Consider the following 52,632-nt stretch of genomic DNA (forward strand, 5'->3'; position numbering starts at 1 on the left):
TTTGAGTTATTTGAAAATCAGAGATTTTCTAATTCCTTATTTTGGTAAGCGCTTCGCTTCTTCCCAAAATACATCCATTTCAGCTAAGGTCATATCAGCTAAAGGTTTTCCTAGTTCCGCTGCTTTGCCTTCTAAATATTGAAAACGCTTGATGAATTTTTTATTGGTTCGTTCCAAAGCATCTTCGGGATTCACTTTTAAAAATCGGGCATAATTAATCATCGAAAACAAGACATCTCCAAACTCGGCTTCTATTTTATCTTGATTGCCTTCTTTAACCTCATCTTGCAATTCTTGTAACTCTTCCTGAACTTTATCCCAAACTTGATGTGACTCTTCCCAATCAAATCCCACTCCTTTCACTTTGTCTTGAATGCGACTGGCTTTTACCAATGCCGGTAAACTTTTGGGCACACCTTCTAAAACCGATTTTTTACCTTCTTTAAGTTTAATTTTTTCCCAGTTTTGTTTTACTTGTTCTTCATCTTCAGCCACTACATCTCCATAAATATGTGGATGACGAACGATTAGTTTATCGCAAATAGCATTGGCTACATCTGCAATATCAAAATCATTAGTTTCACTACCAATTTTGGCATAAAAAACAATGTGTAACAACAAATCGCCCAACTCTTTTTTGACTTCTTCTAAATCATTATCCAAAATAGCATCACCTAACTCATAGGTCTCTTCAATAGTCAAATGACGTAAACTTTGCAGGGTTTGCTTTTTATCCCATGGACACTTCGCCCGCAAATCGTTCATAATATCAAGTAATCGATTAAAGGCATCAAGTTGTTGTTGGCGGGTGTTCATCTTTTTCTCATTTTTATTTTAGACGTATAAAAATAAAAAATCCTACGGGTTTAGCGTAGGATTTCATTTTATATTTTTCAGCAATTATTCTGCTGCTTTTTCTTCTTCTTGGTTTTCCGGTTCTGTTAAAGCTTCAACAGTTACAAAACCTTTTGGTTGAAGAATATTGTACCAATTTAAAATTTTCTTGATGTCAGAAGTATATACTCTGTCTTCATCAAACTCTGGTAAAACTTCTCTGAAATATTCTCTTAAACTAGCTTCGCTCTCTTTGTGCGACATTGCTGGTCCATCATTTTCTTTAGTTGCAATAGCTTTGAAAACTTCGCTCAAACGAATTTCTTCAGTATAGGTGTAAACTGCAATTTCAGAAAGTAAACTAACGTTACTTCTCATCCCTACAGTTATTTTTTTACCGTCTAACAATGACTCAGCTACAAAACCTGTACGAGTTTGTAATTTTAATTCATATAATCCTGGTTTTCCAGATATAGCTAATATTCTTTGAACGCTCATAATCTTATTTTTAATTAAGGATGGCAAATATATATTTTTAAAGTAAAAAGTACAAAGTAAAAAATTAAATTATATTAACTAATCACTAATTCCTAAAGACTGTTTACTAATTATTTTCCTTTCTTGTTGGCAAATTTCATTTTATAATCAGGACGAGCTTTACCTTCCATGATATTCATTAATTTTTTTCCAATTAATTTTTTCTTAAGTGAAGATAAATGATCTGTAAATAAAATTCCTTCAATATGATCATATTCGTGTTGAATCACACGAGCAATCAATCCATCATATACCTCTGTTTTCTTATTGAAATCCTCATCATAATATTCAATAGTAATTTTCTCATGACGAAAAACATCTTCTCTAACATCCGGGATACTCAAACATCCTTCATTAAATCCCCAAACACCTCCCTCTTCTTTTAAAATTTGCGCATTGATAAAGGTTTTTTTGAACCCTTTCAATTGACTCGCTTCTTCTTTAGAAACATCATCTCCTTCTGCAAATGGTTCTGTATCGATAACAAACAAACGAATTGCTAAACCAACCTGTGGTGCCGCCAAACCAACACCGTGTGCATGATACATGGTTTCATACATATTAGCAATTGTTTCTTTTAAATTAGGATAATCTTTTGAAATATTCTCGCCTACTTTACGTAAAACAGGCTCTCCGTATCCATAAACTGGTAAAATCATGTTCATTTTTATTTTTCAGTTGCAAAATTACACAATTAAATTATATGTTTTTATAGATTTTTCACCCCTAAAACAAATAAATTATCCTAAATATTATGTTTAAAAAAATATTTTATCTAAATTAATATTTAATCAAGTTATTCTATCCTTAATTATATATTTAAAATAAATTTTGTATCTATATTTGTCCCCATATTTGGATTTGAACTCTATGGTATTTAAAATTGAACAAGCTTCTGAAAAGCACATACAATATGCAGAAGCTATTTGTAACGAAATGGAAGCCTCAGCAAAAGTGAGAGGCACCGGCATTGCAAAACGTTCACCTGAATATTTAGAAAAGAAAATGTTACAGGGAAACGCCATTATTGCACTTACCGAAAACGGTGATTGGGCAGGTTTTTGTTATATCGAAACATGGAGCCATGAAAAATTTGTGGCTAATTCAGGACTTATTGTATCCCCCGAATACCGCCAGTTTGGTTTAGCGAAAAAAATTAAACAAGCTGTTTTTAATCTTTCCAGAACCAAATACCCGAATTCAAAAATCTTTGGTTTAACCACCGGATTAGCAGTTATGAAAATTAACAGCGATTTAGGTTACGAACCTGTGCCTTATTCTGAACTGACTCAAGATGAAGATTTTTGGAAAGGTTGTACTTCATGCGTGAATTTCGAAATACTAAAGAGTAAAGAACGAAAAAACTGCATGTGTACTGCCATGCTTTGGGATCCTGTAGAAAAGGAAAAAGAAAAACGCTTAAAAATCGAGCAAAAATCAAAAGCTAAAGAACGTCTGAAAAACATGAAAAAGAAGCATTCTTTGCTAAAGATTTTAACCGTAAAATTTAGAAACAAAGGAATAGGATTATTTTTTTAACAATTGAAAATCAAAATTTAAAATGAAAAAAAAGGTAGTATTAGCATTTAGCGGAGGATTAGACACTTCCTTTTGTGCTATTTATTTAACCAAAACTTTAGGGTACGAAGTTCACGCTGTAACTGTAAACACCGGTGGTTTTTCAGATGAGGAAATCCAACAAATCGAAACTCGTGCATTGGCTTTGGGTGTTGATTCTTACCATTGTGTAGATGCTGTAAAAAGTTACTATGACAGTTGTATTAAATATTTGGTTTTTGGTAATGTTTTAAAAAACAACACCTATCCGTTATCGGTTAGTGCCGAAAGAACTATTCAGGCGACAAGTATTGCTAATTATGCATTGCAAATTAATGCCGATGCTGTAGCACACGGAAGTACCGGAGCAGGGAATGATCAAGTACGTTTTGACGTGATCTTTTCGGTAATTTGTCCGCAAATTGAAATCATTACACCTATTCGTGATTTAAAATTATCACGTGAAGCCGAAATTGAATTCTTAAAAGAAAATGGTGTGGAAATGAATTTCGAAAAGGCCTTATATTCTATCAATAAAGGACTTTGGGGAACTTCCGTTGGCGGGAAAGAAACATTGACTTCTCACGAATATTTACCGGAAGATGCTTTTCCTTCTCCATTAGAAAAAACAGAAGCTGAAAAAATCAGTTTGACTTTCAGACAAGGAGAATTAGTAGGCATTAACGGATTTGAATTCCCTCATCCATCAGAAGCTATTCAACATTTAGAAAAAATAGCCGCTCCGTTTGCTATTGGTCGCGATATTCACGTGGGCGATACGATTATCGGAATTAAAGGTCGTGTAGGCTTTGAAGCGGCTTCAGCTTTAATCACATTAAAAGCACATCATTTATTAGAAAAACATACGCTTTCTAAATTTCAATTGAGTATGAAAGCACAATTATCAGAATGGTATGGCAGTTGGTTACACGAAGGATTATTCCTTGATCCTGCCATGCGCGATATTGAAGCTTTTTTAGAAAGTTCGCAAAAAATGGTGAGCGGAACTGTTTTCGTAACGCTTTTACCGTACCGATTTATCTTAAACGGAATTGAGTCAGAACACGATTTAATGGCTTCTAAATTTGGTAGCTATGGCGAAATGAACAATGCTTGGACCGGAGAAGACGTGAAAGGGTTTTCCAAAATCGTAAGTAACTCACTTTCCATTTATTACCAAGTAAACAAAGAAGCAAAACCTTTAGAAATCTAATATGGTTACAGTTGGAATTATAGGCGCAGCCGGCTATACGGGCGGAGAATTGATTCGATTATTACAAATTCATCCGAAAACGAAATTGCAATTTGCTTTGAGTCGTACCTATAGCGGAAAACCGGTTTCAGACATTCACACGGATTTATGGGGTGAAACCGATTTAAAATTCACAGATGCTGTTGAAAAAACAGATGTGCTTTTTTTGTGTTTACCGCATAAAGAAAGTAAAACTTGGTTGCAAGAAAATAAATTGGATACCAACACCAAGATTATCGATTTAGGAAATGATTTCCGTTTGGAAGGCACTTTTGAATCGGGCGAATTTGTGTATGGTTTACCGGAATTTCAAAAAGAAGCCATTCAAAAAGCACAATATATTGCTAATCCGGGTTGTTTTGCCACTGCCATTCAGTTGGCGCTATTACCATTGGCTCAAAAAAATGTGTTGAATGAAGTCTATACTACCGGAATTACAGGTTCAACCGGAGCGGGACAATCGCTTTCGCCTACTTCGCATTTTAGTTGGAGAGCCAATAATATTTCGGCTTATAAAACCTTAACGCATCAACATTTGGGCGAAATTAAAAAAACGCTAAATAGCTATAACAACGAAGTGAGCATTCAGTTTGTGCCTTGGCGTGGCGATTTTACTCGTGGAATTTACACGAGTTCAACGATTAAAACAACTTTGAGTTTAGACGAATTATATGCTTTATACGAATCATTTTATGCGGATGCCGCTTTTGTTACGGTGTCTAAAAAGATGATTGATTTAAAACAAGTAGTAAATACGAATAAAGCCTTGGCACACATCGAAAAACAAGACGATTTTATTGTAGTGCACTCGGCAATAGATAATTTATTAAAAGGTGCTTCCGGACAAGCGATTCAAAACATGAATTTGATGATGGGTTGGGAAGAAAACACCGGATTACAACTTAAAGCAAACGCTTTTTAAATTTTTGAACAATGAAATTATTTGATGTTTATCCGTTATTTGATGTAACACCTGTAAAAGCTTCAGGAAGCTATCTTTGGGACGAAAACGGAACAAAATATTTAGATTTATATGGTGGTCACGCTGTTATCTCAGTAGGACATTCACATCCTCATTATGTAAAAAGAATCACCGAACAATTGCAAAACATCGGTTTTTATTCGAATTCGGTTCAAATCCCGATTCAAAACCAATTGGCTGAAAAATTAGGACAATTGAGCGGTTACGAAGCATACCATTTCTTCATGTGTAATTCGGGTGCAGAAGCCAATGAAAATGCGTTAAAACTAGCTTCTTTCCACACCGGAAGAAAAAAAGTAATTTACTTTTCAAAAGCTTTTCACGGAAGAACTTCGGCTGTTGTTGCCGCAACGGATAATCCAAGTATTGTGGCTCCGGTAAACGAATCGGATAATTTCATTTTACTGCCATTCAATGATGAAAACGCTTTAGCAGAAGCTTTTCAACAACATGAAATTGCAGCAGTAATTATCGAAGGTATTCAAGGTGTGGGTGGCGTTCAAATTCCGACTACAGCTTTTATGCAAAAAATAAGAACACTTTGTACCGATTTTGGTGCTGTTTTTATTTGCGACGAAATCCAATCAGGTTACGGAAGAACCGGAAAATTCTTCGCACATCAATTTGCAAATGCCACACCCGATGTGATTACAGTTGCCAAAGGAATGGGCAACGGTTTCCCCGTTGGTGGCGTGTTAATTGCTCCTTCAATACAAGCAAAATACGGCATGTTAGGTACAACTTTCGGCGGAAATTATTTGGCTTGTGCCGCTTCTTTGGCGGTTTTAGAAATCATGGAAGATGAAAATTTAATTGAAAATGCTGCTAAAATAGGTGATTATTTGGTTGCCCAATTAAAAGACAACAGCGCCATTCAAGAAATTCGTTACCAAGGATTAATGATTGGCATCGAATTAAAATCGCCTTGTGCTCCTATTCGTAAAAAACTTTTAGACGAATACAAAATGTTGACCGGAAATGCTTCGAACCCAAATACGCTTCGTATTCTTCCAGCTTTGAATATCAGTAAAACAGAAATTGACGAGTTTGTTACGGCTTTTGAAGCACTAACAGCTGTTAACGCATAATTTTAAAAACAATTTATAACCATAAAAAATGAAACAATTTATTTCAGTTAAGGATATAACCAATTTAGACGAATTGGTAAAAGAAGCCTTAGCTTTAAAAGAAAATCCATTCGCATTTGAAACTTTAGGCAAAGGAAAAACTATAGGTTTAGTCTTTTTAAACTCAAGTTTGCGTACGAGGATGAGTTCGCAAAAAGCGGCTCAAAACTTGGGAATGGAGGTTATGGTTTTAAATGCCGGTCAAGATGCTTGGAATTGGGAATTTGAAGAAGGAGCTATCATGAACGGCACAACGGTAGAACACATTAAAGATGCGGCTCGTGTTTTAAGCGAATATTGCGATATCATTGGCATTCGTTGTTTTGCCGGATTGAAAAATAAAGAAGAAGACGTTCAGGAAAAAACCTTGAGCTTGTTCATGAAATACGCTACTGTTCCGGTAGTTTCGTTAGAATCTGCGACTTTACATCCGTTACAAAGTTTAGCCGATTGTATTACGATTACCGAACATCTAGTAGCAAAACCGAAACCGAAAGTTGTATTGACTTGGGCTCCACATATTAAATCGATTCCGCATGCTGTTGCTAATTCTTTTAGCGAATGGATGCAGGCAAGCGATGTAGATTTTGTTATTACACATCCAAAAGGATATGAATTAGACGAGAAATACACTCAAAATGCAGTAGTAACTACCAATCAGGAAGAAGCCTTGAAAGATGCCGACTTCGTTTACGTGAAAAACTGGTCTTCTTTTACTGATTACGGACAAGTGCTTCCTACGGAAGAAGATTGGATGTTAACCCCTGAAAAATTAGAGGTTACCAATAGTGCAAAAATTATGCATTGCCTTCCGGTAAGACGAAATGTTGAAGTAAGTGATGCTGTTTTGGATAGCGAAAATTCATTAATTTATGAACAAGCCAAAAACAGAATCTATTCGGCACAAGTTGTCTTCAAGAAAATTTTGGAACAATTATGAATACAAAACAAATTAACATCATAAAAATAGGCGGAAATGTCATTGACAATCCGGGTACTTTAGCCCAATTCCTGATCGATTTTGCTCAGGTAAAAGGGCTAAAAATCTTGGTACACGGAGGTGGAAAATTGGCTACAAAAATGACTGAAAGTTTACATATTCCGCAACAAATGATTGACGGAAAACGCATTACTGATGCCGAAACCTTAAAAATTGCAACCATGGTGTATGCCGGTTACATCAATAAAAATATGGTTACCCAATTGCAAAAATCGGGTTGTAATGCAATCGGATTATCGGGTGCTGATGGAAATGCAATTCAAACCGTTAAACGCCCCGCTGAACCGATCGATTTCGGTTTCGTAGGTGACATGACCGAAAAAAGTATCAACACGGAATTCATCGAAATCCTTTTAAATAATTCGCTTGTCCCCGTTTTCTGTGCAATAACTCACAATGCAAATGGACAGTTATTAAACACCAATGCCGATACTATTGCACAATCATTAGCGGTTTCACTTTCTGAAAAATATGATGTAAATTTGATTTACTCTTTCGAAAAAAAAGGCGTTTTAACGAATATTGAGGATGACAATTCTTTTATTCCGGAAATCAATTATGACTATTTTTTGGAACTCAAAGAAAAAGGAATCATCAACAAAGGTATGTTGCCTAAATTACAAAATGCTTTTACCGCTATTGAAAAAGGAGTCAGGAATGTATTTATAATTAAAGAAGATGCGATACTTTCGCTCTTAAATAAAAACTCGTATGAAGGTACTCGAATTACAAACGGAACAACATAATATTTTATATCAAAACGCTTTAGATTTACTAAAAAAATTAATTGCTACGCAATCGTTCAGCAAAGAAGAAGATCAAACCGCTTTGTTGATTGAAGATTTTTTTAAACAACACCAAATTCCATATCACAGAGAACAAAATAACATTTGGGCTTACAACAAATTTTACAATGAAAGTAAGCCTACCATTTTGTTGAATTCGCACCACGATACTGTAAAACCAAATAAAAGCTATACTTTAAATCCGTTTGAACCTATTGAAAAAGACGGAAAACTATTCGGATTAGGCAGTAATGATGCCGGAGGCGCCTTGGTTTCACTATTGGCTACTTTTGTCTATTTCTACGATAAAGAAAACCTCAACTATAATTTAGTGATGACCGCTACTGCTGAAGAAGAGATTTCCGGAGTTAACGGTGTCGAGTCTATTTATTCCAAATTAGGCGATATCGAATTTGCGATTGTAGGTGAACCAACGGAAATGCATTTGGCCATTGCCGAAAAAGGATTATTGGTTTTAGATTGTTTAGCCAAAGGAACGCCTTCGCACGCGGCTCATCCGAATAATGATAATGCTTTACTAAATGCTGTAGACGATATTTTGTGGTTCAGATCGTATTCGTTTCCTAAAAAATCGGAATTATTAGGCGAAGTAAAAATGACCGTTACCGTGATTCATGCCGGCGAACAGCACAATGTAGTTCCCGACAAATGTCAGTTTACCGTTGACGTTCGCACTACAGAAAACTATTCGAATACAGAAGTTTACGAAATCATACAACAACACGTAAAAAGTGAAGTTACACCAAGGTCGTTGCGATTAAATTCGTCTTCAATTCCTATGGAACATCCGTTTGTTCAAGCCGGAATTGCTTATGGGCGAAAAACATACGGCTCTCCTACTTCATCCGATCAAGCGGTAATTCCTTGTGCTTCTTTAAAAATGGGACCAGGATTATCGACACGTTCGCATAGTGCTGACGAATACATTTTTTTGGACGAAATTAAAGACGGAATATCCATTTACATCAACGTACTTTCTAAAATTTTATAACAATGGGAAATAAAATTTGGCAAAAAAAATCAACGGAAAACTTAGATCATGCTGCCATTATCGAAAAATTTACCGTAGGTAACGATACCGATTTTGATATGCTATTGGCTGAATTTGACGTTTTAGGTTCATTAGCACATACTAAAATGCTCAACAGCATCGGGTTGATTTCAGATGAAGAATGGATTATTCTAGAAAAAGAACTCAACACCATTCTAGGCGAAATTGAATTGGGTAAATTTCAAATAGAAGAAGGAATTGAAGATATTCATTCGCAAATAGAATTTATGCTGACACAACGCATTGGCGAAATCGGGAAAAAAATCCACAGTGGCCGTTCGAGAAATGATCAGGTTTTAACCGATTTAAAATTGTTTTTAAAGCACGAATTAGGAGAAGTTGCCCAACTTACCACCGACTTATTCGAACAATTGATTGCGTTGGGCGACCAATATAAAAAAGTACTTTTACCTGGTTATACGCATTTGCAAATTGCTATGCCATCGTCTTTTGGTTTATGGTTTAGTGCTTACGCCGAAGCTTTAACCGATGATATGGAATTTTTAGTTGCTGCTTATAATGTGACCAATAAAAATCCGTTGGGTTCCGGTGCCGGTTATGGTTCGTCTTTTCCGCTAAATCGAAAAATGACAACTGAATTACTCAACTTTGCTGATTTGAATTACAATGTGGTTTATGCGCAAATGACACGCGGAAAATCGGAAAAAGCAGTTGCAATGGCGTTATCTAGTATTGCGGCTACGTTGAGTAAATTTTCGTATGACGTTTGTTTGTATATGAATCAAAATTTTGGTTTTTTATCCTTTCCTGATTCGTTAACCACCGGAAGCAGCATAATGCCACACAAGAAAAATCCGGATGTATTTGAATTGATTCGCGCAAAATGCAACCGAATTCAAGCCATTCCAAACGAATTAGCACTTTTAACCAATAATTTACCTTCAGGTTACCATAGAGACTGGCAATTAACCAAAGAATGCTTATTTCCTGGAATTGAAGCCTTAAAAGATTGTTTGTCGATTTGTAAATTCATGCTGAATCACATCATCATTAAAGACAATATTTTGGATGACGAAAAATACAAATACTTGTTTAGTGTTGAAAACGTAAACCAAGAAGTTTTAAACGGCATGTCGTTTAGAGAAGCTTATAAAAAAATTGGTTTGGAAATTGAAAATAACACGTACGAGCCAATAACTAATTTAAATCACACACACGAAGGCAGCATAGGCAATCTATGCTTAAGTGAAATTAAATCGGCCTTCTATGCTGTGAGGAGTAAAGTTGTTTAATATTATTTATCGGCTTTAGGAATTTTAAACATCGTTTCTTTCTTAATCTCATTTAGGACAATGCTGCTATGATATTGTCCTATATTGGGAATATTGGACACTACATTAACTACAAAGTTGTTGTAACTGGAAATATCTGTTGAAACGATTTTCAACATATAATCATACGTTCCCGACAAACTAATTAGTTCTTGAATTTCCGGAATTGATTTTGCTGTGTTTTCAAAATCCATTAATGCCTGCTTGGATTGTTCCTTTAGTGTAACATTACAATACACGACAATTTCCAAGCCTACTTTCATGCGGTCTATGAGTGCCACATATTTTTGTACAATCCCTTTTCGTTCCAGATTTTTGATCCGTTCGTAAGTTGGAGTAAATGAGAGTCCAATTTGTTCTCCTATTTCTTTTACTGGTAGGGTTGAATCATTTTGCAGTATTTCTAAGATATGTAAATCTTTAGAATCTAATATTTCTTTCATTAACATTTAATTTAAAAATACCAAGTTAAAAAGATTATTTATTTAAAAAAAATATAATTTATTAACTTTTCATCTTTAAATAATCCTGTAACAAGATAACTGCTGAGATTTCATCTATCAATCCCTTATTTTGTCTTTGCTTTTTTTTCAATCCGCTATCAATCATGGTTTGAAAAGCCATCTTAGAAGTAAAACGTTCATCTACCTGAACAATAGTTGTTTGTGGGAATTCAGACTTAAATTTAATCAAAAATTTCGCTATAGCTTCAGCATTTTGAGAAGGTGTTCCATCCATTTGTTTAGGTTCTCCAATGATTACGGTTTCTACTTTTTCTTTTTGAAAATATTCTTTTAAAAAAGGAAAAATAGTCTCTGTAGCAACTGTTGTTAATCCGGATGCTATGATTTGCAATTCATCGGTTACTGCTATTCCTGTTCTTTTGGTACCGTAGTCTAATGCTAAAATTCTAGCCATCGTTAATTCGTTCGTTTTAAGTATCTAATATAGAAAACAAAAGTGGGAAAATCCCACTTTTAAGCTTCTAATTTTAATATTTCTGAAGTCATGCTTCTTACCTTTTCAAAAAGCGCTGTTTCTTTATTGAGCGATTGTCCATAAGAAGGAATCATCTCTTTAATTTTAGTTTGCCAAACTGCTGTTGCCATTTGCTCTGAAAAACATTTATTCAATAATTCAAGCATAATAGCTACTGTTGTAGATGCTCCCGGAGAAGCTCCTAATAAAGCGGCAATGGAACAATCGGCTGCGCTTACGATTTCTGTACCAAACTGAAGGATTCCTTTTCCATTCGAATCTTTCTTAATGATTTGTACACGAACGCCTGCTTCTTGTAACATCCAATCTTTTCCGTCAGCTTTAGGAAAATATTCTTTTAAAGCTTTTACTCGATCTTCTTGTGATTGCGTTACTTGCCCAATTAAATATTTTGTCAAAGGAATGTTTTTCATCCCTGCTCCTAACATTGGTGAAATATTACTTCCGTTAATTGATTTGAATAAATCAGTATAGGAACCTGTTTTCAAGAATTTAGTCGTAAATCCGGCATAAGGACCGAATAACAACTCTTGTTTTCCGTCGATCATACGCGTATCTAAATGCGGAACTGACATTGGCGGAGCACCAACTGCTGCTTTTCCATAAACTTTGGCATGATGTTTTTTAATCACTTCCGGATTAGTACAACGCAACCATTGACCGCTTACAGGGAAACCTCCAAAACCTTTTCCTTCGGCAATATTAGATTTTTCTAATAAAGGTAAAGCTCCTCCTCCAGCGCCTAAAAAGACAAATTTTGCAGTTATTTTTCGTTTTTTACCGGTTGCTAAGTCTTTAACTTCAACTGTCCAGCTACCGTCTTTATTTTTGTCTAAATTTAAAACCTCATGTTTCATGTGCATAGTAACACCTTCCTGAGTTTTTAAATACTGAAACAAACTACGTGTTAAATTCCCAAAGTTCACATCTGTTCCTCTGTTTATGTAGGTTGCCGCTACAGCTTCATCGGCTTTACGACCTTCCATCACTAAAGGAATCCATTGGTTTAATTCTTCGTGAGAAGTTGAAAATTTCATTCCTTTGAAAAGATTATTTTCAGTTAACTGCAGATGTCTTTGTTTTAAAAAAGCAACATTTTTTTCACCAAAAACAAAGCTAACGTGTGGAATGGTTCTAATGAAATTTTCGGGAGATTCTATTAAATTCTTTTTAACTAAATAAGCCCAAAATTGACGAGAAACTTCGAATTGTTCAGCAATTTTAACAGCCTTGGTTGTATCTACAGTTCCATCGCTTTTTTCTGGTGTGTAATTTAATTCACAAAAAGCAGAGTGACCTGTTCCGGCATTGTTCCAAGCATCTGAACTTTCGATTGATGCGGTTTCTAATTTTTCAAAAATTTCAATCGTAGTATTAGGCTCTAATTCTTTTAAAAATGTCCCCAATGTAGCACTCATGATACCAGAACCCACCAGTACTACATCTGCATCTATATTCATGTTAATTATGATTTAAAGGATTTCTACTGCAAATATATTAGTTAGTTATTGAAAAATTATAACCTTTTCTCAAAAATCGATTAAAATAATGCAACATTTTTTAAATTTATCCAAAACAGCCACAGGCAATCTAAGCCATTCAATCATCAATTCTTTATTTTTTTCACAAAATAGACTTATAAAGCAAAATTTTATCTATAAAAAAGATTATATCTTTGCACAAAAATTAAAATAATGCAAGCGATACAGACTATTATAGAACAAGCTTGGGAAGATCGTTCCCTTTTACAAGAAGAAACTACACAAAAAGCGATTCGGGAAGTTATTGAACTACTTGATAACGGAAAACTAAGAGTTGCCGAACCTACAGAAAATGGCTGGCAAGTTAATGAATGGGTTAAAAAAGCTGTAGTAATGTATTTTCCGATTCAAAAAATGGACACTTGGGAAGCCGGTATTTTTGAATATCACGATAAAATGGAACTGAAACGCAATTATGCTGAAAAAGGCGTTCGTGTTGTTCCTCCGGCTACAGCTCGTTACGGTTCTTATATTTCATCCGGTGTTATCTTGATGCCAAGTTATGTAAATATCGGTGCTTATGTAGATGCCGGAACTATGGTCGATACTTGGGCTACAGTAGGAAGTTGCGCTCAGATAGGCAAAGATGTTCACTTGAGTGGCGGAGTTGGGATCGGCGGTGTATTAGAGCCTTTACAAGCTGCTCCAGTAATTATTGAAGACGGTGCTTTCTTAGGATCAAGAAGTATTGTTGTAGAAGGTGTTAAAGTGGAAAAAGAAGCCGTTTTGGGTGCTAATGTTGTACTGACTGCTTCCACTAAAATTATTGACGTTACCGGCGATGAACCTGTTGAATACAAAGGAGTAGTTCCGGCGCGTTCAGTTGTCATTCCGGGAAGCTATACTAAAAAATTTGCCGCAGGCGAATACCAAGTTCCTTGTGCTTTAATCATTGGTAAAAGAAAACCTTCTACTGATTTAAAAACATCATTGAACGATGCGTTAAGAGAATATAACGTAGCGGTTTAAAAACATAAAGAATCCCTCTCTCGAGGGATTTTTTTATTTTTGTCTGATTAACTTTCTTTCAGCTGAGGAAGCATCTTCGGAAACGCCATATTTCCAATAGGCATGAACCTGCCAATTTTTACGTTCTAATAACGTTTTTCCCCGTAAAAAAGATTGTATTTGGTTCGCAAATCCATGCTCACAAGCTGCAAAAACAAAATCTCCTTCTCGAAATTCAATTTTCTTTATTGTCTTTACCAAACTTGAGCGTAACCCCGGATGGTTATCTTCTATCCAATTGATTTTAACATTTTCAGGTTTTTTCAGATCTAACATATCGCTCTCATCAAAAACTTCTAAAAAAACTTCTCCTTCAGCCTCATTGAGCAATGTTTCTAAAATCACGCTTATAACAGGTAATGCAGTATGATCTCCTAATAAAAAGTAACGATTTGCTTCGGTATATAATGATTTATTTTTAACCTTCATCATTACACCTATAGCATCTCCTTTTTTAGCATGTATTGCCCAATAAGAAGCCGGGCCTTCATCACTATGAGCTACAAAATCAATAACCATTTCTTCTTTTTCTAAATCTAAAGCTCTTAAAGTATAAGTTCTGACATGAAAGTTTTCTTTTAATTTTTCTTTTTGTTTTAAATCCAGTACATCAAATATTTTATTTTGCTCTTTAGGTATAGCCAACTTATTGTTATCTCCTACCTTAGCATTTTTAAAATTGGCAATGTCTTTACCTGTTAAAATAATTCTAATACAATGAGGAGAAATTAAAAGGCTTCTTTTAACATATAAAACCCCCCTCATCATTTCATTTGGTTTTTTTTCTGATACATTCGTCATAATAGCAAAATTTATATTGCAAAATTAGTTTGTCAGTCTCTAAAAAATTGGTATATTACATCTTTTTATCGGTATATTTACACCACATCCTCGCCATTATGCAAGAAAAAGATTTCGAACCTATAACTATAACGTTTTCGGAATACTCCGCAAATGATACTATTGTTCGGAATAATAGAAAATTTTTTTTAATTTATATTCTTTCAGGAAGAGGCATTTTTACCAAACAAAATACACCAATCATTTTTTCTTCAGGAAGTTTATTTTTCATTACTCCTTTTGAAAACTTTTCCGTTCGCCCTACTGAAATGACACGATTTTATTCTGTAAGCTTTACAGACTCTTTTAGAAACGAACTTAGAGAATTAGTTCTCAACTCTAAAGGCAGATCGGTAAACTTGTCTAAAGCCGTGTCACCTCTTAATAAGAAAATAACTTTTTCAGAAAAAGATGAACCTTTAGTATATAAAATTTTTGAATTCTTAAAAGCTATTTATGAAGAGCCTAATAGAAATGAAGATTTGTTTTTTTATCCTATTCTTACTTTAATTTCTATTATAGAACGGAATACACCCAATCCGCACATTAACACTCAAATACGGGAAAAAAAGGACATTAATGATATTTTAGCCCATATTCATAAAAACATAGAAAGACCAGAATTCGTCAGGATACAGTATATCGCTCAAAAATTCAATTACAGCGCTAATCAAATGGGACGTTTTTTTCTAAAAAAAATGAATGTTACGCTGAAAAAATATGTTGATCAATACCGGATTGATTTGATTAAGGAAAAAATAGAAAATGAAGATTTGACTTTTTCTGAAATCTCCCATCAATTTGGCTTTACAGATGAAAGTCATTTTACTAAAGTTTTTAAAAGACATTTTGGATTAAACCCTACCGAATTCCGGAGAATTTTTGTTGAAAACAAAAGTAAATAAGCTTTTCTTCTTAAATAATTTGATTAAAAGCGACAACATAAACTAATTATAAATTCTATAACTTATCAAAAATAACTTTTTTCTATGACACCAACCGAACTCATTCTTATCAATTTCCATGAAATCCGTAGAAAAAGCATCAAACTTTGGAACAATCTTCCTGAAAGCCATTACCATTGGAAACCCGATGCAGAAGCAATGAGTGCCATACAGATGATCAGGCATGTATTAGAAGCCGATTACGGGTGGAACATCATCATCAACCGAGGCGACATGAGCAACTACAAAACACCTTGGGAAAACCGACCTTTTATCAGTGTTGCCGATGAAATTCAATTTGCCGAATCATATCGTCAAGAGTTTTTAAAAAGTGTCCAAAACTTCTCTGAAAAGGATTTGAGTGAAATTGAAATCATTCATCCCGGAAATGGCGAAAAGAAAAACTTAGGTCAATATTTACTACGAATTGGCTATCATGAAGCTGTTCACGCCGGGCAATTTCTATCCTATTTAAGAACTATGGAAATAGATCGTCCTCAAATTTGGGATTAAAATAACGCTATAAAAAAACAAAATCCCTCAATCGAGGGATTTTTTAGGCTCTTACTTCTCTTCTATCCGTTGCCGAAGCGTCTTCCGAAGCGCCAAATTTCCAATACGCATAAACCTGCCAATCTTTGCGTTCTAAAACCGCTTGTTCTCGTAAATGCGATTGCATTTGGTTCGCAAATCCGTGTTCACAAGCTGCAAAAACAAAATCTTTAGTTGCCAAATTCAATTGGCTCAACTTCGTAAACAAAGATGACTGTTGCCCGGGTTTACTATTCAATAACCAATTCACTTTGATTCCTTTTGGTGCTTCTAAATCCAAGATATCACTTTCGTCAAAAACCTCTAAAAAAACTTCTCCTTTGGCTTCAGTCGGTAATTTTTCCAGCATAACACTCACTACCGGAAGCGCCGTGTGATCGCCAAACAGAAAATAACGATTGGCTTCCTCCGGAAACAACGCTTTGTTTTTCACTTTCATCATCACGCCCAACTTATCGCCTACTTCGGACTTAATTGCCCACGATGACGCCGGACCTTCATCACCATGCGCTACAAAATCAACTACCATTTCGCCTTGTTCTAAATCTAAAGCACGTAACGTATAGGTACGAATATAGAAGTTTTCTTTTGCCGTTTCTCTTTGTTGTAAACTCGCCGAATTCAATACCACGTCTTTCGACTTAGGAATCGCAATTTTATTGTTATCGCCCACATTTGCGTCTTTGAAATTAGCAATTTCGTCACCGGTTAACACAATTCGGATATAGTGAGGCGTTACATATTTTTTCTCTTTTAACGTTAGAACTCCCAACATAATTTCAGGTATTTCTCTTCTAATCATAACTTTATCTTTTATATTACTACCACAAAATTAGTGTGATTCTACAATTTATTTTCGGTACTTTTCTATTATTTATTGGTATTTTTCTATTAATTTTAAATCATGAAAGAAAAAGATTTTGAGGCTATTCGTATTGTACAACAAAATTGTCCTTTAGGACAGTTGAAAACTTTTTCCAACAAGAAATACAACCTTATTTTTGTACGCAACGGAAGTGGTATTTTTACCAAATATCAAACACCCAATTCGTTTTCGAATGGCGATTTGTTTTTTGTACCGCCTTTTGAAGATTTTTCGATGGAAATACTCGAAGATACTACCTATTATCATTTAATGATTACCGATTTATTTCGGTTAGAATTGCGCGAATTGGTTTTGAGTTCCAAAGGAAAAGGCGTGGGTTTAGCCAAAGCGCGTTCGCCTTTGAACCGAAAAATTACCTTTGATGCCAAAGATGAAATCTTAATCACCCGACTGTTTGAATATTTGACGCTTTTGTATGACGAACCTAATAAAAATGAGGACTTGTTTTATTATCCGGTACTTAATTTGGTTTCCATTATTGAGCGTAACACGCCTAACCCACACACGCAAAAAAACACCCGATTAAAGAAAAACATCAACAGTATTGTAACGCATATTCACAAGAACATCAGGCATCCCGAAATGCTCAAAGTGGACTACATGGCGCATAAATTTAACCTCAGCATCAACCAATTGACGCGTTTTTTTAAAAAGGAAATGAATACCGAATTGAAAAAATACACGAACCAATGCCGCATGCAATTGATTGTGGAAAAAGTACAACGAGAAGACATTACGTTCTCGGAAATTGCGCACGAGTTTGGTTTTACCGACGAAAGCTATTTTACCAAAGTGTTTAAAAAACAACACAACCAAAGCCCTACGGAGTATCGGAAAACGTTTTTGGAGAGGAAATAAAATTAGTCCTTATCAACAAAATAAGGTCTTACATTATGCTCTTTAATATACTCCTCAACAATTCCAATTTCATCAACATCAACAAACTCTAAAAAATCTGAATCTCTAATATGTTCCCACAACAAATGATTTTTATCAATATTTTTTTGAGGTTCTCTTCCTAAAACATAATATTTACCTCTATTTATTCCCTCTAATTCAATAGCTTTTGTCAAGGAAACAAACCTCGTTACATCATTCTCTAAATAATAATGTTTTTTTTCAAAATCAAATGTTTGACCTGCTACAGGTATTCCATTAATCCCTATAAAATCTATTTCAATAGGTGCAAATAAATTTTCAAAATCATCCGATGTCAATGACAACTCTAAATTAACTTTATTTTCGATTTTTGGAAATAAATTCTGTTTCACTTTATGATGTATATCCAAACTAACAATTTCTTGAATTTCTTCTGAATATTTAAAAATATATTTTTCAAAAACTCTTCTAAAATTATCACTATTTAATTCTACATCTATAACTTTTGGTGATGAAAATTGAATAATGTTATTTGAATATCTTGAAAGATAGCTTAAATAACCTTCACTTACCCAATTACCTTTAAAGTCTTTATTTTCAAAAAGTCTATTTGAGTTATCGTTATTATACAAAAACTCATTTTCAATTGACTTTAAATAATTTTTAACGACATGAAATTTTTCATTATTGATAATACTCTTAAAAGCATTCAATTTTTCTTGCGAATATTTGAATTTATGTTCAAAACCATTAGACATAAGAACTCCTATACTAATTCTTTCATTAAGAGTAGTATTTAAGGTTACATATAAAATAGAATAAATTGTTTTCATTTTAGTTTACAATAAAAGATTGTACAAATTCTCTAAAGTTGACTACACACTGAGATTTCCACTCATCGGAAAAAAGATCTTTAATAATCCTTTGTCTAATTTGTTCCCTATCAATGGTCCAAGATTCAGGAACTAAATCTAATATTTCATCTAATTTATTTTGACATTCTTCGGTACAAAGGTAGAAATTTTCAACCAAGTTATCCACAATTTGTGTTAATTTACGATTCTTTCCAAACAATATCTTTGCTAAATCTGTCTTTATAATTGTATCGTCTTCTGTTAAATCTGCTATTCCGTAATCTAAAAAACTAGAATTAAAAATATTTACATGGTCAATAGCATAGAAAAAAAATAATTTTTCTGGTGACACATACAATAGTAAATTAAAATTATTAAAATTTCTATCTTCATTTGCTAACCAAATATCAAATAAAGCAATCTTTAAAAAATCTTCTTTATCAGAAAGTTTATTTCTAAACGATTTTTCTTTAAATAAAGAAAAAATGGAATGATCAATCTCTTTAGAATCTTCCATATATAAAGATCCAAAACATTCTTTTTCAAACCATGCTAATTGCAAATTAGGATATTTATCAACTGGTATATGCTCTTCCTTTACCTTTACAAGAGTTGTTTCTGGAGTTTTTATACCCCATAATCTTGCAAACTCAGAAGCTATAAGTTCATTAAACAAATATTTAGGAAATCTATCATATTTACAAACCCAATCTCTAAAATCTTCACAAGTAACAAGTAATGGACTACTACCTTGTGTATCAAAAACCTTATGAATATCCTCAATTGTATGAAGTACTTGCATATTTATTACTTATATAAGACAAATATACTAAATTTAGTACTTTTTGAAACAAACAAAAAACTCCCAAGCATAACTTGGGAGTTTTTTATTCTCTATTTTCTATACTCTATTCTCTCAAATTACTTACTCGGAATATTCTTTAAAATTTCCAACACAAATTTCCAATATTTTTGTGCAGAGGAAATACTTGCTCTTTCTTCCGGGCTGTGTGCGCCTTTAATCGTTGGTCCAAAAGAAATCATATCCATTCCCGGGTAGTTTTGCCCTAAAATACCACATTCTAATCCGGCATGGCACGCCACTACATTCGACTGCGTTCCGTTTTGTTTTTCGTAAAGTTCGGTCAACAAATCTAAAATCTCCGATTTCGGGTTCGGAGTCCAACCCGGGTAACTTCCCGAAAACGTTACCTCGCAACCCATTAATTCAAACGCCGAACGCAACGCATTGGCCAAATCAAACTTAGAGGTTTCCACAGAAGAACGCGTTAAACATTCCACTTTCAAGTTTCCACCGCCTACCGTTACTTTCGCAATATTGTTAGACGTTTCTACCAATCCTTCAAAATCAGCACTCATGCGATACACGCCATTGTGCGCGGTGTACAACGCTCGCACCAAATAAAACTGCGCCATAGAAGGCAACACTTTCGCCGGAACTTGGTCTAATTTTTCAATGATTACCTGTAAATTAGGTTCGGTTGTTTTGAACTCCGCTTTGATTTCGTTCACAATTTCTTGCATGTCAAACTCAAACGCTTCGTCATACATTTCGGCAATAACTACCTCAGCCACACTTTCACGCGGAATGGCATTGCGCAAACTTCCTCCGTTGATCGTTGCAATTTGTAAACCAAAATCCTCATAACCGTTATACAACAAACGATTCATAATTTTATTAGCGTTTCCTAAACCTTCGTGTATTTGCATTCCCGAATGTCCTCCGGTCAAGCCTTTTACGGTAATTCTGTAGCCCACTGAACCTTCCGGAGCGTTTTCTTCGTCATATTCGGCAACAGCCGTAACATCTACTCCACCGGCACATCCGATGTCGATTTCGTCGTCCTCTTCGGTATCTAAATTCAATAAAATTTGTCCTTCTAGCAAACCGCCTTTTAAGCCCATTGCTCCGGTCATTCCGGTTTCTTCGTCAATGGTAAACAACGCTTCAATCGCAGGATGCGGAATATCCGTACTTTCTAAAATCGCCATGATGGTTGCTACACCCAAACCGTTGTCGGCACCTAAAGTTGTTCCTTTGGCACGAACCCAGTCACCATCCACATACATTTCGATTCCTTGATTGTCAAAATCAAAAACTGTATCGTCATTTTTTTGGTGCACCATATCCAAATGCGATTGCATGATAATGATTTTTCGGTTTTCCATTCCTGCCGTAGCCGGCTTTTTGATGATGACGTTTCCGACTTCATCTTTGATGGTTTCTAATCCTAATTTTTGACCGAAATCCATCATAAACGCAATTACTCGCTCCTCTTTTTTAGACGGACGCGGTACTGCATTTAAGTCGGCAAATTTATTCCAAAGTGCTTTTGGCTCTAAGTTTCTAACTTCTTGACTCATTTCTTTTGTCGTTTTATTATTTGTGTGTTTGGTTTCTCAATGACTTCAACAATTGTTAGTACTGTTGAATCTTTGTTTTCTTTAAAAACAGCCACAAAGTTACAAAGTATATTTCCTTTCAAATTAATTTTCTAAGTATATTTACATTTAAATTGAACATCTTGAACCGAAAATATATTCTTCCTGTTTTACTGGTTATCCAAATTATCCTTGTCAAAACACTAGGCTTTTTTCCCGAGTTTATTGAAAAGGCATACAGCAAAGGATTGTATCCCAAAATTGCGGGATTGAGTCGAACTGTTTTGGGCTGGATTCCGTTTTCCGTAGGCGATATTATGTATATGCTGCTTATTGTGCTGTTGCTACGTTGGATTTGGTTACACAAAACCGGATTTTTTAAGCATTGGAAAAGCAACGGATTAAGCGTTTTGAGTTGGCTTTCTGTTTTTTATTTCTTTTTTCATTTGTTATGGGGCATGAATTATTACCGCGTTCCAATTGCTCAAAAACTGAAGTTGGAAAAAGAATATTCTATAGAAGAATTAGAAGCTTTTACGTCCAAAATGATAACCAAAACCAATGCTTTGCAATTGCAATTGGCACAAAACGATACACTGGCAGTTGTGGTTCCTTACACCGATGACGAACTATTTGATCTGGCTCAAAAAGGATATGAAAAGTTACCGGCTTCCCTTCAGGATTATGCGTATGAAACGAAAAGTATAAAACCTTCGCTTTGGCGTTTGCCATTGAGCTATATGGGATTTGGCGGCTATTTGAATCCGTTTACCAATGAAGCTCAGGTCAACACATTGAAGCCTAAATTTGCGACGCCGTTTACTACTTGTCACGAAATGGCGCACCAAACCGGAATTGGCAGCGAAAGCGAATGTAATTTTATCGGTTACATCACCGCGATACAAAATCCGGATTTGTATTTTCAATATTCCGCATATAGTTTTACAACACGTTACTGTTTGGGTCATTTGGAACGAATGCAGGAAGGAAAAAGCAAACAATACTTTGACCGACTCAACAAAGGTGTTATCAAAAACTTTGAAGAACACGAAGCGTTTTGGAACAGTTATCACACGCCTATTGATACGTTTTTTGAATTTTTCTATGACAATTTTTTAAAAGCGAACCAACAGCAAGATGGTATTTCAAGTTATAGCAAGTTTGTGGGATTGGCGATTAATTATGATGTAGCAACAGAGTAACAATATGAAAAAAAATTTAATTCTAGTCTTTTTTTTAACCACCTTTTTCTCGTATTCTCAGGAATATATATACAGAGAATTTGGACTTAATGAAGGATTACCTAGTTTACAAGTATATGACATCCACCAAGACAGGAATGGAATTATATGGTTTGCTACCGATAGAGGAATTGCAAATTATAATGGCTATGAAATAAAATCATTTGGTATACAGGATGGTGTTCTTAATAATGTTGTTTTGGATTTTCATCCGCTATCGGACGGTACTGTTTTTTGCTCTACTCTGGACTGCAAATTATTTTACTTTCATGAAAATTTTAAAGGTTTTATTCCTTACAAATTCAATTCTGTTTTAGCGAAAACATTAACTTCTGCGCAATATATCAAAAGCATTTATGTTTCAGAAGATGGTTCTTTACATATCGGATGTGAACAAATTTTGGATCCTATAATTATTTCTAAAAATGGTGATCTGCTTCAAAAACCTAAAAAAAGGAAGAATTCTTCTGAAACTTTAAATACATTCTCTGTTCTTGAAAAAGAGAAAGATGGTTCTTTTTTTTCTTATAAAACAAAATCTGCTGTGCCTCATAAAAATCGTATTTTTTTTAAGAACAATGAGACTTTTGCCAGTATTGACGTTATTCCGCTTCAAAATTCAAAATATTATATTTATAAAAATGCTTTTTCTGTATCGGTCTTTGATGAGCATGTAAAATCGGTTAAAGAAATTAAAAACAACTTTGAACCTATTGCTATTAAAGGGATTGATGAAAACAGATTTTTTATTGGATATTTATTTGGCGGAGCTAAAATTGTTGATTTAGAAAAAGGAACTACAGAATCTTTCCTAGAGAATAAATCGATTACAAATTTTCTAGTGGATCATGAAGGCGGATATTGGTTTACGTCTCTACATTCAGGAGTCTTTTATACTAAAGATCCTGAAATAAAAATATTAAAATGTGAATTGAGTGATTTTCCTATAAATTCTTTAACAAAGGATAATAAAGGTAAAATCTTTGCGGGGTCTTCTGATGGAAAAATATTAAAAATTGAACGTAACGCTAAATATCAAATAATCTATAATCCTACGTACACCAAAAAATCTTTTGTAGAATTTGATAAAAAAACAAAGAAAACCTATTTTTTTTCTTATCAGAATCTGTTTGTGAATGAAAATTTTTCTAATCCTATTATATTCCCAAACTATACCATTAAAATATCTGAACCCCAAGAAGACCGAATCATCTTTTCTCAGATCAAAAATGTGTCCATTTATAAAAATAATAAATTAGAATCAGTACAGGCATTCCCATTTAGAGTTCATGATGCCTGCTTTTTTAAAAATGATATTTATTTAGGAACACCAGAAGGAGTTTACATTTTAAATCAAAAAAATACGCTTTCCGATCTAAAAAAACTTCACAATCTATTTTCTTTTAGAGTTGATGATATTGATTATAATGAATCTCGTAATGAACTGTACTTTGCTACTTTAGGTCAGGGTGTAGTCATTTACAACAAGAATAATGAAAAAGTATATTCCATATCTAAAAAAGATGGTCTTTTGAGCAATGATATTAATGAAATATATATTGAAAATGAAGATACAATATGGGTTTGTACTAATTCCGGATTAAACAGAATAATATTCGATCAAAAAGAAAAGTTCTCTATTACCGGACTTAAAAGCTCTAACGGGCTTCTTAATGACGGCATTAATGATGTGGAAATCAATCATGATACTATTTGGATAGCCTCAAAAAAGGGATTGGTTTACACACAAAAACATTTATTTGATTCTGAAAAAAAATCAACACACTTTTTAAAGATTGATTATATAAAAGTCAATGACGTAAAGACTTCTATAGAAAAATTATCTCATCTCTCTTATAAAGAAAACCGATTAGAAATAGGATTTTCTGACGTCTCTTTTAAAAAAGGAAATGAAATTACATATCAATATTTTTTGAAAGGTCTGGATAAAAAATGGTATCATACCAATAATAGAAAAGTTATTTACCCTTTACTTCCTCCGGGAGATTATACTTTTAAAGTCGCTGTAACTGACTCCAACCGTTCAGACCCCAAAAAATATCTTGAAATTCCAATTTATATCAGTCCTCCTTTTTGGAAAAGTACTTGGTTCATTGTAAGTCTTATTCTTGCAATAGGCATCATTATCTATTTATTTTTTAAAACTAATGTGCTGTCTTATAATAAAGATATCATAAGAGAGTTAATTCGCCTAATTATCAAAAAAATCAAGAAAAAAGAGAGGTATTATGTTTTCAGAGAATCAGGCAAAGAAATACGAATAAAAACCAATAGCATTCTTTATGTTAAATCAGCTGGAAATTATATTGACCTTGTAACAGAAAAGAAAGTTTATACTATTCGATGCAAAATTGGAGACTTTATAATGTCTACTCCTGATCCTCTTGAATATTTAAGAATACACCGTTCTTATATCATCCGAATTGACAAAGTAGAAATGAAATCAAAAAGTGAAGTTGTAATTAATGGTGAGAAAATTCCTGTGAGTACAAGTTATGAATGCGAAATAAACAAACTAATTTTCTGACTAAAAAATTCATCACAATTAAAGAGTATTTCATCACATCTCATTTTAAACTCATCACTATTATCGTACATAACTATCACAAAAGGCGATATTAAACATTTTGTTTTTCAATAGATTATACTTTTGACAAACAATCTTTAAAACAAAAAGTATGAAAACAAAGTTATTTAATCAAGCAACATTTAAGAATTTAATTCTTATCTTAGTGTTAAACCTTTCTATTTCTACCTTTGCAGTAAACTCCATTGAGGTAGATTTTTCAACTTATTCGAATGCATTTGCAAAAACTGTAAGCGGTACTTCTAATGGTGTTGATACTTATAAAACTTTTACCATTACAATTCCTTTTTACAGTAACACATTAGATTTACTAAGTCTAAGAACAGATTATCCTGGTAGTTGTTCTGGTAGTGTAATGATAAACGTTAATGGAGCAAACTCAACTTATGCAAGTAATAGCAATACTGCTCTTCACAAATGGTATAATATATCTAATTTACCAGTAGGAACCACTTACTATACCGTAAAAAGTTTTTGTGGTAGTGTTGAAATTACAGGTTCAAGACAATTAATTAGAGTTATCATAGTAAAAGAAGCAGCACCTGTACTTAATTTAAGTATTACGGCATCATGTAGCACTAATAGCGACGGAACCTATAATGGATACATAAACATAAAAGGAACAGGAACTTATACAAATGCAACGTATTTATATTTAAAAACAACTGCTCCTACAACAGCATGCTCTTCTACTCAATTTAATCTTCCTACATTAGGCAATGGTGCAGCAAATGGTAGCATAAATAATAGCGGTTTTTTTAGCTGTAATATTAACGGAACTTATACCGTTCAATTATTATATAAAAGAGTGAACTTAAGTGGAAATTTAATCGTTTATACCATCCCTAGCGGCTCTTATAACTGGACAGATTACTCTTTTACTAAAACATTTAGAACGTGTATTAACGTGGCTGATCCTATAAGAGAGCTTGCTTTAAAAAACAGTAATATTAAATTCACTAATCCTGTTAAAGATATCATAACTTTGGAAATATCAAATGATATTAGCTCTTATTATGAAATAACTTTTTATGATTTCTCAGGATTAATTGTAAAAAAAGAAAATATAACTAATGTAAACAAAAAAGGAGCGAACACTATCAATGTCCAAGATCTGAAAAAAGGAATTTATCTAGTTGAAATCAATAATGGAAAAGAGATTTTACGAGAAAAAATCATCAAAGAATAATTGATAACGTTATTAAAAACAAAAAGAATCCTGAAAAATCAGGATTCTTTTTCTATATCTCATCACTCACAAAACTAACGGGTTCTTTTTCTTTATACGGACGAATGATTAATCGGGCTTCGCGATCAAAACGAATGTAATTGTACACCCAATTTAAGAATACGACGGCTTTGCTTTTGAATCCAATCAGTGAAAAAAGGTGTACGAACATCCAAACGAACCAAGCGAAAACTCCGCTAAACTGAAACTTCGGCAAATCGACCACGGCTTTATTTCGCCCGATAGTCGCCATAGAACCTTTATCGTTATACGTGAATGCTTTCATTTCTTTTTTGTGAACCAAACGAATAATATTTTCGGCTAACAATCGACCTTGTTGCATGGCAGGTTGTGCCATCATAGGATGTCCTTGCGGATAATTTTCGGTTTCCATCAAAGCAATATCGCCGATAGCAAAAATAGTCTCAAAACCTTCCACCTGATTGAATCGGTTGACTTTAAAACGTCCCGAACGAACTTCTAAAGATTCCTTAGGAAAACCATTAAGCATCGCCCCTTTCACACCGGCTGTCCAAATTACCGTAGCCGCATGAAAACTCAAGTCAGAATTGGTGGAAACTACTTTTCCGTCATAATCGGTTACGCGAATATTTTTCCAGACCTCAACGCCTAAATCAACTAAGAATTTTTCAGCCTTTGCAGAAGCATTTTCACTCATCGTATTTAAAATGCGATCACCACTTTGAATTAAATTAATCTGCATTTTTCGAATATCTAAATCCGGATAATCTTTAGGTAAAATAGCTTTTTTCATTTCGGCTAAAGCTCCTGCCAACTCCACGCCTGTTGGTCCGCCCCCTACTAAAACGAAATTCATCAACCCTTGGCGTTCCTCAATATCATTGGTCAACAAAGCCTGCTCAAAATTTTCTAAAATAAGACTCCGAATGTTCAGCGATTCGGGAATGGTTTTCATTGACATCGCATTGCGTTCCATCTCTTTATTCCCAAAATAATTCGTCTTTGACCCTGTAGCAATCACTAAATAATCGTACTTTAATTCGCCTATATCAGCAATAATTTTTTGCGCTTTGGTATCAATTTCCTTCACATCAGCCAAACGGAAATAAAAATCTTCAAATTCCTGTACGACTTTTCGAATAGGATATGCAATAGAATCGGGCTCTAAACCACCTGTTGCCACCTGATACATCAAAGGTTGAAAATTGTGATAATTATGTTTATCTAACAGAACTACTTGAAGTTTTTTGTTTTTCAGTTTTTTGGCTAACGAAATTCCGGCAAATCCCCCACCAATGATAACAACACGTGGAAAACTACATTGAGGTATGTTCATTTTACTAAGAAAATTTTGATTCTCAAAGGTAATGTATTTCAATGGCAATTTCAATATCAAAAACAATGACAAATTCAATAGTAATTTATTTGAATTTTTAGATTGACCTTGTTATTGATTTTTGATTAATTTGTAACAAAAAACAAGAAGCTGCTACTTATTGTTATCTATGAAGACATCCGAAGAAAAAGAGTTTGTTTCGCAACTGGAAGAAAATCAGAATATAATCCACAAAATTTGTCGGTTATATACTACTGATGAGGATGCTCATAAAGATTTGTTTCAAGAAATTACCATTCAACTTTGGAAAGCATTTCCTAATTTTAGAGGGGATTCCAAATTTACTACTTGGGCCTATCGCGTAGGATTAAACACCGCTATTACTTTATACCGAAAAAAGAAAAAATCTATTGATACCATTGAATTTGACGGAAGTTTTCATAAAGTAAAACAAGAAGAATATAATTTTGAGGAAGAAGAACAATTGAAATTATTATATGGTGCCATAAGCGAATTGAACGATATCGAAAAAGCTTTGGTGTTTTTATATTTAGAAGATAAGGATTATACGGAAATATCGGAAACTTTAGGAATTAGTGAAGTAAATGCAAGAGTGAAGATGAATCGTGTAAAGGGGAAATTAAAGAAAATTTTAAATCCGTAGCCTCATGGATGAATTAGAGATTTTAAAACGCGACTGGAAAAATAAAGAGCATTCTTTTAATCGCATCAGCGAAAAAGAAATATATGGCATGCTACACAAAAGATCTTCTTCTATTGTGAAATGGATTTTGGTGATTAGTATTGTCGAAATATTGTTTTGGACTTGCTTGAGTATTTTTACTGCTGACGAAGATTATTTTGAAATATTAGAAATGTACCATTTGAACAAAATTTTGCCCGTTTTAACTATAGCAAACTATGTTGTTTTAATTGGTTTTATCTATTTGTTCTACAGAAACTATAAAACCATTAATACAATTGGAACAGTAAAACAACTGATGGTTTCCATTTTAAAAACCCGAAAAACAGTGCAATACTACGTATGGTATAATTTAGCCATGATCTTCTTTTCATTTTTATTGGTCTTCTCCTTTCAGTTCATGTATGATCCGCAAATCAATGAAATGCTAGATGGCTTTATTCAAAACGGAGGCAACAGCAAAATGTTTTACCTTTTCATTTTTGCCATTTACTTTATTGCAGCAAGCATTTTTGTGGGGTTGATTTGGTTATTCTACCGTTTGCTTTATGGAATTTTACTAAAACGTTTGTACCAAAATTATAAGGAATTAGAAAAAATAGATTTCTAAGATTAGTAACTCCATTGACGTTGTTTGTCTAATTTTGCTTGTTCTTCAATTACTTCTGCCGGAATAACTTTTAAAAGCGAAGGATGTTGTTCAATAGCAAATTCTATTTTCTCCACTAAACTTTCAACAGTTTCAGTTTCGTAATCAATTTGAAGCGGTTCTTTGATCACAAAAGACTGTAAGATTCCTTTTTTCTTGATGCGAAGTCCTTTTCGGTCAAAAGAACGTCGGAAACCATCAATTACGATAGGTACAACTATAGGTTTGTGTTGCAAAATAATGTGAGCAGTTCCTTTTCGAACCGGTTTAAACGAACGCGTTGTTCCTTGCGGAAACGTAATCACCCAACCGTCTTCTAAAGCCATTTTGATATTTTCAGTATCATTCGGATTCACATCGCGTTTCACATCCTGACCTTTAGCTCTCCAAGTACGTTCTACAGTTATTGCACCGGCATAAGCCAAAATACGAGGCAACAAACCTTCCTGCATCGTTTCTTTAGCCGCTACATAATACAAATTCATCTTCGGATTCCACAAATAACCTACATTCTTAATATTGTTTTCTCGTCCTTTCAATGCTGCATTAAACACATGAAACATAGCCACCACATCCGCAAAATACGTTTGGTGATTAGAGATAAACAATACATTATTTTCGGGTAAACTTCTTAAAATATCAGAACCTTCAATTTTTAATTCGTTGAAACCTCTATAGCGCTTGTGCGTCATTGCACCCGCAAAACGAATTAACCATTTTTTTAAAAACAATATCTGTCCAAAAGTATTTCTTTTAAACAAACCCATACGCTCATTTTTTTACAAGGTTACAAATGTAATAAAATTGAAATACAATTTACTTTTCTCGAAAATTTAACATTTTCTAACCCAAATTTATCCTTAAAATTACTCCAATTAATTGACATTTATCATAAAATTTAATTAAATTACCCTTAAATTTGTTGGACAAACTGAGTATATGCACGAATTGTCTATAGTGACTTCGGTTGTAAAATCAACGGAAGAAGAAGTCCAAAAAATCAACGGAACTTCGGTTAAAGAAATTCATCTGGAAATCGGAAAATTATCCGGAGTAGAAATGAGTTCGTTTTTATATGTTTGGCCACAATGTATCAAAAATACAAGTTTGGAACATGCCGAATTAATCATTAACGAACCCGAAGGCAAAGCAACTTGTGCCGAGTGCGAAACTGCTTTTGACATCAAAGCTTTTTTTGATAGTTGCCCCAATTGCAACAGTCCATTCAAAAATATTACTCAGGGAAAAGAAATGAAAATTAAAAAACTAATCATTCAATAATTCAAAATATTATGTGTACTACTTGCGGATGTAGCTCAGATGAAAACGGTGTAAAATATACCAAATTAGACGTGCATGAGCACACTCACGATGGACATCATCATCATGAGCATGAGCACCATCATCATGATCATTCTCACGATCACGAACATCACCACCATCATGACCACGACCACTCACATGGACATAGTCACAGCCATTCGCATGATCATGGCCATCATCATCACGCCCATACACACGAAATCAACATTATTGATTTAGAAAAAGATATTTTACAAAAAAACCAATTGACGGCTGAACGCAACCGAGGTTATTTTGAAGCCTTGAACATTTTTGCTATCAACTTGGTAAGTTCTCCCGGTTCCGGAAAAACGTCTCTTTTAGAAAAAACAATTTCCGATTTAAAAGACGAGGTCGAATTTTCGGTAATTGAAGGCGACCAACAAACCAATAATGATGCCGAACGCATTCACATGCTGAACGTTCCGGTGGTCCAAATCAATACAGGAAAAGGATGTCACTTAGATAGCGATATGATTGCGAAAGCGACTAAAACTTTGGCTCCAAAATCAAATTCGGTTTTAATGATTGAAAACGTAGGAAACTTGGTTTGCCCGGCTATGTTTGACTTGGGCGAAGCCAAACGAGTAGTCATCATTTCAACAACTGAAGGCGAAGACAAACCACTGAAATATCCGGATATGTTCTATGGATCTCATATTTGCATCATCAACAAAATCGACTTGTTGCCGTATCTAAAATTTGATTTGGAAAAACTAAAAGAGAATGCTAAAAAAGTAAATCCGCATTTACAGTTCTTCGAAGTTTCTGCAACAAGTGGCGAAGGTTTAGAGCAATGGTACGATTTCTTAAAACAATCGTTAAAACAATAAGCGTATGTGTTTAGCAGTTCCCGGAAAATTAGAACGCATTGTCACCGAGTTAGATCCTACGTTCCGCATTGGCGAAGTGTCTTTTGAAGGTGTTAAAAAGGAAGTCAATTTAGCATTGGTTCCCGAAGCCAAATTAGGCGATTATGTTTTGGTTCACGTAGGTGCAGCCATTGGAATTATTGATGAAGACGAAGCCCACAAGACCATGCAGGTTTTAAAAGACATGGGCGAAGACATTGAAGAACTCAAGTAACGATTATGCAATCAGCTAACGAAATTATACACTTGCACCATGGAAGCGGTGGCGAACACATGACGAAACTTTTAAACGAAGTCATCATCAAAACGCTTCACAACGATATTTTAGACGTTAAACACGATGGCGCTTTTCTTAATTTACAAGGAAAACTGGCATTTTCAACAGATAGTTATGTGATTTCGCCCATTTTTTTCAAAGGCGGAAATATTGGCGAATTAGCCGTAAACGGAACCGTGAACGACTTGTCTATGTGTGGTGCTAAACCCAAATATTTGTCCTTGTCTTTTATTATTGAAGAAGGATTTTCTTTAGCTGAATTTACCACCATAGTCGAATCCATCAGAAAAGCTGCTGATAAAGCTGAAGTTCAAATTGTAACAGGTGATACTAAAGTGGTGGAACGTGGAAAAGGCGATAAAATTTACATCAACACTTCCGGAATTGGTGTGGTTTACGACAATGCACACATTAGCAGTTCGCAAATTAAACCCGGAAATGCCATTTTAATCAATGGTGCAATTGCTTCGCACGGCATGGCGATTATGTCGGAACGTGAAGGTTTACAATTTGAAAGTGATATTGTAAGCGATACGACCAACCTCAACTTTATCGTTCAACAATTGATTGCGAAATTAGGCAACAAAGTTCATTTCTTGCGCGATGCTACTCGTGGCGGATTGGCTTCTGTTCTCAATGAAATTACCACCGATTGTCATTTGGGCATTTCTATTTTGGACGAAAAAATCAACGTGGAAACTCAGGTTAAAAACGCTTGCGAACTTCTAGGATTAGATCCTCTGTATGTAGCCAATGAAGGCACTTTCGTTTGTATTGTGGACCAAAGTGTTGCTGATGAAGCTTTGGCTTTGCTACAAACTGAAAATCCGTTGGCTTCCCATATTGGAACAATTACCGAAGAACATCCGAATAAAGTGATTTTGAATAGTGCTTTTGGCGGAAAAAGAGTGGTAAATCCTTTAATTGGTGAACAATTACCGCGTATTTGTTAGTGACTTAAATTATCAAAAATTACTTTAGCACCGTAAAACACACAAAGCAAAGACGACAAAATGGTTAACCCAATTTGTATTCTTTCTGATTTCATGACTGTTTTAGAATAAGGAACACTGAATAAACCGGCGGCGGCCAACATTCCAATGATGGAACCTAATCCAAAAATGACGATGTACAGCAAACCATCTAAAGTACTTTTCATTTGAGACAAAACAACCACAACTAAAGCCCCGCTTCCCGCTAAACCGTGAATTAAACCCACGCCAAAAGCCGCTTTATGTTGGTGATCGTGATGATCATCTTCTTGTTTTAAATACATTTTTACCAAACGAAAAATCCCCAAAACAATTAGCATTCCGCCTACTCCAGCTTCAAAATAACTGAAGATTTTTTCATCAATGCTATATTTCAAACCAATCATCAATAAGCCTACGCAAAAAATGGTTGCCGTATGCCCTATTCCCCAATAAATGCCGTCTTTCACAGCGGTAGTCACTTTATTTCTATTGGTCACCAAACTATTTACCGCAATTAAATGATCGGCTTCAAAAGCATGTTCCAAACCAGAATAGATGATTAAGAATAATTTCAGCATGATTCTTTCTTTTTATTTAGCATAATTATAATAAGCCGCACAAGCTCCTTCCGAAGAAACCATAGGCGCACCCAAGGGATTCGAAGGGTTACAAGTAGAAGCAAACTGCGGACATTGGTGCGGTTTTTTCAAACCACGTAAAATTTCGCCTGCTATACAACCATTGGTCTCACAACTGGAAACCGTTTTAATTTCAAACTTTTTATTGGCATCAAATGCCTCATATTTGGATTGCAAAACAAAACCACTGTCCGCAATAGCGCCAATTCCCCTCCATTCTTGTGTACCAATTTCAAAAACATCAAACATCACTTCTTTGGCACGAAGGTTTCCTTCTTCTTTCACCATTCGAGTGTATTGATTTTCCACTTCACATTTGTCATTTTCCAACTGTAAAACCGCATGATAAATCGCTTGAAGCAAATCGGCAGGTTCAAAACCAGAAACCACAATGGGAATTTGATATTTTTCCGCAATCGGATAATATTCGGCTAAACCCATAATGGTACAAACATGACCGGCTCCCAAAAAAGCGTCAATCGTACAAAATTCGTCCGACAAAATAGCTTCCATTGCCGGTGGAACCAAAACATGAGAAACCAATAATGAAAAATTATTCAAGCCTAATTTAGTCGCATGATGAACTGCCAAAGCGTTACTTGGCGCAGTCGTTTCAAAACCAACCGCAAAAAAAACTACTTCTTTTTCCGGATTTTGCGCTGCAATATTCACCGCTTCCAAAGGCGAATACAAAATGCGTAAATCGCCACCTTTAGCTTTTGCCTGCAACAAACTAATGGTGGAACCCGGAACGCGAATCATGTCACCAAAAGAACACATGACCACACCTTTTTCCATCAATTCGACTGCTTTATCGATCAAACTCATGGGCGTTACACACACAGGACAACCGGGACCGTGAATCATTCGAATATTTTCGGGCAACAAATCCAACAAACCGTTTTTTACTAACGAATGTGTTTGGCCACCACAAATTTCCATAATATTCCATGGTTTTGTCGTTACCTTGTGAATTTCGTCAATATAATGTTTAACGAGTTCGGGATTGCGATATTCGGTTAAATATTTCATTCTAAAATTTGAAGCAATTCAATGATAAATACCAAAGTAGCATTAGGCTGAATCATGGGTGCAGCACCTTCTTCGCCATACGCAAATTGATGCGGAATGTACACTTTCCAACGAGCGCCTTCGCTCATTAAAGGTAAAACTTGCTGCCATCCGCTGATGGTTTGACTGATATTGATATCAAAAGAACCGATGTCTTTTGTAGAATCAAAAACCGCTTTGTTCAATAAATACCCTTCATATAAAACACGAACATCATCCGTCACTTGCGGACTTTTTCCGCTTCCTTCTACCAAAACTTCATATTGTACTCCTGAAGGCAACGTTATCACTTCCGGACGTTTTCCGTTTTCTGCTAAAAACTGCAATCCTTCCGCTGCATTTTGCTCTTTCATTTCCTCGCGCAAAAGCGTAATGTAATTGTTGAAAATTTCGATGGCTCTTTTTTGAGAAATTTTGGGATACGAATTGCTGTAAACTGACTTTAATCCGTCTACAAAATCCTCATACGAAATTTCATCAAAGCCATTGTCTTTAAGACTTAAGCCCATTACCACTCCTGCCGAATATGAAATTTTATCTTGTTCTTCTGTTTTTCCTATGGTTCCTAATAATTCTGAAATATTCATGTGTTACGAATTAAAATTTACACTATAATTTAATTGCCCAAAGGCTATATTTTCATCATTTGGCGACAGATTTTCGTGAAAATAACAGTTGAATTTTACTGCTAATTCGTCTTCTATTAAATCGATCAAAAGCGCATTTTGAAACACGCCGCCACTGTATGCAATTTCTTTAAAACTGTGGAAGTTTGCAACTTTTTCAATCACTTTAACTAAGGTAAAATGAAAATTAAGCGCAATTTCTTCTTTGCTTTTATTTTGTTTGGTTTCCAAAGCTATTTTTTCAATTATTTTAGATGAAGGAATTGTTTCTAACAAATCTTCTTCTTGTAAATAATCGGTTTTTATGGTTTGAGAATCGTATGCTTTTTGAGCTAAACTTTCCAAATAAATAGCAGCTTCACCTTCAAAAGTCATTTCGTGTGTAAAACCTAACAAGCAAGCCACAGCATCGATCAATCTTCCTACTGATGATGTTTGCAACGTATTTTGTTTTTTCTGTTTTTCGAATAAAATCCATTCATTCGCACTAAACAAATGACGAATTTCATCGAGATTTCCGTTCCAAAGTGACAACAAACTTATTTTTGGATTCTTTGACATTTTATCGCCTAAAATCCAATTGAAATTTTCAAAGTGCTGGATTCGTTTGAACTCTTTCTTCTGATATTCAAAAAACTCACCACCCCAAATTTCGTTTTCGGTTCCAAAACCAATGCCGTCCCAAATAACACCCAACACTTTATTTTGGCTTTGCCACAAATTGTGTTCCGTTAAAATAGCCGAAAAATGCGCTATATGATGTTGAACTTCTTCTACTTTTATGTTGTTTTTATCGATTTGTAATTCTTCAAGCATTCGTCCCGATACATACAACGGATGTTTATCTTTCACAACAACTTCCGGTTGAAACTTGAAAATGGAAAAATAATCTTGAATCGTTTTTTGGAATCGCAAAGCTGTATCGAAATTGGATAAATTCCCTAAATATTCGCTTGAATACAAATATGCATTAGGAAAAATGGCGATCGAACTTTTTAAATCGGCTCCCAGTGCTACAACTTTTTTACTTTGGATTTGTTCTTTATAGGCTAAAGGTAAGCTACAATTGGGCGCTAAACCTCGAGCTCTTCTCAATATAATTTTTCGTTTCTTTTTGGTCAATCGCACTACAGAATCATCCTGCGGATGAAGAATTTCTAAACTGTGATGTAAAAAGAAATCGGCAATGTTTTTTAATTTTTCTTCGGCGTCTTTTTCGTTACTACAAATGGGCGAACCGTGAACGTTTCCGCTGGTTGCTACTAACGGAATTTGCGTTTCATGACACAACAACTGCAACAAACCCGAATAAGGCAATAGCGCTCCAATGGTTCCGTTGATAGGTGAAACTTCGTTTACAGCCACATCACTTTCCGTTTTTGAAGGCAAAATAACGATTGGTGAAACCGCAGATTGCAATTCGTTTAATGCAAAATCATCAGCTGAAACATTTTTGTGCAAACTTTCTTCGTTAGGAAATAAAACCGCCAAAGGTTTAACAGGTCTTTGTTTTCGAAGTCTCAATTTTTGAACAACCTCAGCTTTTGTTGCATCGCAAAGTAATAAATAACCCGTTGTATTTTTTAGCGCGATGATACTTCCGGCTTTTAATTGGTTTGCCAAAAAAGGAAAAATCTCTGAATTGGTTTCGAATAATTTTTCTCCGTTGGCATTGGTTACCCAAATTGGAATTCCGCAAGTTGAACACGTATTGGTTTGCGAATAAAAACGTTTATCCTTTGGATTTTTGTATTCCTGTTGACATTCCGGACACATGTTGAAGTGATGTAAACTTGTATTTTCTCTTTCGAAAGGAAAGCTTTGAGTTACAGCATAACGCGGTCCGCAAGAAGTACACGTAGTAAACGGATAATAAAATCGTCTGTTATTTTTGTCGAGAATTTCCGTTTTACAATCTGAACAAATGGCAAAATCAGGCGTCAAAGGAGCATTTATCGGGTTTCCCGAATTTGTGGCTACAATTTGAAAATCATCAAAATGTACATTTTCAGAAATTTCCGTAAAAGCGATGGTTTCAATTTTAGAACTTGGTGGCGCTTGAAGCGAAATGTTATCATAAAAATTTTGGAACACCTCTGCTGAAGTTTGCGCTGTAATTTCTACTCCAAAAACAGTATTAGTCACAGTTCCTTTAATTTTATATTGGGTTGCCAAATTGTAAATAAAAGGTCTGAAACCAACTCCTTGAACTCTTCCGGAAATCTGTATTTTGAATGTTTTATTCAACGACAACTGCTTTCTGCTCTCTGATGTTTTGAACCAAATTTAAGATTTCATCCGTTACTTTTGCTATGGCCGCTTCCACTTTTGGAGATAATCCGACAACCATTGGATCCATTTTAGAAATGGTAATGGTGTAGAGATAGATTTGGGGCATCCTATCAAACATAGTCAAAATTTCGACCATATCTTTTAATCCGAAATTGTGTCCGCTTAGTGCCAAGGGAAAATCATTGGAAAATTTTGGTTTCAACAAGGAAATTGTTCCTTCTTCTTTGCCATCCATCGTTGCATCGACTAAAATAGCAATAGGATGACTTTCCAGATAAGGAACCAAAAGAAAACCTCCGGTTCCTCCATCTATAAAAGTTATATTTTCGGGGAATTTTGATTGATCCAAATTATTGATAAAATGCACACCAACGCCTTCATCTCCCATCAGGTAATTTCCAATCCCCAGAATAAGAATATCGTTTCCTTTTGAGTGGAAATTGTCTTGTTTATACGCTAAAATATCTTCTTTCATAAGTGTTTCAATCAAAAAATTCTACTTAAAAGCTCAGTTCTTTATTTTTCTATTTCTTCGTGAACACGTTCTGAAGATACAAATTTTTGTCCGCTAATCATAGCCGATGTTTCGCCTCTACCTTCTAACCAATCGTGGAACATTACCAAATAAACGTGAACCACAATGAACAGTATAAAAGCCCACATTGAAATATGGTGCACTTTGCGAATCAACATTTCGTTATCGTTAAACAAAGGCGTTACCCAAGCAAACATTTTTGGAAAAAACCAAGAAGCTGTTGGTGCATACATGGCAAAACCCGTTGCCATCATTAGCAATGCTAAAATAAACATCACCAAATAAGATGCTGTAGCTACGCTATTGTGACCAATACTAAAACTTTCGATTTTATGTGCTTGTTCGTTTTGAAGAAAAATGTCAAATTTTAAAACGTGCCAAATGTTCTTCATTCCTTTTTTATTGAACGGAAAAAAAGTTCTCCAATTTGCAAATTTATTTCCTACAAAAGCCCAATAGACTCTCAAAATCATTACAGCCACCATGACATAAGCGGCAATGAAATGTATTTTTCGAACGTAGCCAAACCAAAATTGTTGAGACGCTTCCAGTTTTGACATAATTGCCGGTGGATTTCCAATAATAAATCCGGTAACAATTAATATGGTTATGGCTAAGGCATTCAACCAGTGGAAAACTCGCACCGGCAATTCCCAAACGTATACGCGTTTAAAACTTTTTGTTGCCATAATTTACTTTTTTAAACTAGATTGTACACACCGAAATATCGTTTACTTGCTTGATAATTTCTCCTTTTTCATCATACAAGTGAACCGCACAAGCAATACATGGATCGAATGAGTGAATGGTTCTGATTAACTCTAACGGTAATTCCGGATCAGCAACCGGAGTGTTAATCAATGTACTTTCATAAGGTGAACGTTGCCCTTTTGGATCACGAGGCGAAGCATTCCAAGTTGAAGGAACGACTTGTTGGTAATTTTCCACTTTTCCGTCTTTAATTACAATCCAGTGGCTTAAACCTCCGCGCGGTGCTTCTACTAATCCAACACCTTTTGCTTCTTTTGGCCAAGCTTTAGTTTCCCAACGATCCATATTCGCCATGCGAGTATCGCCGTTTTTGATGTTTTTAATTAGTTCGTCATGGAACTCTAAATTCCAATTTGCCACTAATTGTGATTCTAAAGCTCTGGCTGCTGTTCGACCTAAAGTCGAATATAAAGCATCTAAAGGCAATTCTAATTTTGCTAAAGCAGAATCTACTAATTCTTTATAATCTTCTCTTCCTTCAGCATATCCTACTAAAACTCTCGCTAACGGACCAACTTCCATCGCATGTCCTTTCCAACGAGGTGTTTTAATGAAGCTATATTTTTGGGAAACATCTAAATGAGAATATGGAGGTTTTGGACCTGTATAATTAATATTCGTTTCACCACTCCACGGTTGTCTTCCGGTATTTCCGTCGCCTTCATAATCATACCAAGAGTTGTTAACATATTCTTCAACCGTTTTTAAATCGCGGATATCCACTTCGTGAATTTTAGACAAATCTCTGTCCATGATTACTCCTGAAGGGAATTTGAATGTTTTATGATTGGTATTGTTATAGCCTTGCATTGGTAAATCTCCGAAAGCCATAAAATTGTGGAATCCACCAATTTTACCCCAATCTTTATAGAAACTTGCAATAGCTAAAACATCCGGAATATACACTTGCTCTACAAACTCTTTTCCTTGTTCTAATAATTGGCGAACATAAGCCAAACGTTCTGCATTTAAACCGCTGGCATCATCTAAATTAATAGCACAAGCCATACCGCCCACTAAGAAATTAGGATGCGGATTTTTACCTCCGAAAATAGCATGAACTTTCACGATTTCTTTTTGCCATTCTAAAGCCTCCAAATAGTGAGCTGTAGCCATTAAGTTTACTTCCGGTGGTAATTTCATAGCCGGATGTCCCCAATATCCGTTAGCAAAAATCCCTAATTGTCCGCTGCTCACGAATTTTTTCAAACGTGTTTGTAGATCTGAAAAATAACCCGGAGAACTCTTAGGCCAATTAGAAATAGATTGCGCTAATTGAGAAGTTTTATGCGGATCGGCATTTAAACCGCTAACCACATCAACCCAGTCAAATGCGTGTAAATGATAAAAGTGAACTACGTGATCGTGCAAATGCAAAGCACCTAACATCATGTTACGAACCATTTCAGCATTTGGCGGAACCACAATTCCTAAAGCATCTTCAACAGATCTAACCGATGTAATAGCATGTGAAGCAGTACACACACCACAAGTACGTTGTACGAAAGCCCAAACATCTTTAGGATTTCTTCCTTTAACTATATTTTCTAATCCTCTAACCATTGTAGAAGATACGAATGCGTCTTTAATTGTTCCATCGCTGATTTCAACTTCAGCACGTAAGTGGCCTTCAATTCTTGTAATAGGATCCACTACTATTCTTTCTGCCATATCTAAACTCTTTATGGTTGATTGTTAATCTTCTACTCTTTTTTCGTTTTCAATTGCATTGTGAATACGCCTGTCCAAATCTTTTCTTTTAGAAATATTAGACGCTACAGCATGCACCGCTGCACCAGCAGCTACAGCTCCTAAAGCCACTTTACCAATGGTATCGGCATCAGCTTCAATTCCTCCGCCAATAACAGAAGCATCGCGAGTATAGAAACTTCCGGCATCCCAGAAATCATTAGAACTACAACCGATACATCCGTGACCTGATTGAATTGGGTAACTTACACCACCATTCCATTTTAAATTTCCACAAGAATTGTAAGTACTTGGTCCTTTACAACCTACTTTATACAAACAATATCCTTTTTTAGCATTTTCATCGTCAAAAGTTTCAGCAAACAAACCAGCGTCGAAATAAGGTCGGCGATAACAACTATCATGAACACGTTTAGAATAAAACGCTTTTGGACGACCGGCACTATCTAATTCCGGTAATCTTCCGAATGTTACTACGTGAACTATAATTCCGGCCATCACTTCACCTATTGGCGGACAACCCGGAACATTAATAATAGGTTTATCGGTGATAATTTTTTCAATTGGCATAGCACCTGTTGGATTAGGTTTAGCCGCCTGAACACAACCAGTCGTTGCACAACTTCCCCAAGCGATAATTGCTTTGGCTCCTGCCGCAGATTCTTTTAAAATTTCCAAAGCACTTTTCCCTGCAATACAACAATAATTTCCGTCAGCGCCAAGAGGAACAGAACCTTCCACACACAAAATATATTCACCTTTGTACTTATCCATTGTTGCTTTTTTAGCAGCTTCGGCTTGATGACCTGATGCCGCCATTAAAGTCAAGGTATAATCCAAAGAAATTTTGTCTAAAATAATATCAGCTACAATAGGGTGATCCGATCGGATAAAAGATTCACTACAGCAAGTACACTCTTGAAAGTGTTCCCAAATTACCGGTAATCGAGGAGTAGTTTCTAATGCTTTGGCTATTTGACCAATCGCAGTATTTTCAACTCCCATATAGGCTCCGATAAAAGCCACGAATTTCATAAAATCCCTTCTTGTATAGCCATTGGCTTCTATACTTTGTAAGTAGGTTTGATTTTGGTTAGTCTCTTGTTTCATACGCTTTCAGATATTGGTTGATGAACATATGGGGTAATGCAATAACATTATCACAAACTATACGAAAGTAAACCAATCTAAAAATGAAAAACATGATAAATGTCATGTTTTTGTATTTCTTAACTATTTAAAATTAGTCCAAATTACTTATTATCAGAGACTTTTAACTAAAAGTGAATTTTGAATAACCATCTTCAATTCGCTCATCATCATGGCTGTTGCTCCCCAAACGACATATTTATCTACCTGGAAAGCAGGAACCTGAATATTATTTGCGTAAGATGTCGTCATTTTGACTTGAATAATAGATTTTTCGTCTAAAAAAGAAGACAACGGAAATTCAAGAACGCGTTTTACTTCATCAGGATTTGCAGTAAATTTAACTTCTTCGTCAGCAATGCCCATGAAAGGAGAAACCAAGAAGTTACTTGGCGGAATATACACCTGACTGAAAGGTTTTATGATTTCGACACTTTTAGGATTCACTCCTACTTCTTCATAAGCTTCGCGAAGAGCGGTTTGTTCCAAATTTTCATCTTCTATTTCTACTTTTCCACCTGGAAATGCAATTTGTGAAGAATGTACACCGGGATAGGAGTTTCGGACGATTAAAACTAAGTGTGTTTCATTATTTTTGGGATACAAAAGCATTAAAACGGCTGCTTCTCTTGGGTTATATTTTAAAAAATCGTTATCCTTTAGAAAAGCAATTCGCTCCAAAGGTGCCATTTTTGCATGGGCATCTGAGGCTAATAACTTTTCATTTTCTATTTTTGGAACATATTTTTTAAAATCTTTAAATAACATACCTTTAAATTTGCAAATTGCATCTTATAAAGTTAGGGCTATTTTTAACAAAAATCAATTTTTTAAGCTACAAAAAATGTTCAGTAAAGAAGAAGTACGTGAAATGAAAAAAGAATTCTGGGTAAATTTTGCGGAAGAATATCCTAGAAAATGGTTGTTATATGATACTAAAATTAAAGATGTTTCTTTTAAGTTTTATATTGATAACAAAAAAGCACAGGTTTCACTTGACATTGAGCCTAAAGAAGATGAAAAGCGTAAAATTTATTTTGAAAAAATAGAATCGCTAAAAGCTATTTTACAGGAAGATTATTTACCGGATGTCATTTTAGAACGTCATTATTTTCTGGAAAGTGGCAAAGAAATCAGTCGCATTTGGGTGGAACTAACCGGAATAAGCATTAACAATCGAAATACTTGGTCACAGGTTTTTGACTTTTTTGCCGAAAAAATGACGGCTTTTGAAATGTTCTTCTATGAATATGAAGAATATATTAAAGATTTGGAAATTAACACCTAATTTTACCTCATGTACGAAGAGTTAAAATACTGGTATTTACGCGATCACAAACTTTTTAGAATTCTGAGTTATAGTCAGATTAAACAGTTGTGTATTATTTCCAATTTTAAAAAAGGAAAAAAAGGCGATATCCTATATTTTTCGGATACTAATATTCCTCAGATTTTTTTATTAAAGAAAGGTAACATTAAGATTGTTGAGATAGACGACGAGGGCAACGAGAAGATAAAAGAAATCATCCAAAAAGGAGATTTATTTGGTGAACTGACTTTGGAACAAAATAGCTCTAACGAAGTGGCTAAAGCACTTACTGACGAAGTCATTATTTGTAGTTTTCTGTTGTCTGATTTTGAGAATCTGATGCGAAAATATCCAGATTTAGCATTATCATATACCAAGTTTATCGGGTTTAAGATCAAAAAATGGAAAAACAATTATAACAATCTTATTTTCCTAAATGCAGAAACCCGTCTTTTACTTTTTTTAATTGAATGGGCTGAACAAGATGGAATTGAAGAAAACGGCAGTTTCAGAATTGAAAATTATCTCACTCAAAATGATATTGCTCAAATTATTTGTACTTCGCGACAAACAACCATTTCCTTACTTAGTGATTTGGAACAAAAGAATATTATTTCTTACTCCAGAAAAGAAATTATGATTCCAAATATTGAGGTTCTCAAAAATTTAATCCGTAATGTAAAGTAGTTTACATTTCTATTGGTGAAAGCATCATAACTTTGCTAAAAATAATAGTTATGAAAGTCCGAACCGCCTTATTCGTTTTCTTCATTTTTACTTTGACTAGTTTTGGTCAAACTCAAAAAGAAAATCGCAATTTAGAATCAAATATTGCCCTTCAAGGCTATGATCCGGTGAGTTATTTTTCTGTCGGAAAAGCTCAAAAAGGTAAAAAAGAGTTTGCTGTTTCCATTCGAAATGCTATTTATTATTGCTATTCTGCAGAAAACAAAAAATTATTAGAAAGCACCCCGGATAAATATGAACCTCAATATGGCGGTTGGTGCGCCTATGCAATGGGTGCTAATGGTGAAAAAGTCGAAATTGATCCTCAAACTTTTAAGATCATCAATGGTAAACTCTATTTATTTTATAATGCGTATTTTAGTAACACACTAAAATCTTGGAATAAAAATGAAACTGAACTGAAAAAGAAAGCCGATCTCAATTGGCAAAAAATAACGAAATAAAAAAATGCTATGAAAAAGATGTTGTTTTTAATTTTAATTTTAGGGATTCAATCTTGTCAATCACAAACTAAAAAAAGTAATGATATGAATTTTGAAGTCAACAAAACCGACGCTGAGTGGAAATCACAACTTTCTGATGAAGAATACAGAATTCTTCGAAAAAAAGGAACTGAAATGGCTTTTACTGGTGAATATTGGGATTATTTTGCCAAAGGAAAATATGTTTGTGCTGCCTGTGGTAATGAACTTTTTACTTCAAACACTAAGTTTGATTCGCACTGCGGATGGCCTTCCTTTGACCAAGCCATCAAAGGTTCGGTGATTTATAAAGAAGATTTAAGCTTTGGAATGGTAAGAACTGAAGTGATGTGCGCTAAATGCGGTGGTCACTTAGGTCACGTTTTTGATGATGGTCCAAGAGAAACAACCGGTAAAAGATATTGTACCAATTCAGTTTCTATCAAATTTGTACCTGAAAAATAGATCATGAAACGAATTGTTTTTTGGTTTTTCAGAATAGTTCCTTCGATAATAATGCTGCAAACTTTGTTTTTCAAATTTACTGCTGCGCCTGAAAGTGTTGTTATTTTCAGCAAACTGAATTTAGAACCTTATGGGAGAATCGGAACCGGAATTATAGAGCTAATTGCTTCGGTATTATTATTAATTCCTAAGAAATCTTTTTATGGAGCGCTTTTAGGAATCGGAACAATGTTAGGAGCCATTTTGTCTCATATTTTCATTCTGAATATAGAAGTAAATCAAGATCATGGAAGCTTATTTTTTATGGCTTGTACTACTTTTCTTTGCTGTACCTATGTTTTGATAACTGATGCTAAAAATTTCTTATACTAAAAACAGATCCTAAAAAATGTTGATATCCTCTGTAAAAAATAATTTCTACGAAATTCTTCACTTACTAAACCAGTTGAAACCTGAAGACTATATTGCTCCTCATACCGAACTTAGCAATGCAACGATTGGTGAACATGTAAGACACATTATTGAATTGTATCAGTCATTGGTTAAAAGTTATGATATTGGTATTGTCAATTATGATTTCAGAACACGAAATAAAGACATTCAAAATCATATTAATATGGCTATTGAAAATATTGAGGAAATAATACATTATATTGATAAACCAAATAAAAAAATGCAGTTAGAACAAGGTGTAGATTCGGTTACTTTTTCAATTGAGACCAATTATTTCAGAGAACTGCTTTACAATTTAGAACACAGCATTCATCATCAGGCTTTAATAAAAGTGGGGGTTTCAAAGTTTCCATACGTAACGTTAGATCATAACTTTGGTGTTGCCAAATCTACTATAGAATATCGATTAAAATGTGCACAGTAACATTTTTAGCTACAGCAAACGGTTTTTGTTTGACCTCAAACCGTGACGAAAAAACAGATCGCGCTACAGCAATTCCACCGCAAACCTATTCCATTAACGGAAGAGAAATTTGTTTCCCGAAAGATCCGAAAGCAGGCGGAACTTGGATTGCTCACGATACTCAAAATATCATTATTTTGCTTAACGGAGCTCAGGAAAAACACGTTCCAAAGCCATCGTATCGAAAAAGTAGAGGTTTAATTGTGCTAGATTTATTAGCCAACGAAAATGTATTGGACAATTGGAATGCTATCGATTTACAAGGAATTGAACCGTTTACTATCGTTTTCTTTAACGGAAAGGGATTGTTTCAATTGCAATGGAACGAAACGGAAAAAACGCTCCAAACTTTAGATATCAACAAACCTCACATTTGGTCTTCTTCTACTTTATATGAAGCTTCCGTGAGAGAACAACGAAAAATTTGGTTTGAAGAATTTCTTTCAGAAAAACAAAATATTACTCCAAATTCAATACTTGATTTTCATCAATTCACTCAAAAAGAAAATCAGGAGTTTGGTTTACAAATCAATCGCGAAAATATCCTAAAAACAGTGAGTATAACTCAGTGTTTGTATATGAACCAAGAAGGCATTTCAATGCAGTATTTACAGTTATAATCTATGAGAAAGTTTCGTTTATTCTGGCATAAACTTACCCATTGGGAATATTGGCCATACCAAATAGTTTATCTTCCGGTGTATTTCCAATATCTTTTTTATGCCATAAAAACACGCTCTTTTTTTTACTTCAACGCTTCTAATCCTACCATCAAAAATGGTGGATTTTTCATGGAATCTAAAAAAGAAATCTACGATTTAATTCCACAACACTATTATCCAAAAACGGAATTGATTAAAGTAAAAACAGATTTTTCAGAAGTTGAAACCCAAATCATAAAAGGAAATCTGCAGTTTCCTTTAATTGCAAAACCTGATATTGGTCTTCGTGGAACAGCGGTTAAAAAGCTGTATCATTTAGAGGATGTTAAAGCTTATTGGCAAAAAGCCGATTTTAACTTCCTTCTTCAAGATTGCATTCCATTTCCTAATGAAATTGGGCTTTTTTATGTAAAATTCCCCAACCAAACCCAAGGAAAAATTACAGGAATTGTAGCCAAAGAGTTTCTGATCATCACCGGAAATGGCACCGAAAGCATTAAAGAAATATTATGTAAAGATCCGCGTTATGAATTTCAATTAGCATCTTTGGAAGAAGAATATCAAGATCAATTGAACGAAGTTCTTCCTCAAGGAAAATCTATTAATTTAGTTCCTTATGGCAATCATTGCCGTGGTACAAAATTCGTTGATGCAAGCCAATATATTACACCCAAATTAGAAGCTACTTTTACTAAAATATGCGATCAAATCAATGGTTTTTACTATGGTCGAATGGACATTATGTTTACCACTTTTGAAGATTTGGAAAACGAAAAAAACTTTCAGATCGTTGAAATCAATGGTGCATTAAGCGAACCCACTCACATTTATGACCCCAAGCATTCCCTGTTTTTTGGTTGGAAAGAACTCATGCGCCACCATCATTATTTGTATCAAATTAGTCAATCTAACAAGCAAAACGGAGCACACTATTTGAGTTTTTCTCAAGGAATTGAAGAATTCAAAAAACACCAAGAATTTTACAATACTATTTTAAAATTTTAGTAGCACAGCATCTGCTCTATAAAGGAAAATCGTCGTGTCATCACCTGCACAAGGTGCTTGGCTCTGCCACGGCTAGTTATCACTTTTCGTCATAAAAACATAAAAAAAGGGTAATACAACAATATTACCCTTTCTCTTCGTTATTTTTATGTTATCTACTCACCGATACAATTTTCTTAATTGAAACACCTGTTCTGGATATTACTTTAACATAATAGAAAGCATCTCTTCCTGCTAAGTTAAATGTGGTATTTACTCTGATTTCTTTACCATAAGTAGCACCTTTATCATGTGCTGTCATTAATAATAACCCTCGAGCATCAAAAACTTGAATTTCAACATCTGATTGATAACGGAATTGATATTGAATCGTAAAATAATCCTTAAATGGTACGGGATAAACTATAAAATCTGCTTTTAATAAGCTATCTGATAGATCCACAGATTCCTCAACAGGTACAGGAACTTGCATTCTACATGTATCAAAACCTTTATTGATTGCATCTACAGCTTGTTCAACTTCAGAATGACTTAAGCTTCCTATATTTTCTCCTCCTAAAGCTTTGTTAGCCAAAATAAACAGATTACTAACTGTTGCTCCGCCATTCCACTCTAAATAATCAATCACATTTTGTGAAACATTAAAAATTTGAGTAGAATCAGGAATTGGTATATCTGTACCACATTCTACATCTACAGTTGCAAAAGTATTTGTCAATTCATAGCTACCTAGACCATTATCCATCTGTAAATTAAAGAATAATGTAATAGTTTGACTTAGCAAATTATTATTGATTTTTCCTTTTTTCTTACCACTTGCATTTAATGGATCGTTGTCAGCCCAAGTAGCAAAAATATCATACGTAGCAAAACCAATCAATTGTCGAGGTGTTCCACCTCCGGGCATCATTTTAAAAATATTATTTTGTGCAGGAATATGGTTTCTATTAATATCTGTCAATTTCAACAAGAAATAATTTCCAGTTGACAAACTACCAAAATTATATTCTCCGCCTACATTTGTCAAAGCAGCAACCATAATATTTTGCGCCATTGTAGAACCTCCATTGGGTAAACAAGCTGTACCATTCACATTACCATAGAATCCTTGTGTATACGTACAATGAGGTGCATCACAAGAATTAACTAATACAGTAAAACTACAACTAGCTTCATTATAACAATTATCTTCAGCTGTAAAAGTAATAGTCACTAGTTCACCTATAGGGAAAGGATCATTAAGGGCTAATCCATCGGAACGAGTTGCCGTTACTATAACATCTTGATCACAGTTATCAGTTGCTACAGGAATTTCTATATAAGGAACTTCATTACAATCAAAAACTTCCATATCTGAAGGACAATTAATTTCCGGCGGAGTTTCATCATACATTCTACTGACACGGATTACAACCGGTACAGCGGCATTGCCGCAATCGTCTGTAATGTTAAAGGTGTAATCGATATATTGGCTACAGCCGTCTAAACCTGTCATTACTGTGCCGGCTACTCCCGAGATCGTGCCGCCTTCGGAACAGTTGTCGCTCCATGTTGTAGTGAATTCACTTGGCCATGGGGCATTACAGCCGTCCAATACTACATCTTCTTGGTCTTGGATTACCGGTAAGGTTTCGTCGTACATTCTGCTGACGCGGATTACTACCGGTACAGTGGCATTGCCACAATCGTCTGTCGCGTTAAAGGTGTAATCAATGTATTGGCTACAGCCGTCTAAACCTAACATTACTGTGCCGGCTACTCCCGAGATCGTGCCGCCTTCGGAACAGTTGTTGCTCCATGTTGTAGTGAATTCACTTGGCCATGGGGCGTTACAGCCTTCCAGTACTACGTCGTCTTGGTCTTGAATCACCGGTAAGGTTTCGTCGTACATTCTACTGACGCGGATTACTACCGGTACAGCGGCATTGCCGCAATCGTCTGTCGCGTTAAAGGTGTAATCGATATATTGGCTACAGCCATCTAAACCTAACATTACTGCGCCGGCTACTCCCGAGATTGTGCCGCCTTCGAAACAGTTGTCGCTCCATGTTGTAGTGACTTCACTTGGCCATTGGGCGTTACAGCCGTCCAGTACTACATCGTCTTGGTCTTGAATCACCGGTAAGGTTTCGTCGTACATTCTGCTGACACGGATTACTACCGGTACAGCGGCATTGCCACAATCGTCTGTAATGTTAAAGGTGTAATCAATGTATTGGCTACAGCCGTCTAAACCTGTCATTACTGCGCCGGCTACTCCCGAGATTGTGCCGCCTTCGGAACAGTTGTCGCTCCATGTTGTAGTGACTTCACTTAGCCATGGGGCGTTACAGCCGTCCAGTACTACATCGTCTTGGTCTTGAATCACCGGTAAGGTTTCGTCATATTGTCGAGTTATACGGATTACTACCGGTACAGCGGCATTGCCGCAATCGTCTGTCACGTTAAAGGTGTAATTAATGTATTGGCTACAGCCGTCTAAACCTGTCATTACTGCGCCGGCTACTCCCGAGATTGTGCCGCCTTCGGAACAGTTGTCGCTCCATGTTGTGGTGACTTCACTTGGCCATGGGGCGTTACAGCCTTCCAGTACTACGTCATCTTGGTCTTGGATTACCGGTAAGGTTTCGTCGTACATTCTGCTGACGCGGATTACTACCGGTACAGCGACATTGCCGCAATCGTCTGTCGCGTTAAAGGTGTAATCGATATATTGGCTACAGCCGTCTAAACCTGTCATTACTGTGCCGGCTACTCCCGAGATTGTACCGCCTTCGGAACAGTTGTCGCTCCATGTTGTGGTGACTTCACTTGGCCATGGGGCGTTACAGCCTTCCAGTACTACGTCTTCTTGGTCTTGGATCACCGGTAAGGTTTCGTCATATTGTCGAGTTATACGGATTACTACCGGTACAGCGGCATTGCCACAATCGTCTGTCACGTTAAAGGTGTAATCAATGTATTGGCTACAGCCGTCTAAGCCTAACATTACTGTACCGGCTACTCCCGAGATTGTGCCGCCTTCGGAACAGTTGTCGCTCCATGTTGTGGTGACTTCATTTGGCCATGGTGTATTACAGCCGTCCAGTACTACATCGTCTTGGTCTTGAATCACCGGTAAGGTTTCGTCGTACATTCTGCTGACACGGATTACTACCGGTACAGCGGCATTGCCGCAATCGTCTGTCGCGTTAAAGGTGTAATCGATATATTGGCTACAACCGTCTAAACCTAACATTACTGTACCGGCTACTCCAGAGATCGTGCCGCCTTCGGAACAGTTGTCGCTCCATGTTGTAGTGAATTCACTTGGCCATGGGGCGTTACAGCCTTCCAGTACTACATCTTCTTGGTCTTGGATTACCGGTAAGGTTTCGTCCGGAACTACCGTAAAAATTGCACTACATTGAGCTGTTTGGTTACAATCGTCACTAGCTTGTAATAGAACTGTATAAATGCCACCACATCTATTAGGTCCTACAATTGGATTACCTAAAACAACCGGATTACCTTGTTGATCAGTAATTGTCACTTGTGTTTGTAAATTAGTACCTCCAGATGCTGTAAAACTATTATACCAAGTTTCAAATTGAGTATTAATATCAGCCTGAGTTGAACAAACTGGAACTTGATAATTTTCTGGACAATTTATGTTTATAGGAATAGGTGGAGTAATTGCTACATCTACAGAATTTGAAGCTGTACATCCTTGAATACTCCCTAATACTATAGTTGCTTCTACAGTATATGTACCGGCCTGGGTAGCTACCAATGTGTTGGAAGTTGCATTTTGAATTAAATCTCCATTAAAATACCATTGATATGAGAAATTATTGGTTATGGGCATTGCTGTAGCCGTCAAAATAGTTGATGTTTCTGTACAGCCAACAGTTGTATTACCATCAATAGATACGTCAACCTCTAAATCAGCTCCTAATTCAATCGGTCCTGCCAAATCTTTAAGTTCCGCCGTAAACGAATCAGAAGATCTCGTTTTGACTATAACACTACCAAATGGACTCACACAACCTACTTGTGTTGACGAACTATCAAAACCTAATGCTGTCAAATTAAAACCAAACTCATAAAAAATAATAGGATTATAAACAGCTGATATATTTCCACTACTATTAATTGTTCCCCAGCTAGGAGCATCAACATTAGAACCTATATTTACTGCCGAAAAAATAGCCGAAGCATCACCTATATTTTTTAATTCAATTCTTGCATAACCAAAACCTCCTGCACCATTTCCCCCTGAATAATTTACATAGCTATTTCCTACTTTAACAAACCTAAATGGTCTGTCGGGCAATGTATTAAAATTATCAAAATAAGCTGTGCTTTTATCATTCAAGAGCATCCAAACGTAAATTTTACCTGTAATTCCTACACCTCCATTTGAAAAATCCAAAGAAATAATTATATCTCCTAACTGTGTAATCATTCCAGTATTTGAAAACGTCCAAGCTGTCCGTCCGCCGTCTGCTCCGGGGGAAACGATACCATTTCCTCCTACTTCTATTTTTTTTCTAAAATATTCTATATCTATATAACTATCCCCATTATCATTTCTTGTTGATAGTCCTACAAAACCCCATTCAGGATTGTTTAAAATATTGGTTCCATCACGTCTCAAATGACCATAAACATCAATAATATCATTTTTTTGAGGAACATCTCCTAAACCAATATTCCAAGTGTTAGGATTATCAAAGTTCTTATTACTTTGACCTGCAAAAACATTACTATCTTTATAATTTCCAGATGTTTGTTGATCTCTTAAGTAAACTGCATCAATCCAATATCTTCCATCAACTACAGTAAAATAAGGATAAGCCATCCTCAATTCAGCAGATGCATTAGGATTAGCCTGTAAACTTTGAATTTGACTTAGAGCACTCGCAGAAGTAATATCAATAACTCCTTTACCTGTACCTCCATTCAATTTAAACCAATCATCAGTATTCTGAGGTGTTGCCCAAGCTGGAGTTGTAAAAGTTGTAATATCAGATTTAATATCTGCATCAATTCCAAAATTAGCCTTTACTGTTCCTTGTTCGATTATAATTTGTGATTGAACATTAAAAAAAGAGAAAAGACCAATTAATATAAAAAAAAGACATATTACATTTTTATTATAAAAATTAGCATATCTCTCTCTTATTTTACATCTAAAAAGAATACTATCAAAAAATACTCCTTTTAATCCATTAAAAATAATTTTTAATTCCATAATAATAAGGTTTTAGAAGACCAAATCATTAGGAGTTAAATCTCTTTAACAAGCAAAAAGGGGGAAATCCTTTAAAAAAATCAAGATGACAATGAGTAAAAAATATAAAATTCTCTTTAAGATACAAGAATTTTTAAAAGCGCTATTGAGGGTAATTTTATTATAGTAAAGGTAAGAGATATCTAACTTACAATAAAATTTAATCTTCCAAAACGAATTATTTTTAACTATTTTAACTAGATCTTTACACTTTAAACGATAAAAACAAACCATATGTAAACTGGTTAGAATACCTCTAACCACTCCAACATTAAAACTTAGCAAAACACATACCCACGTTTAGTATTCCAAAAGATTTATAGTCCCGCTGTGTGCACTACAGGGTAGTTCACTTCCATCGGGGCTATATTTTGAGGTAGTTGTCTTTCAAAACATGTTTTCAAAACCGCTATAAAACAAAAAACCCTATCCGTTTTGGATAGGG

At 35.0% G+C, this 52,632-nt stretch carries 52 protein-coding genes; 29 read left to right on the forward strand and 23 right to left on the reverse strand.

Annotated features, from left to right (window positions below; all coding sequences use genetic code 11):
* Window positions 1–36: 36 nt before the first annotated feature.
* The 3 genes from mazG to def form a co-directional block, all read right to left on the reverse strand.
* On the reverse strand, window positions 37–816 hold the full coding sequence (mazG, locus tag ACUSJC_RS14570; RefSeq protein WP_449270293.1) for a nucleoside triphosphate pyrophosphohydrolase: 780 nt from the start codon (window positions 814–816) through the stop codon (window positions 37–39).
* Window positions 817–900: 84 nt separating this feature from the next.
* Window positions 901–1,332 carry a DUF5606 family protein gene (locus ACUSJC_RS14575; RefSeq protein ID WP_449270294.1) on the reverse strand — a complete coding sequence of 144 codons (432 nt, stop codon included), beginning with the start codon at window positions 1,330–1,332 and terminating at the stop codon, window positions 901–903.
* Window positions 1,333–1,442: 110 nt separating this feature from the next.
* The gene (gene def / locus ACUSJC_RS14580) at window positions 1,443–2,030 is read right to left on the reverse strand and encodes a peptide deformylase (protein ID WP_449270342.1); all 588 of its coding nucleotides are present in this window, start codon (window positions 2,028–2,030) and stop codon (window positions 1,443–1,445) included.
* A 202-nt stretch (window positions 2,031–2,232) separates the two neighbouring features.
* On the opposite strand from def, the gene ACUSJC_RS14585 reads away from it, so the two are divergent.
* From ACUSJC_RS14585 to argH, 8 genes are read left to right on the forward strand one after another with little or no spacing between them, the layout of a single operon-like run.
* Window positions 2,233–2,910 carry a GNAT family N-acetyltransferase gene (locus ACUSJC_RS14585; RefSeq protein ID WP_449270343.1) on the forward strand — a complete coding sequence of 226 codons (678 nt, stop codon included), beginning with the start codon at window positions 2,233–2,235 and terminating at the stop codon, window positions 2,908–2,910.
* Window positions 2,911–2,932: 22 nt separating this feature from the next.
* On the forward strand, window positions 2,933–4,141 hold the full coding sequence (locus tag ACUSJC_RS14590) for an argininosuccinate synthase (protein WP_449270295.1): 1,209 nt from the start codon (window positions 2,933–2,935) through the stop codon (window positions 4,139–4,141).
* A gap of 1 nt (window position 4,142) precedes the next feature.
* Entirely contained in the window at window positions 4,143–5,102 is a 960-nt protein-coding gene (gene argC / locus ACUSJC_RS14595) for an N-acetyl-gamma-glutamyl-phosphate reductase (protein WP_449270296.1), read from the forward strand.
* 11 nt (window positions 5,103–5,113) lie between these two features.
* Complete coding sequence (locus ACUSJC_RS14600) at window positions 5,114–6,250, forward strand: aspartate aminotransferase family protein (protein ID WP_449270297.1); 1,137 nt, start codon at window positions 5,114–5,116, stop codon at window positions 6,248–6,250.
* Between the two features lie 28 nt (window positions 6,251–6,278).
* Window positions 6,279–7,229, forward strand: coding sequence for an N-acetylornithine carbamoyltransferase (locus ACUSJC_RS14605; RefSeq protein WP_449270298.1), 951 nt, complete (start codon window positions 6,279–6,281; stop codon window positions 7,227–7,229).
* Window positions 7,226–8,035: an acetylglutamate kinase gene (argB, locus tag ACUSJC_RS14610; protein WP_449270299.1), complete on the forward strand. Its 810-nt coding sequence runs from the start codon at window positions 7,226–7,228 to the stop codon at window positions 8,033–8,035. The genes ACUSJC_RS14605 and argB overlap by 4 nt, the downstream gene beginning before the upstream one ends.
* A complete protein-coding gene (locus ACUSJC_RS14615; RefSeq protein ID WP_449270300.1) occupies window positions 8,001–9,086 on the forward strand; it encodes a M20 family metallo-hydrolase in 1,086 nt (361 codons plus the stop codon). The genes argB and ACUSJC_RS14615 overlap by 35 nt, the downstream gene beginning before the upstream one ends.
* A 2-nt stretch (window positions 9,087–9,088) precedes the next feature.
* Window positions 9,089–10,399, forward strand: coding sequence for an argininosuccinate lyase (gene argH, locus ACUSJC_RS14620; RefSeq protein WP_449270301.1), 1,311 nt, complete (start codon window positions 9,089–9,091; stop codon window positions 10,397–10,399).
* 2 nt (window positions 10,400–10,401) lie between these two features.
* On the opposite strand, the gene ACUSJC_RS14625 is transcribed toward argH, so the two are convergent.
* The 3 genes from ACUSJC_RS14625 to ACUSJC_RS14635 all read right to left on the reverse strand — a co-directional run bounded on the left by ACUSJC_RS14625 (window position 10,402) and on the right by ACUSJC_RS14635 (window position 12,897).
* Window positions 10,402–10,881, reverse strand: coding sequence for an Lrp/AsnC family transcriptional regulator (locus tag ACUSJC_RS14625; RefSeq protein WP_449270302.1), 480 nt, complete (start codon window positions 10,879–10,881; stop codon window positions 10,402–10,404).
* Window positions 10,882–10,942: 61 nt separating this feature from the next.
* Window positions 10,943–11,356, reverse strand: coding sequence for a Holliday junction resolvase RuvX (gene ruvX, locus ACUSJC_RS14630; RefSeq protein ID WP_449270303.1), 414 nt, complete (start codon window positions 11,354–11,356; stop codon window positions 10,943–10,945).
* Window positions 11,357–11,415: 59 nt separating this feature from the next.
* Window positions 11,416–12,897, reverse strand: a complete 1,482-nt coding sequence (locus ACUSJC_RS14635) for a malate:quinone oxidoreductase (protein ID WP_449270304.1) — start codon at window positions 12,895–12,897, stop codon at window positions 11,416–11,418.
* 234 nt (window positions 12,898–13,131) lie between these two features.
* Here ACUSJC_RS14635 and ACUSJC_RS14640 point away from each other — a divergent pair, with 234 nt between their 5' ends.
* Window positions 13,132–13,947 (forward strand): 2,3,4,5-tetrahydropyridine-2,6-dicarboxylate N-succinyltransferase, encoded by an 816-nt coding sequence (locus ACUSJC_RS14640; RefSeq protein ID WP_449270305.1) that lies wholly within the window; start codon window positions 13,132–13,134, stop codon window positions 13,945–13,947.
* Between the two features lie 33 nt (window positions 13,948–13,980).
* On the opposite strand, the gene ACUSJC_RS14645 is transcribed toward ACUSJC_RS14640, so the two are convergent.
* The gene (locus ACUSJC_RS14645) at window positions 13,981–14,787 is read right to left on the reverse strand and encodes a siderophore-interacting protein (RefSeq protein ID WP_449270306.1); all 807 of its coding nucleotides are present in this window, start codon (window positions 14,785–14,787) and stop codon (window positions 13,981–13,983) included.
* 98 nt (window positions 14,788–14,885) lie between these two features.
* Between ACUSJC_RS14645 and ACUSJC_RS14650 the strand changes: the two genes are divergently transcribed.
* Together ACUSJC_RS14650 and ACUSJC_RS14655 are read left to right on the forward strand one after the other, a co-directional pair.
* Complete coding sequence (locus ACUSJC_RS14650) at window positions 14,886–15,731, forward strand: helix-turn-helix domain-containing protein (RefSeq protein ID WP_449270307.1); 846 nt, start codon at window positions 14,886–14,888, stop codon at window positions 15,729–15,731.
* Between the two features lie 84 nt (window positions 15,732–15,815).
* Window positions 15,816–16,283 carry a DinB family protein gene (locus ACUSJC_RS14655; protein WP_449270308.1) on the forward strand — a complete coding sequence of 156 codons (468 nt, stop codon included), beginning with the start codon at window positions 15,816–15,818 and terminating at the stop codon, window positions 16,281–16,283.
* 43 nt (window positions 16,284–16,326) lie between these two features.
* On the opposite strand, the gene ACUSJC_RS14660 is transcribed toward ACUSJC_RS14655, so the two are convergent.
* On the reverse strand, window positions 16,327–17,124 hold the full coding sequence (locus ACUSJC_RS14660; protein WP_449270309.1) for a siderophore-interacting protein: 798 nt from the start codon (window positions 17,122–17,124) through the stop codon (window positions 16,327–16,329).
* A 102-nt stretch (window positions 17,125–17,226) separates the two neighbouring features.
* On the opposite strand from ACUSJC_RS14660, the gene ACUSJC_RS14665 reads away from it, so the two are divergent.
* On the forward strand, window positions 17,227–18,066 hold the full coding sequence (locus tag ACUSJC_RS14665) for a helix-turn-helix domain-containing protein (protein ID WP_449270310.1): 840 nt from the start codon (window positions 17,227–17,229) through the stop codon (window positions 18,064–18,066).
* 2 nt (window positions 18,067–18,068) lie between these two features.
* Here ACUSJC_RS14665 and ACUSJC_RS14670 read toward each other — a convergent pair whose 3' ends face one another.
* The 3 genes from ACUSJC_RS14670 to ACUSJC_RS14680 all read right to left on the reverse strand — a co-directional run bounded on the left by ACUSJC_RS14670 (window position 18,069) and on the right by ACUSJC_RS14680 (window position 21,326).
* Entirely contained in the window at window positions 18,069–18,920 is an 852-nt protein-coding gene (locus tag ACUSJC_RS14670; protein WP_449270311.1) for a hypothetical protein, read from the reverse strand.
* Between the two features lies 1 nt (window position 18,921).
* Window positions 18,922–19,743, reverse strand: a complete 822-nt coding sequence (locus ACUSJC_RS14675) for a HipA family kinase (protein WP_449270312.1) — start codon at window positions 19,741–19,743, stop codon at window positions 18,922–18,924.
* 119 nt (window positions 19,744–19,862) lie between these two features.
* The gene (locus ACUSJC_RS14680) at window positions 19,863–21,326 is read right to left on the reverse strand and encodes an aminoacyl-histidine dipeptidase (protein WP_449270313.1); all 1,464 of its coding nucleotides are present in this window, start codon (window positions 21,324–21,326) and stop codon (window positions 19,863–19,865) included.
* A gap of 161 nt (window positions 21,327–21,487) precedes the next feature.
* Here ACUSJC_RS14680 and ACUSJC_RS14685 point away from each other — a divergent pair, with 161 nt between their 5' ends.
* The 3 genes from ACUSJC_RS14685 to ACUSJC_RS14695 all read left to right on the forward strand — a co-directional run bounded on the left by ACUSJC_RS14685 (window position 21,488) and on the right by ACUSJC_RS14695 (window position 26,382).
* Entirely contained in the window at window positions 21,488–22,546 is a 1,059-nt protein-coding gene (locus ACUSJC_RS14685; protein ID WP_449270314.1) for a DUF3810 domain-containing protein, read from the forward strand.
* Between the two features lie 4 nt (window positions 22,547–22,550).
* The gene (locus ACUSJC_RS14690) at window positions 22,551–25,133 is read left to right on the forward strand and encodes a LytTR family transcriptional regulator DNA-binding domain-containing protein (RefSeq protein ID WP_449270315.1); all 2,583 of its coding nucleotides are present in this window, start codon (window positions 22,551–22,553) and stop codon (window positions 25,131–25,133) included.
* Between the two features lie 151 nt (window positions 25,134–25,284).
* The gene (locus tag ACUSJC_RS14695; RefSeq protein ID WP_449270316.1) at window positions 25,285–26,382 is read left to right on the forward strand and encodes a T9SS type A sorting domain-containing protein; all 1,098 of its coding nucleotides are present in this window, start codon (window positions 25,285–25,287) and stop codon (window positions 26,380–26,382) included.
* 52 nt (window positions 26,383–26,434) lie between these two features.
* Here the strand turns inward: ACUSJC_RS14695 and ACUSJC_RS14700 are convergent, their stop codons facing one another.
* Window positions 26,435–27,739 (reverse strand): NAD(P)/FAD-dependent oxidoreductase, encoded by a 1,305-nt coding sequence (locus tag ACUSJC_RS14700; protein ID WP_449270317.1) that lies wholly within the window; start codon window positions 27,737–27,739, stop codon window positions 26,435–26,437.
* Window positions 27,740–27,908: 169 nt separating this feature from the next.
* Here ACUSJC_RS14700 and ACUSJC_RS14705 point away from each other — a divergent pair, with 169 nt between their 5' ends.
* Together ACUSJC_RS14705 and ACUSJC_RS14710 are read left to right on the forward strand one after the other, a co-directional pair.
* Window positions 27,909–28,403 carry an RNA polymerase sigma factor gene (locus tag ACUSJC_RS14705; RefSeq protein WP_449270318.1) on the forward strand — a complete coding sequence of 165 codons (495 nt, stop codon included), beginning with the start codon at window positions 27,909–27,911 and terminating at the stop codon, window positions 28,401–28,403.
* 4 nt (window positions 28,404–28,407) lie between these two features.
* The gene (locus ACUSJC_RS14710) at window positions 28,408–29,052 is read left to right on the forward strand and encodes a hypothetical protein (RefSeq protein WP_449270319.1); all 645 of its coding nucleotides are present in this window, start codon (window positions 28,408–28,410) and stop codon (window positions 29,050–29,052) included.
* A gap of 2 nt (window positions 29,053–29,054) precedes the next feature.
* Here ACUSJC_RS14710 and ACUSJC_RS14715 read toward each other — a convergent pair whose 3' ends face one another.
* Window positions 29,055–29,858, reverse strand: a complete 804-nt coding sequence (locus tag ACUSJC_RS14715) for a lysophospholipid acyltransferase family protein (protein WP_449270320.1) — start codon at window positions 29,856–29,858, stop codon at window positions 29,055–29,057.
* Between the two features lie 172 nt (window positions 29,859–30,030).
* On the opposite strand from ACUSJC_RS14715, the gene ACUSJC_RS14720 reads away from it, so the two are divergent.
* Genes ACUSJC_RS14720 through hypE form a run of 4 tightly spaced genes read left to right on the forward strand, consistent with a single transcriptional unit; the run spans window position 30,031 to window position 32,534 of the window.
* A complete protein-coding gene (locus tag ACUSJC_RS14720) occupies window positions 30,031–30,372 on the forward strand; it encodes a hydrogenase maturation nickel metallochaperone HypA/HybF (protein ID WP_449270321.1) in 342 nt (113 codons plus the stop codon).
* Window positions 30,373–30,383: 11 nt separating this feature from the next.
* Window positions 30,384–31,265, forward strand: a complete 882-nt coding sequence (hypB, locus tag ACUSJC_RS14725; RefSeq protein WP_449270322.1) for a hydrogenase nickel incorporation protein HypB — start codon at window positions 30,384–30,386, stop codon at window positions 31,263–31,265.
* 4 nt (window positions 31,266–31,269) lie between these two features.
* Window positions 31,270–31,518, forward strand: a complete 249-nt coding sequence (locus ACUSJC_RS14730; RefSeq protein WP_109568171.1) for a HypC/HybG/HupF family hydrogenase formation chaperone — start codon at window positions 31,270–31,272, stop codon at window positions 31,516–31,518.
* 5 nt (window positions 31,519–31,523) lie between these two features.
* Entirely contained in the window at window positions 31,524–32,534 is a 1,011-nt protein-coding gene (hypE, locus tag ACUSJC_RS14735; RefSeq protein ID WP_449270323.1) for a hydrogenase expression/formation protein HypE, read from the forward strand.
* On the opposite strand, the gene ACUSJC_RS14740 is transcribed toward hypE, so the two are convergent.
* The 9 genes from ACUSJC_RS14740 to ACUSJC_RS14780 form a co-directional block, all read right to left on the reverse strand.
* The gene (locus ACUSJC_RS14740; protein ID WP_449270324.1) at window positions 32,531–33,133 is read right to left on the reverse strand and encodes a hypothetical protein; all 603 of its coding nucleotides are present in this window, start codon (window positions 33,131–33,133) and stop codon (window positions 32,531–32,533) included. The two genes, hypE and ACUSJC_RS14740, sit on opposite strands and share 4 nt — an antisense overlap.
* Before the next feature lie 12 nt (window positions 33,134–33,145).
* Window positions 33,146–34,225 carry a hydrogenase formation protein HypD gene (hypD, locus tag ACUSJC_RS14745; protein ID WP_449270325.1) on the reverse strand — a complete coding sequence of 360 codons (1,080 nt, stop codon included), beginning with the start codon at window positions 34,223–34,225 and terminating at the stop codon, window positions 33,146–33,148.
* Window positions 34,222–34,851 carry an FKBP-type peptidyl-prolyl cis-trans isomerase gene (locus tag ACUSJC_RS14750; RefSeq protein ID WP_449270326.1) on the reverse strand — a complete coding sequence of 210 codons (630 nt, stop codon included), beginning with the start codon at window positions 34,849–34,851 and terminating at the stop codon, window positions 34,222–34,224. The genes hypD and ACUSJC_RS14750 overlap by 4 nt, the downstream gene beginning before the upstream one ends.
* Before the next feature lie 3 nt (window positions 34,852–34,854).
* Window positions 34,855–37,137 carry a carbamoyltransferase HypF gene (hypF, locus tag ACUSJC_RS14755; protein ID WP_449270327.1) on the reverse strand — a complete coding sequence of 761 codons (2,283 nt, stop codon included), beginning with the start codon at window positions 37,135–37,137 and terminating at the stop codon, window positions 34,855–34,857.
* Window positions 37,130–37,657, reverse strand: a complete 528-nt coding sequence (locus ACUSJC_RS14760) for a hydrogenase maturation protease (protein ID WP_449270328.1) — start codon at window positions 37,655–37,657, stop codon at window positions 37,130–37,132. Before ACUSJC_RS14760 ends, hypF begins: the two co-directional genes overlap by 8 nt.
* Window positions 37,658–37,698: 41 nt before the next feature.
* On the reverse strand, window positions 37,699–38,406 hold the full coding sequence (gene cybH / locus ACUSJC_RS14765; protein ID WP_449270329.1) for a Ni/Fe-hydrogenase, b-type cytochrome subunit: 708 nt from the start codon (window positions 38,404–38,406) through the stop codon (window positions 37,699–37,701).
* A 16-nt stretch (window positions 38,407–38,422) separates the two neighbouring features.
* Window positions 38,423–40,159, reverse strand: a complete 1,737-nt coding sequence (locus ACUSJC_RS14770) for a nickel-dependent hydrogenase large subunit (protein ID WP_449270330.1) — start codon at window positions 40,157–40,159, stop codon at window positions 38,423–38,425.
* Between the two features lie 24 nt (window positions 40,160–40,183).
* Window positions 40,184–41,308, reverse strand: coding sequence for a hydrogenase small subunit (locus ACUSJC_RS14775; RefSeq protein ID WP_449270331.1), 1,125 nt, complete (start codon window positions 41,306–41,308; stop codon window positions 40,184–40,186).
* Between the two features lie 153 nt (window positions 41,309–41,461).
* Window positions 41,462–42,115, reverse strand: coding sequence for an NUDIX hydrolase (locus tag ACUSJC_RS14780; RefSeq protein WP_449270332.1), 654 nt, complete (start codon window positions 42,113–42,115; stop codon window positions 41,462–41,464).
* Window positions 42,116–42,191: 76 nt separating this feature from the next.
* Here ACUSJC_RS14780 and ACUSJC_RS14785 point away from each other — a divergent pair, with 76 nt between their 5' ends.
* Genes ACUSJC_RS14785 through ACUSJC_RS14820 form a run of 8 tightly spaced genes read left to right on the forward strand, consistent with a single transcriptional unit; the run spans window position 42,192 to window position 46,912 of the window.
* Window positions 42,192–42,635: a DUF4268 domain-containing protein gene (locus tag ACUSJC_RS14785; RefSeq protein ID WP_449270333.1), complete on the forward strand. Its 444-nt coding sequence runs from the start codon at window positions 42,192–42,194 to the stop codon at window positions 42,633–42,635.
* A 9-nt stretch (window positions 42,636–42,644) separates the two neighbouring features.
* Window positions 42,645–43,343 (forward strand): Crp/Fnr family transcriptional regulator, encoded by a 699-nt coding sequence (locus ACUSJC_RS14790; protein ID WP_449270334.1) that lies wholly within the window; start codon window positions 42,645–42,647, stop codon window positions 43,341–43,343.
* A 50-nt stretch (window positions 43,344–43,393) separates the two neighbouring features.
* Window positions 43,394–43,846 carry a YHS domain-containing (seleno)protein gene (locus ACUSJC_RS14795; RefSeq protein WP_449270335.1) on the forward strand — a complete coding sequence of 151 codons (453 nt, stop codon included), beginning with the start codon at window positions 43,394–43,396 and terminating at the stop codon, window positions 43,844–43,846.
* Between the two features lie 9 nt (window positions 43,847–43,855).
* Window positions 43,856–44,329, forward strand: coding sequence for a peptide-methionine (R)-S-oxide reductase MsrB (gene msrB, locus ACUSJC_RS14800; RefSeq protein WP_449270336.1), 474 nt, complete (start codon window positions 43,856–43,858; stop codon window positions 44,327–44,329).
* A gap of 3 nt (window positions 44,330–44,332) precedes the next feature.
* Complete coding sequence (locus ACUSJC_RS14805; RefSeq protein WP_449270337.1) at window positions 44,333–44,701, forward strand: DoxX family protein; 369 nt, start codon at window positions 44,333–44,335, stop codon at window positions 44,699–44,701.
* A 16-nt stretch (window positions 44,702–44,717) separates the two neighbouring features.
* Complete coding sequence (locus ACUSJC_RS14810) at window positions 44,718–45,206, forward strand: DinB family protein (protein WP_449270338.1); 489 nt, start codon at window positions 44,718–44,720, stop codon at window positions 45,204–45,206.
* A complete protein-coding gene (locus ACUSJC_RS14815) occupies window positions 45,194–45,865 on the forward strand; it encodes an NRDE family protein (RefSeq protein WP_449270339.1) in 672 nt (223 codons plus the stop codon). The genes ACUSJC_RS14810 and ACUSJC_RS14815 overlap by 13 nt, the downstream gene beginning before the upstream one ends.
* Window positions 45,866–45,868: 3 nt before the next feature.
* Window positions 45,869–46,912 carry a D-alanine--D-alanine ligase gene (locus ACUSJC_RS14820; protein WP_449270340.1) on the forward strand — a complete coding sequence of 348 codons (1,044 nt, stop codon included), beginning with the start codon at window positions 45,869–45,871 and terminating at the stop codon, window positions 46,910–46,912.
* Between the two features lie 151 nt (window positions 46,913–47,063).
* Here the strand turns inward: ACUSJC_RS14820 and ACUSJC_RS14825 are convergent, their stop codons facing one another.
* A complete protein-coding gene (locus ACUSJC_RS14825; RefSeq protein ID WP_449270341.1) occupies window positions 47,064–52,148 on the reverse strand; it encodes an HYR domain-containing protein in 5,085 nt (1,694 codons plus the stop codon).
* Window positions 52,149–52,632: the final 484 nt, after the last annotated feature.

The sequence above is a fragment of the Flavobacterium sp. U410 genome (assembly GCF_053570605.1).

Bases quoted from the DNA above. Each gene is read 5' to 3' on its own strand.
- mazG (WP_449270293.1), bottom strand. From the start codon at position 816: ATGAACACCCGCCAACAACAACTTGATGCCTTTAATCGATTACTTGAT.
- ACUSJC_RS14575 (WP_449270294.1), bottom strand. From the start codon at position 1,332: ATGAGCGTTCAAAGAATATTAGCTATATCTGGAAAACCAGGATTATAT.
- def (WP_449270342.1), bottom strand. From the start codon at position 2,030: ATGATTTTACCAGTTTATGGATACGGAGAGCCTGTTTTACGTAAAGTA.
- ACUSJC_RS14590 (WP_449270295.1), top strand. From the start codon at position 2,933: ATGAAAAAAAAGGTAGTATTAGCATTTAGCGGAGGATTAGACACTTCC.
- argC (WP_449270296.1), top strand. From the start codon at position 4,143: ATGGTTACAGTTGGAATTATAGGCGCAGCCGGCTATACGGGCGGAGAA.
- ACUSJC_RS14600 (WP_449270297.1), top strand. From the start codon at position 5,114: ATGAAATTATTTGATGTTTATCCGTTATTTGATGTAACACCTGTAAAA.
- ACUSJC_RS14605 (WP_449270298.1), top strand. From the start codon at position 6,279: ATGAAACAATTTATTTCAGTTAAGGATATAACCAATTTAGACGAATTG.
- argB (WP_449270299.1), top strand. From the start codon at position 7,226: ATGAATACAAAACAAATTAACATCATAAAAATAGGCGGAAATGTCATT.
- ACUSJC_RS14615 (WP_449270300.1), top strand. From the start codon at position 8,001: ATGAAGGTACTCGAATTACAAACGGAACAACATAATATTTTATATCAA.
- argH (WP_449270301.1), top strand. From the start codon at position 9,089: ATGGGAAATAAAATTTGGCAAAAAAAATCAACGGAAAACTTAGATCAT.
- ACUSJC_RS14625 (WP_449270302.1), bottom strand. From the start codon at position 10,881: ATGAAAGAAATATTAGATTCTAAAGATTTACATATCTTAGAAATACTG.
- ruvX (WP_449270303.1), bottom strand. From the start codon at position 11,356: ATGGCTAGAATTTTAGCATTAGACTACGGTACCAAAAGAACAGGAATA.
- ACUSJC_RS14635 (WP_449270304.1), bottom strand. From the start codon at position 12,897: ATGAATATAGATGCAGATGTAGTACTGGTGGGTTCTGGTATCATGAGT.
- ACUSJC_RS14640 (WP_449270305.1), top strand. From the start codon at position 13,132: ATGCAAGCGATACAGACTATTATAGAACAAGCTTGGGAAGATCGTTCC.
- ACUSJC_RS14645 (WP_449270306.1), bottom strand. From the start codon at position 14,787: ATGACGAATGTATCAGAAAAAAAACCAAATGAAATGATGAGGGGGGTT.
- ACUSJC_RS14650 (WP_449270307.1), top strand. From the start codon at position 14,886: ATGCAAGAAAAAGATTTCGAACCTATAACTATAACGTTTTCGGAATAC.
- ACUSJC_RS14655 (WP_449270308.1), top strand. From the start codon at position 15,816: ATGACACCAACCGAACTCATTCTTATCAATTTCCATGAAATCCGTAGA.
- ACUSJC_RS14660 (WP_449270309.1), bottom strand. From the start codon at position 17,124: ATGATTAGAAGAGAAATACCTGAAATTATGTTGGGAGTTCTAACGTTA.
- ACUSJC_RS14665 (WP_449270310.1), top strand. From the start codon at position 17,227: ATGAAAGAAAAAGATTTTGAGGCTATTCGTATTGTACAACAAAATTGT.
- ACUSJC_RS14670 (WP_449270311.1), bottom strand. From the start codon at position 18,920: ATGAAAACAATTTATTCTATTTTATATGTAACCTTAAATACTACTCTT.
- ACUSJC_RS14675 (WP_449270312.1), bottom strand. From the start codon at position 19,743: ATGCAAGTACTTCATACAATTGAGGATATTCATAAGGTTTTTGATACA.
- ACUSJC_RS14680 (WP_449270313.1), bottom strand. From the start codon at position 21,326: ATGAGTCAAGAAGTTAGAAACTTAGAGCCAAAAGCACTTTGGAATAAA.
- ACUSJC_RS14690 (WP_449270315.1), top strand. From the start codon at position 22,551: ATGAAAAAAAATTTAATTCTAGTCTTTTTTTTAACCACCTTTTTCTCG.
- ACUSJC_RS14695 (WP_449270316.1), top strand. From the start codon at position 25,285: ATGAAAACAAAGTTATTTAATCAAGCAACATTTAAGAATTTAATTCTT.
- ACUSJC_RS14700 (WP_449270317.1), bottom strand. From the start codon at position 27,739: ATGAACATACCTCAATGTAGTTTTCCACGTGTTGTTATCATTGGTGGG.
- ACUSJC_RS14705 (WP_449270318.1), top strand. From the start codon at position 27,909: ATGAAGACATCCGAAGAAAAAGAGTTTGTTTCGCAACTGGAAGAAAAT.
- ACUSJC_RS14710 (WP_449270319.1), top strand. From the start codon at position 28,408: ATGGATGAATTAGAGATTTTAAAACGCGACTGGAAAAATAAAGAGCAT.
- ACUSJC_RS14715 (WP_449270320.1), bottom strand. From the start codon at position 29,858: ATGGGTTTGTTTAAAAGAAATACTTTTGGACAGATATTGTTTTTAAAA.
- ACUSJC_RS14720 (WP_449270321.1), top strand. From the start codon at position 30,031: ATGCACGAATTGTCTATAGTGACTTCGGTTGTAAAATCAACGGAAGAA.
- hypB (WP_449270322.1), top strand. From the start codon at position 30,384: ATGTGTACTACTTGCGGATGTAGCTCAGATGAAAACGGTGTAAAATAT.
- ACUSJC_RS14730 (WP_109568171.1), top strand. From the start codon at position 31,270: ATGTGTTTAGCAGTTCCCGGAAAATTAGAACGCATTGTCACCGAGTTA.
- hypE (WP_449270323.1), top strand. From the start codon at position 31,524: ATGCAATCAGCTAACGAAATTATACACTTGCACCATGGAAGCGGTGGC.
- ACUSJC_RS14740 (WP_449270324.1), bottom strand. From the start codon at position 33,133: ATGCTGAAATTATTCTTAATCATCTATTCTGGTTTGGAACATGCTTTT.
- hypD (WP_449270325.1), bottom strand. From the start codon at position 34,225: ATGAAATATTTAACCGAATATCGCAATCCCGAACTCGTTAAACATTAT.
- ACUSJC_RS14750 (WP_449270326.1), bottom strand. From the start codon at position 34,851: ATGAATATTTCAGAATTATTAGGAACCATAGGAAAAACAGAAGAACAA.
- ACUSJC_RS14760 (WP_449270328.1), bottom strand. From the start codon at position 37,657: ATGAAAGAAGATATTTTAGCGTATAAACAAGACAATTTCCACTCAAAA.
- cybH (WP_449270329.1), bottom strand. From the start codon at position 38,406: ATGGCAACAAAAAGTTTTAAACGCGTATACGTTTGGGAATTGCCGGTG.
- ACUSJC_RS14770 (WP_449270330.1), bottom strand. From the start codon at position 40,159: ATGGCAGAAAGAATAGTAGTGGATCCTATTACAAGAATTGAAGGCCAC.
- ACUSJC_RS14775 (WP_449270331.1), bottom strand. From the start codon at position 41,308: ATGAAACAAGAGACTAACCAAAATCAAACCTACTTACAAAGTATAGAA.
- ACUSJC_RS14780 (WP_449270332.1), bottom strand. From the start codon at position 42,115: ATGTTATTTAAAGATTTTAAAAAATATGTTCCAAAAATAGAAAATGAA.
- ACUSJC_RS14785 (WP_449270333.1), top strand. From the start codon at position 42,192: ATGTTCAGTAAAGAAGAAGTACGTGAAATGAAAAAAGAATTCTGGGTA.
- ACUSJC_RS14790 (WP_449270334.1), top strand. From the start codon at position 42,645: ATGTACGAAGAGTTAAAATACTGGTATTTACGCGATCACAAACTTTTT.
- ACUSJC_RS14795 (WP_449270335.1), top strand. From the start codon at position 43,394: ATGAAAGTCCGAACCGCCTTATTCGTTTTCTTCATTTTTACTTTGACT.
- msrB (WP_449270336.1), top strand. From the start codon at position 43,856: ATGAAAAAGATGTTGTTTTTAATTTTAATTTTAGGGATTCAATCTTGT.
- ACUSJC_RS14805 (WP_449270337.1), top strand. From the start codon at position 44,333: ATGAAACGAATTGTTTTTTGGTTTTTCAGAATAGTTCCTTCGATAATA.
- ACUSJC_RS14810 (WP_449270338.1), top strand. From the start codon at position 44,718: ATGTTGATATCCTCTGTAAAAAATAATTTCTACGAAATTCTTCACTTA.
- ACUSJC_RS14815 (WP_449270339.1), top strand. From the start codon at position 45,194: ATGTGCACAGTAACATTTTTAGCTACAGCAAACGGTTTTTGTTTGACC.
- ACUSJC_RS14820 (WP_449270340.1), top strand. From the start codon at position 45,869: ATGAGAAAGTTTCGTTTATTCTGGCATAAACTTACCCATTGGGAATAT.
- ACUSJC_RS14825 (WP_449270341.1), bottom strand. From the start codon at position 52,148: ATGGAATTAAAAATTATTTTTAATGGATTAAAAGGAGTATTTTTTGAT.